Raw genomic sequence first — 54,257 nt, 5'->3', positions numbered from 1 at the left:
GCGAAGAGCGTCTGCCCCCGTGCCTTGGCCGGCACGTCGAAGCGCGCCACGTCGCGCCCGATCAGGCGAAAGGCGGAGACGGGCTTCAGCGCGGCGGGCGTGATCTCGGGCAGGGTGGCGGGCGCGCGCGCGAAGGAGGCCACCTCGCCATAGCTCATGCGGCGACCCGAAGCGGCGTGCACCACGGTGCTGGGCTCGGTCGAGAGCTGCTCCACCGGCACGCCCCAGCGCGCCGCCACCGCGTCCAGCAGCACGCGGCGCGCCTGGGCACCGGCCATGCGCAGCGGCATCCAGTAGCCGCGCACGGAGAGGCTCGCCACCACGAACTGGCTGCGGAAGATGGGGCTGTCATAGGCCGCGCGCACCGGGGCCGTCTCGATGCGGACCTTCTCCCAGTCGGCGTCGAGTTCCTCCGCGACGATGAGGGGCAGGGCGGTGTTTGTGCCCTGGCCCATCTCGGGCGCCGGGGCCTGGATGGTGATGGTGCCGTCGGGCGCGATGCCCACATAGGCGTTGAGCGGCCCCGCATCGGCCTGCGCCGCGACGTTCTCGCCGGCCGTGAAGGCGAAGGTGAAGGCCAGGCCGCCGGCCAGCACGCCGCGGCGGGTGAGGGTGGTGCCCATGCTCATCTCACGCCTCCCGCGCCGCGTGCTGGATGGCGTCCACCACCTGGTTGTAGGTGGCGCAGCGGCAGAGATTGCCTTGCATATGGTCCAGGATTTCCTCGCGGCTGGGCCGCGGGCTGCGCGCCAGGAGTGTGGCGGCCTGCATGATCTGCCCGGTCTGGCAGTAGCCGCATTGCGGCGTCTGCACCGCGACCCAGGCGCGCACCAGCGGGTTCTCGGCGCCGCCGGGCAGACCCTCGATGGTGGTGACGGCGCGGCCACCCACATCGCCCACCGCGATGGCGCAGGCGCGTACCGCTTCGCCATCCAGGTGCACCGTGCAGGCACCGCAGGCCGCGACGCCGCAGCCATACTTCGTACCGGTCAGGCCCAGATGCTCCCGCAGCACCCACAGCAGCGGGGTGTCGGGGGCGGCTTCGACCGTGACCGCGCGCGCGTTGACATGGAGCGGGATCATGAACGGCTTCCTCTGCCTGTCTCGGGTTGGCGGGTGGCGTTATTCGATGGAGGCGCCGGTCTCGCGCACCAGCCGGCCCCACTTCTCGCTCTCGGCGCGGGCGAAGGCGGCGAACTCCTCCGGCGTGCCGCCGCGCACGATGGCGCCCTGGCTGGCCAGCAGCTCGCGCAGATCAGGCTGGCTCAGGATGCGGTCCACCTCGGCCGAAAGGCGCCGCACGCGGTCGGGCGGCGTGGCCGCATGGGTGCACAGGCTCATCCAGGTGGCGGAGAGCAGTTCGGGCACGCCCTGCTCGGCCGTGGTCGGCACGTCGGGCAGCAGCGCGAGGCGCGTGGGGTGGGCGACCGCGATGGCCTTCAGCCGGTTGTCGCGCACGAAGGGTGCGGCCGAGACCGCGGCATCCCACATCGCCACGGTGTGGCCCGAGACCAGCGAGGTCAGCGCGGGGGCCGAGCCGCCGAAGGGCACATGGGTCGGGTTGCCGCCCTGTCCCATCGCGCGCGTCATCGCGATCGTCAGGTGGGAGGGCGTGCCGATGCCGGCCGAGGCATGCGCCAGCGCATCGCCCTGCCGGCGCGACAGGGCGAGGAATTCCTGCAGGGTGTTGGCGGGCAGCGAGGGGTGCGCCACCAGCACCAGCGGAATGACGCTGAGCAGCGAGGCGAAGGCGAAGTCCCTGAATGGGTCGTAGGGCAGGCGGCGATAGAGGTGCGGGTTGATCGCAATGGGCCCCGAGGGCGTCGCATAGACCGTGTGGCCATCGGCCGGCGCCTGGAGGAAGGCCTGGGCGGCGACGATGCCGTTGGCGCCAGGGCGGTTTTCCACGACCACCCCTTGGCCCCAACGCTCGGAAAGTCGCTGGGCCACGAGGCGCGCCTGCGCATCGGCCGAGCCGCCGGCCGAGACGGGCACGAAGAAGCGCATCGGGCGGCTGGGAAAGGTGTCGGTCTGGGCCTTGGCCGGGCGAAGGGCGAGGGCCGGCAGCGCCAGCAGCGCGAGTCTGGCCCGGCGGGAGATCGCGGCGACGGGCCGGGCTTCGCCGCGGGGGGCAGTGGTTGACGGCGCGCTCAAGGCTGGGCGGCCTTCGCGTCATGGCGCCAGCACCGCGCACGCCCGCGCGCGGGGGATGTGGACAGGGTGCTTGTATGCACGCTTGGCCTCACTTTCTTGGACAGTCTACATCTGCACAGGCCGCGCCGCCGGGTCGATGCACCAATCAACAAGAAACTTGGATTTTCCACTGACCGTGCATGGGTATGCATGACCGCTTGCCCGGAATCAGACCAGCCTGTATACAGGTTGTATCACATGATGGATGTCAGTGATGGCCTCATCACCCTCCTTCCCGCTGAACGCCTGGTATGCGGCCGCCTGGGACCATGAGGTCGGGCGGGAATTGCTCCCGCGCACCATCTGCGGTCGCAAGCTGGTGCTCTACCGGACGACGGGAGGCGCCGCGGTGGCGCTGCTCGATGCCTGCTGGCATCGGCTGCTGCCCCTCTCCATGGGGCGCCTGCGCGGGGATGAGGTGCAATGCGCCTATCACGGACTGCGCTTCGACGCGCGCGGCCGCTGCACCCATATGCCGTCCCAGGAGACCATCAACCCCGCCGCGCGCGTGCGCAGCTTCCCGGTGGTGGAGCGGCATCGCTTCATCTGGGTCTGGCCCGGCGATCCCGCCCTGGCTGACCCCGCGCTGGTGCCCGACCTGCACTGGAATGACGACCCCGCCTGGGCGGGCGATGGTGGGCTCATCCACGCCAAGTGCGACTACCGCCTGCTGGTCGACAATCTGATGGACCTGACGCACGAGACCTTCATCCATGCCGACAGCATCGGCGATGACCACGTGGCCCAGGCCCCCTTCGAGGTGACGCATGGCGAGCGCACCGCGACCGTGACGCGCTGGATGATCGACATCGAGCCGCCGCCTTTCTGGCGCGCGCAGTATGGCCGGCCAGGTCGCGTGGATCGCTGGCAGATCATCCGCTTCGAGGCGCCCTGCACGGTCGCCATCGATGTGGGCGTCGCCGCCACCGGCACCGGCGCGCCGCAGGGCGACCGCGGGCAGGGCGTCAGTATGGTGGTGATCAACACCATCACCCCTGCGACCGACAGCACCTGCCACTATTTCTGGGCCAATGCCCGCGACTACCGCCTGCATGAGCAGCTGGTCACCACGCAGATCAAGCAGGGCGTGGCGCGCATCTTCGCCCAGGACGAGGCCATCGTGGAAGCGCAGCAGCGCGCCATCGAGGAGAACCCAGGCCATGTCTTCTACAACCTGAACATCGACGCCGGCTCCATGTGGGCGCGCCGCATCATTGACCGCATGGTGGCCGCGGAACTCGCGCCCCACGGCATGGCGGCCGAGTGACATGTCCCAGACCCTCTCCGCCCAGCTCCGCCTGCGCGACCTGATCCTCAGCGGCGAATTGCAGCCCGGCGAGCGCCTGTCCGAGCCCTCGGTCGCCGAGCGCCTCGGCGCCTCGCGCACGCCGGTGCGGGCCGCCCTGGTGCGCCTGGCCGAGGAGGGGCTGGTAAAACCCATCCCCTCCGGCGGCTTCGCCGTGAACTCCTTCGCCGAGGAGGAGATCCATGACGCGATCGAATTGCGCGGGACGCTGGAAGGCCATGCCGCGCGCCTCGCCGCCGAGCGTGGCGCCCCCGGCGGCACCCTGGCCGAGATGCGGCGCCTGCTGGTGCGGATGGACGAGGCCACCACGCCCCCCATCAGCGAGGACGGCTTCACCGACTATGTCGCCCTCAACGCCCATTTCCACGAATTGCTGGTCGAGGCGGCGGGCAGCGCGGTCGTGGCGCGGCAGATCGGGCGGGTGGTGGCGCTGCCCTTCGCCTCGCCCTCGGGCTTCGTGCTCGCCCAGGCGGCGCTGCCCGCCTCCCAGTGCGTTCTGGTGGTGGCGCAGGAGCATCACCGCGCCGTGGTGGAGGCCATCGAGCACCGTGAGGCCGCGCGCGCGGAGGCGCTGATGCGCGAACATGCCCGCCTTGCCCGCCGCAACCTCGAACTGGTCCTGCATGACCAGGATTCGCTGCGGCTGGTGCGGGGCGGCGTGCTGATCCGCCGTCGCGGCTGGGCCTGACCGCGATGGAGCGCGACGACCGCTGGACCATGGCGACCTTGCGCGGCACGCGCCTGGTCGCGCCCTTCATCCGGGAGTTCACCCTGTTGCCGGAGGACGGCGCCACGGCCTATGCCACGGGGGCGCATCTCTGCGTGCGTCTCGACATCGGCGGGCGGCCGGCGCTGCGTCACTACTCGCTGGTCGGCGCGGGGCCCCGGGACGGCGCCTGGCGGATCGCGGTGCAGCACGCGGCGCAGGGCCGTGGCGGCTCGCGCGCGATGTGGGCGCTGGAGCCCGGCGGGCGCCTCGCCATCTCCCACCCGCGCAGCCATTTCGAACTGGCGGCCGGCGCGTCGGAGGTGCTGTTGCTCGCGGGCGGCATCGGCATCACCCCGCTGGTCGGCATGGCGGAGGTGCTGGCGCGTCGCGGCGCCCGCTTCCGCATGGTCTATGCCGGGCGGTCGCGGCCGCTGATGGCCTATCTCGACGAACTCTCCGCGTTGCTCGGTCCCGCGCTTGCGGTGCAGGCAGAGGATGAGGAGGGGCGCCCGGATCTGGATGCGATCCTCGCGGGCCTCGCCCCGGATGCGGAGGCCTATGTCTGCGGACCGATGGGCCTGCTGACGGCGGCGCGCCGCGCCTGGGCCGCGGCGGGCCGGCCCGCGGCCAGCCTGGTGTTCGAGACCTTCGGCTCCTCTGGCCAGGCCGCGGCCAGCGATTTCCTCGTCCGCATTCCGCGCTTCGGGCGCGAGGTGACGGTGCCCGCCGGGGCCAGCATGCTGGAGGCGCTGGAGGCCGCGGGGGTCGGCGTGCTGTCCGGTTGCCGGCGCGGGGAATGCGGGCTTTGCGCCCTCGACGTGCTGGCCGTGGAAGGGCGCGTGGACCACCGCGACGTATTCTTCTCGGAGCGCCAGCACCAGGAGAACCGCCGGATCTGCGCCTGCGTCTCGCGCGTCGCGGGCGGTGTCATCACCATTGACCCGCCCTGGCGCGGCGATGGGCGCCTGACGCCGGGGGCCGAGGGACGGGGCGCCTAACCCCGTCCTTCGTCCACCGCGTGGCAGGCCACCTGCGCGTCGCCGGCCGCGCGCATGACAGGCGCCTCGGCCCGGCAGCGGTCATTGGCCAGAGGGCAGCGCGGGTGGAAGGCGCAGCCGCTGGGCGGGCTGATGGGCGAGGGCACCTCACCCCCCACCGGCGTGCGCACGCGGCCGGTCATGCCCAGGTCCGGGATCGCCTCCATCAGCGCCCGCGTGTAGGGGTGGCGCGGCGTGGTGAAGAGGGTTTCGGCGGGGGCCAGTTCCACCAGCTTGCCCAGATACATCACGCCGATGCGGTCGCTCACCTGCCGCACCACGGCGAGGTTGTGGCTGATGAAGAGGAAGGTCAGCCCCAGCCGTGCCTGGAGTTTCTTCATCAGGTTCAAGATCTGCGCCTGCACCGACACGTCCAGCGCGCTGGTCGGTTCGTCGCAGACCAGGAATTCCGGGTTGGAGGAGAGGGCGCGCGCGATGGAGATGCGCTGCCGCTGCCCGCCCGAGAATTCATGCGGGAACTTCGCGCCGTCGAGCGGCGAGAGCCCCACCTGCGTCAGCAACTCCGCCACGCGCGCGGCCTCCTGCACGCGGGAGGGCGCGAGGCCGAAGGCGCGGATGGGTTCGGCGATGATGTCGGCCACGCGCCAGCGCGGGTTAAGGCTGGCATAGGGGTCCTGGAAGATCATCTGCATGCGGCTGCGCTGCGCGCTGTCGGCGCGCGCGCGCGCGAGGTCCTGCCCGTCGAACAGCACGCGGCCGCGCGTGGTGGGGTAGAGGCCGACCGCCAGCCGCGCCACGGTGGACTTGCCGCAGCCGCTCTCGCCCACCAGGGAGAGGGTGGTGCCCTTGGGGATGGCGAAGGAGATGCCATCCACCGCGCGCAGGATGCGCCGCCCCTCTCGCGCCATCAGGCGTTGCAGCAGCGGGCGGGAGACGTCGAAATACCGCGCGACCTCCTCCACCTCCAGCATGGGGGTGAGGTCGGCGCGGCGGGCCTCCGCGAGGCGCGCTTCGGCGGCGGCGCTCATGGCGCGTGCAGCCAGCAGGCGGCGTCGGTGGCGCCGGCCGGCATGAGTTCGGGGCGCTGCACCCGGCAGCGGTCGAAGGCCTGCGGGCAGCGCGGGTTGTAGGCGCAGCCGGGCGGGATGGCGGAGAGGCGCGGCATGGCGCCGTCAATCTGCTGCAGCCGGTCCACCCGGCGGTCGAGCGGCGGGATGGAGCCCATCAGCCCTTGCGCATAGGGGTGGTTCGCGTGCTTCACCACCTCGCGCACCGGCCCGATCTCGACGATGCGGCCGGCGTACATCACGGCCACGCGGTCGGCCGTCTCCGCGATCACGCCCATGTCATGGGTGACGAGCATCATGGCCGTGCCCTTCTCGCGCGCCAGCGATTTCAGCAGGGCGATGACCTGCGCCTGGATGGAGACGTCGAGCGCGGTGGTGGGCTCGTCTGCCACGATCAGCCGCGGCTCGGCGCACAATGCCAGCGCGATGACGACGCGCTGCCGCATGCCGCCGGAGAACTCATGCGGGTAGCTGTCTATGCGTTCGCGGGCGGCCGGGATTCCCACGAGTTCCAGCCAGCCGATCGCGCGTTCCCGCGCCTCGCCGGGGCCGATGGGCAGGTGGGTCGTCATGGTCTCGGCCAATTGCCGGCCGATGGTGTAGAGCGGGTTCAGCGTGGTCAGCGGGTCCTGGAAGATGGCGCCGATCTGGCGGCCGCGGATGCGGCGCATTTCCTCATAGGGCAGGTTGTCGATGCGCTTGCCGTCCAGTCGGATTTCGCCGCCGGCGATGCGGCCCGGCGGCTCCAGCAGGCCGATGATGGCGGCGCCGGTCATGGACTTGCCCGCCCCGCTCTCGCCCACCACGCCCAGGATTTCGCCAGGCGCGATGGAGAAGGAGACATCGTCCAGCGCCACCAGCGTGCCGCGCCGCGTGGGGAATTCCACGCGCAAATTCTTCACGTCAAGGAGGGACATCAGCGCAGCTTCGGATTGAGGGCGTCGCGCAGCCAATCGCCCAGCAGGTTGACGGAGAGGACCATCACGATCAGCGCGACGCCGGGGAAGATGGTGATCCACCACTCGCCCGAAAACAGGAAGTCATTGCCGATGCGGATGAGGGTGCCGAGGCTGGGCTGGGTGGGCGGCACGCCCACGCCCAGGAAGGAGAGGGTGGCCTCGGCCAGGATGGCGAAGCCGAGCGAGAGGGTGGCGATGACCAGCACCGGCGACATGACGTTGGGCAGCACGTGGCTGAGCATGATGCTGAGCGGCGAGCGGCCGATGACGCGCGCGGCCTGCACGTACTCCTTGTTACGCTCCACCATGGTGGAACCGCGCACCGTGCGCGCGAATTGCGGCCAGTTGGAAATGCCGATCGCGAAGATGACCACGAAGAGCGCGATGTTCTCGTGCATGTCGCGCGGCAGGGCGGCGCGCACGATGCCATCCACCAGCAGCGCCACCAGGATGCCGGGGAAGGTCAGCTGGATGTCCGCGATGCGCATCAGCACCGCATCCACCGTCCCGCCCAGATAGCCCGCGAGCAGGCCCAGCGAGACGCCCAGGATGGTGGAGAAGGCCACCGCCGCGAACCCCACCAGCAGCGAGACGCGCGCCCCATACATGATGGCCGACAGCACGTCCCGCCCCTGGTCGTCGGTGCCGAGCAGGTAGGTCCCATCGCCCTCCGCCTCCCAGGCCGGCGGCTTGAAGGCGTCCATCAATTGCAGCGAGGCGAGGTCGAAGGGGTTGTGCGGCGCGAGCCAGGTGGCGAAGACCGCGCCCGCGATGCAGATAAAGGCGACCACGGCCGAGATGACCGTCACGGGCGAGCGCGTGAAGCTCCACCACAGGTCGGAGTCGAAGAAGGCGCGCATGGCGTCAATGCCCCCCGCGCCCGATACGCAGCCTGGGGTCCACCGCGTAATACAGCAGGTCCACGACCAGGTTGATGGTCACGAAGACCAGCGCGATCAGCATCAGGTAGGCAGCCATGATCGGGATGTCGGCCGCGCCCACGCTCTGGATGAAGAGAAGCCCCATGCCCGGCCACTGGAACACCGTCTCGGTGACGATGGCAAAGGCGATGATGCCGCCCAATTGCAGCCCCGCGATGGTGATGACGGGCACCAGCGTGTTCTTCAGCGCATGGCCGAAATGGATGGCGCGGTTGGGCAGGCCGCGGGCGCGCGCGAACTTGATGTAGTCCGTCCGCAGCACCTCCATCATCTCGGACCGCACGAGGCGCATGATGAGCGTCAGCTGGAACAGCCCCAGCGTGATGGAGGGCAGGATCAGCGCCTTCAGCCCGCTCCAGGTCAGGAAACCCGTGCTCCACCAACCCAGTTGCACCACGTCGCCGCGCCCGAAGCTCGGCAGCCAGCCCAGCCAGACGCTGAAGGTGAGGATAAGCAGGATGCCGATGAGGAAGGTGGGCAGCGACACGCCGATCAGCGAGAAGGTCAGGAAGAAGCGGCTCAGCCAGGAATTCCGATAGAGGCCGGTGTAGACGCCCATCGGCACGCCCACCGCCAGCGCCAGGATGGCCGCGGTGAAGGCCAGTTCCAGCGTGGCCGGCGCGCGTTCCAGGATGAGGTCGGAGACGGGCCGCGAGAGGCGATAGGACAGTCCGAACTCGCCCTGCACCGCATTGCCCAGGAAGGTGCCGAACTGCACGAAGAAGGGCTGGTCCAGTCCCAGCTCCCGCACCAGCGCGTCACGCTGCGCCACGGTGTAGTCCTGCCCGAGCATGATCGCCACCGGGTCGCCCACATAGGCGAACATGGCGAAGCTGATGAGCGAGACGGTGAACATGACGGGCAGCGCCTGAAGCAGGCGCGAGATGATGAAGGCGAGCATGTGGGGTGTGTCCGGCGCGCCGGCGCAGCAGGTGCGCCGGCGCGGGTTACGGTGTCAGTTCACGGTCATCCAGCGGAAATAGGGCTGGTTGTTGGCCATGTGCGGGATGGTGACGTTGCCGCGCATAGCCCAGGGGATCATCTGGTGGTGCAGCGGGATGTGCGGCACGTCCTCGCGGTAGAGGCGCAGCGCCTCGCGGATCGTGGCCGCGCGCGCCTCGCCGCTCTCGGTCACCATGCGGTCGATCAGCGCGTCCATGCGCGGGTTGGAATAGCGGCCATGGTTCCAGATGCCGTTGCCCGGCTGGCCATCGCGTGTGCGCAGCAGCGACTGGAAGGAATAGAGCGCATCGAGCGTCGGCACGCCCCAGCCCAGCAGGTAGACGCTGCTGTCGTCGCGCTGGATCTTCTGGAAGAAGGGCCCGAGCGGCATGGCGTTCAGCCGCGTCCGCACGGCGACCCGCGTCCACATCGCCGCCACCGCCTGGCAGATGGCCTCGTCATTGATGTAGCGGTTGTTGGGGCAGTCGAGCGTGACCTCGAAGCCGTTGGGGAAGCCCGCCTCCGTCAGCAGGGTACGGGCGCGCGCGGCGTCGAAGGGCAGGCGGACATCCTCCTCGCGCACATAGCCGTTGACCTGCTCGGGGAAGAGCGTGCCGGTGACGACGGACTGCCCGCGCATCACCGCGCGGTTGATCGCGTTGATGTCGATCGCGTGGTAGAGCGCCTGGCGCACCCGCAGGTCCTGGAAGGGGTTGCGGCCCGTCACGTTGCTGTACTGCAGCTCCGGCCGGTGGGTGTCCATCGCGAAGAAGATGGTCCGCACCTCCGGGCCTTCCAGCACGCGCATGTTCTGCGCGGCGCGCAGGCGGTTGAGGTCCTGCAAGGGCGGGTCCAGCACGAAGTCGATCTCGCCTGACAGCAGCGCGGCCACGCGCGTGGCATCCGAGGCGATGGGCCGGTAGACGATCTCGGTCACGTTGCCGGAGCCCATCTCGGGGACGCGCCAGCCCCACCAGTCGTCGTTGCGGACCAGCACGGTGCGGACATCGGCCTCGCGCACGGAAAGGCGGAAGGCGCCGGTGCCGTTGGTGTTGCGGACCGTGTGCATCTCCTCGCGCTGGCGCGTGTTCTGCGGCCGCGTGGCGTTGTTCGCCTCCGACCAGGACTTCGACATCATGAAGACCGAGGCGATCTTGTTGGGCAGGATCGGGTCCGGAACGCGCGTGAAGATGTCCACCGTATGCGCATCCACCGCCTCGGCGCGCTCGATCGTGTCCACGAAGATGCCGTAGTTCGACGTGGGCTGCAGCGCGCGGGTGATGCTGAACACCACGTCCTCGGCGGTGAAGGGCTCGCCGCCATGGAAGCGCACGCCCTGGCGCAGCGTGAAGCGCCAGCGGTTCGGCTCGGCCTGCACCCATTCGGTGGCGAGGCCGGGCGCCAGGCCCAGCTGCCGGTCGCGCGTGATCAGCGGATCATAGATCTGCTGCAGGATCATGGTGACGGTGCCGAGGTTCTGGCTGTGCGGGTCCATGGTGTTTGGATCACCGCTGGCGGACCATCGGATGGTCCGGGCCTCCGACGGGGCCCCCAGGCCGAGCAGCGCCACGGCCGCGGCCGCGACGAGCAAGAGACGACGCATTCGGAACTCTCCCTGATGACGCGGGCCGGGGGTGGGAGGTTGGCCAACCCCGCCCTGCCCCAACCGGAGCGTTCAGCTTATCGGCCGCCGTGGGCCGATGGAAGCGCCGCGTTCAGCTCACTTCGACGCGCGGGATGGGGCCGGTCTTCTCCTCCGGGGTGGGTATTGCCTGCTCGATGTCGCCCTTGCCCAGGTTGCGGGCACGGTAGCGCGCGGCGTTCAGCGCGGCCCCGATCAGGATGAAATAGACGCCCAGGTAGAACCAGGTCAGCAGCACCACCACCGCGCCCAGCGTCCCATAGAATGCGTCATAGCTGACGAAGCGGCTCAGATAGAAGGAGAACAGCACCGAGGCCCCGGTCCAGAGCAGCGTGGCCAGCACCGCGCCCGGCGAGAACAGGTGCCAATTGGGCGGCGGCTTGGGCGGGCCGAAGCGGTAGAGCGTCGAGATGGACAGCAACACCGAGACGAAGAGAAAGACCTGGGAAAGCAGGCGCGGGAACCAGGCCTCCTCCTCCGGCACGCCCAGGATGCCCAGCACGGTCGGCAGCGCCACCAGCACGCCCAGCCCCACCACGACGGCCAGGATGGCGCCCAGCGTCAGCATCAGCGCGGTCAGGTAGAAGGCCACGAAGCCACGCTGCTCCGTATCGGCGCGGGCCAGCGGCAGGGCGCCCAGCAGCGCGCGCACGCCGGCCGAGGCGCTCCAGAGCGCGATGCCCAGGCTGATGGCGGCCGAGAAGCCGAGCTGCCCGCGCGGCGCCGTGACCAATTGCCGCACGCGCTCCGCGATCAGTTCCATCACATCCTCGGGCAGCACGCGCTGGAGAAGTTCGAGCTGCGGTTCGATGGTGTAGAGGTCGAACCACAGCCCGTAGAAGGAAATGGTGAGCGACAGCGCGGGGAACAGCGCGAACAGCGCATAGAAGGCGCAGCCGGCCGAGACGAGGGAGATCTGGTCCGAGGTCAGCACCGCCCAGGTTTCGGCCAATGCCTGGCGCGGCGTGTGGAAGCGTGACGGCATGATCGGTCCCGGTCTTGGTGGTTGCGGGCTTCCGCTGTCGAACAACGCCCGATGGACCCATGCCGTTGCGCGGGGCGTTGCGGTGGGGGCTGGCAGGCGTAACCTGCGGCCACCGCAGAGGAAAGCCGCCATGATCCAGACCCGCACCCACCGGCCCCTGTTGATGGGGCGACGCGGCGCCGTGGCGTCCAACCACCCGGTGGCCACCGCCGCCGGCATGGAAGTGCTGCGCGCCGGCGGCAGCGCGGCCGATGCGGCGGTGGCCGTCTCCCTCACGCTCGGGGTGGTGGAGCCGCACATGTCGGGCCTGGGCGGGGATGGCTTCTACCACCACTGGTCCGCCGCCTCGGGTCGGGCCGAGACGTGCAGCCGGCCCTGGCCGCCACGCTGCAACGCCTGGCCCAAGGCGGCGCGGAGGATTTCTTCCAGGGCACCCTCGCGCGCGACTTGGCGGCCGACCTGGCCGAGGCCGGCACGCTGGTCGCCGCCGCCGACCTCGCCGCCGTGCGGCCGCGCGAGGCGCCCCCCATCGCCATGGCCTGGCGCGGCTTCGAACTGCGGCAGACGCCCGCGCCCTCGATGGGCTTCGCCATGTTGCAGATGCTGGCCATGCTGGAGCACCACGACATCGCGGCGATGGGCTGGGGTTCGGAGGCGCTGGTGCATCTGATGGTCGAGGCCAAGAAGCGCGCCTTCCTGGACCGTGAGGCCCATGCCGGGATGGAGGTGCCGCCCTTCGCGGAGTTGCTTTCCCCCGCCCGCGCGGCCGCGCACGCCGCCGCCATCGGCCCCCGCGCCGCGCATCTGCCGGTGCGCCCCGCCCCGGAAGCCGACACCACCTATTTCTGCGTGATGGATGCCGAGGGCAACGCGGTCTCGGCCATCCAGTCCTTGAACTCGGCCTTCGGCGCGGGCGTGGTGGGGCGGCGCACGGGCGTGCTGTTCAACAACCGCATGGCCTATTGGCACCTGGATGAGGGCCACCCCAACCGCCTCGCGCCTGGGCGCCTCGTGCGCCACACCATGAACGCGCCCATGGCCATGAAGGATGGGCGGCCCTGGCTGCTCTTCGGCACGCCGGGGGCGGACAACCAGGTGCAGATCAACGCGCAGGTCCTGGTCGCCATCGCCGTCTTCGGGCTGGACCCGCAGCAGGCGCTGGAGGCCCCGCGCTGGACATCCTCCCAGCCCGGGCAGGAGAGCAACTACCCCCATGCAGGCAGCGAGGTCCTGACGGTGGAGGCGGGACTTGGCGAGGACGTCATCGCCGGGCTGCGCGCGCGTGGGCATGAGGTGAAGGTCGTGCCGCCGCTGGAAGGCCCATGCAGCGTGGCCGCCATCCGCCTGCTGGAAAATGGCGTGCGGATGGCGGCGTCCGACCCGCGGCGGGATGGCTGGGCCGCGGCCTGGTGAGCGTCTGATCGCCTCCGGTGGAACACCGAAGGCGTGAATCAGCCGCTCGTCATGGCCCGCGGCGCCCTTCGGGCGTCAGTTCGCCCGGATGCCGGCCTCGCGGATCACCTCGCCCCAACGGGCGCGGTCGCGCCGGATGGTTTCCAGGAACTCCGCCTGCGGGCCATAGATGATCTCCAGCCCGTTCTCGGTCATGCGGCGCTGGAAGTCGGGGCTGGCCGTGACCGCCTGCAAGGCCGTGTGCCAGCGGGCCACCACCGCCGGCGGCAGGTTGGGCGCGCCCGCGATCCCGAACCAGTTGCTCACCGTGAAGTCGGGCAGGGTGGCGCTGATCAGCGGCAGGTCGGGGAAGAGCGGGCTTGGCCGCGGCGCGCCGAAGGCGATGGGCCGCAGCGCGCCCGCGCGGATCTGGCCCAGGAATTCGGGCATGTTGCCCAGCATCATGTGCGTGCGACCAGCGGCGATGTCCACGATGGCCGGCGCGCCACCGCGATAGGAGACATGCAGCATCTCGATCCGCGCGAGGCGGGCCAGGAACTCGCCTGACAGGTGCTGGCTGGTGCCATTGCCCGCGCTGGCATAGGTCAGCGTGCCCGGATTGGCCCGCCCATAGGCGATGAGTTCCGGGATGTTGGAGAAGGGCGCGTTCGGGCTCGCGACCAGGATGTTGTAGACATTGGCCACATTCGCGATGGGCGTCAGGTCGCGATCAATGTGGAAGGGCATCGTGATGCCCGGCATCACCGGCAGGATGGCGTGCATCGCCATGGTGGCCAGCACCACCGTGTGCCCGTCGGGCGGCGACTTCGCCACCTGGTCCACCGCCAGCATGCCCGAGGCGCCGGTGCGATTCTCGACGATCACGCGCTGGCCGAATTGTCGCGTCAGCTCGTCGGCGAGCATGCGGCTCAACAGGTCGCAGGTGCCGCCGGGCGAGAAGCCACAGAGGAAGCGGATGTCACGCGAAGGGAATTCCTGCGCGCGCGCCGGAATGGCGGCGACGCAGGCGATGAGGCAGGCGAACAGAAGCCGTCGTGCAAGCACCATGATCGTGTCCTCCCTTTCTTGTTGGCGTATCAGCCCTCAGACATAGCCGGGCCCTTCAATGGCGGGGTGGGCGCGCAGGAACGCCTCGTCGATCTCGACGCCGATGCCCGGCGCCTCCAGCGGCAGCACGCAGCCATCGGCGCCGATGCGCCAGGGCTCGCTGCCCATCTCGTCGCGGAACTTGTTGGCGCGCGAGACATCGGCCTCGAAGTATCCGCCATTGTCGATGGCGGCGAGGAGATGGATGGACGCCGCCTGGTTCACCCCCGTCATGGAGGAATGCGGGTGGACGGGAATCTTGAACGCCGATGCCATCGCCGCGATCCGCAGCGTCTCCGTGATGCCGCCGCACTTGGACAGGTCCGGCTGCCAGATGCGGATGACGTTGTCCTCCAGCACGCGGGTGAACTCGAAGCGGGTGAAGTGGTTCTCGCCCACCGCGAGCGGCACCTGGCCGAAGGCGCTGGCCTCGGCATAGGCGCGGTGGTCATGGGCGGGGAAGGGCTCCTCCAGCCAGCCGATGCCGAGGCGGTCCATCTCCGGCATCACCTGCCGCGCCTGGATGATGGAATAGCCGATATTGGCGTCGGTCAGGATGGTGAGGTCATCGCCGAACTCGGCGCGGATGGCCTCCATGCGCGCCACATCGTCGCGCACCGTGTCGCCCACCCGCAGCTTCACGGCCTTGTAGCCGGCCGCCATGTGAGGTGCCGCTTCGTCCACCAGTTCCGCCGGCGGCTGGTAGCCCAGCGCCACGCCGCCCGCATAGGCCGGGATGGGCCGCCGCGCGCCGCCCAGCAGGCGATAGAGCGGCAGCTTCAGCGCCTTGGCCTTGGCGTCCCAGATGGCCATGTCCAGACCCGACATCGCCATGGCGCAGCCCGCGCCCATGCCGTGGCTCGCCAACTGGTACTTGTAGATGCGCGCCCAGATGCCCGTGGTGTCGAAGGCGTCCATGCCGAGCACGAGCTGGCGCAGCGTCGTCTCGATCAGCTTCGCGATGGCGGTGTGCGCGCGGCCGTGATGGCTCTCGCCCCAGCCCACGATGCCGTCCTCGGTCGTCACCTTCACCATCACGGCGTCGCGCTTCACCGCCTGGCCGATGCCGAGCTTGGGCCCGCCGGGCGGCAGGGGGAAGGAGGTCGGGAAGGCCTGGATCTCGACGATCTTCATCACGCGGTTTTCCATTTCATGAGGACGTCACGGTCCACCTCGATGCCGAGGCCGGGCCCATCGGGAACCTTCACCATGCCCCGCACCTGGCGGATGGGTTCGCGCGCCAGCTCGTCGCGCAGCGGGTTGGGCGTCTGCTCGAACTCCAGCATGGGCGGCATGGGGCGGAAGGCCGGCGGCTGGTCGGGCAGGGAAGCGATGAACTGGATGGTGGCCGCGAGCCCGATGGCGCTGCCCCAGGCATGCGGCACGCATTCCACCCCGAAGGCGGAGGCCAGCGTCGCGATCTTGCGCATCTCGCTGATGCCGCCCGCCGCGCACACATCGGGCTGCACGATGTCCATGGCCTTCTTCGCGATGATGTCGCGGAAGCCCCAGCGGGTGAAGTCGTTCTCCCCGCCCGCCACCGCCATGTCCAGCGCCTGCGAGACGAGCGCGTAGCCGTCATGGTCCTCGGGGCTGATCGGCTCCTCGAACCACAGCAGGTCGAGGCTTTCCATGGCCCGGCCGAGCTGGATGGCCTGGGGCACGGTGAAGCAATGGTTCGCATCCACGGCGAGCTTCACATCGGGCCCGATCGCCTCGCGCACCGCGCGCACGCGCCGCAGGTCCAGCGCCGGGTCGCCCAGGCCGATCTTCATCTTGATGGCGCGGAAGCCGTCGGCGACATAGCCCTGCGCCTCCTCCACCGCCTCCTCGACCAGCCGGTCCATGTCGATGAAGTAGAGGCCGGTGGCATAGGCCATGATCTCGGTGCGGTAGGCGCCGCCGATCAGCTTGTGGATGGGCTGGCCCGTGGCGCGGCCCATGATGTCCCACAGCGCGATGTCGAGGCCCGAGAGCGCCGTGATGGAGAAGCCCTGCGCGCCATAGTCCTTGATGCGGTTGTAGAGGTCCTCCCAGACCACCTCCACGTCGAAGGGGTCGCGGCCCACCACGCGCGGGGCGTATTGCGTCTCGATCAGCGCCTTGTTGACGGCGGCCGGGCCGTAGCATTCGCCCCAGCCGGTGATGCCCGCATCGGTCTCGATCTCCACCACGCAGGAAGAACGCGTGGTGTAGCGCCAGCCGCGCGCGGAAACGAACGGCTTCTCGACCTTGGACTGCAGGACATGACACGTGACTTTCGTCACCTTCATCCTGATCCCTCCCCATATTTATTTGCGGGGAGGCTGGCATGCCGGCCCGGGCCTGCCTAGGGGGAAAGTTCTATCGCGCCCCGGGCGGCTTCTGCCGCAGCGTCAGCCCGGGGATCACGGCCAGGAGGCACACCAGGCCCACCACCAGGAAGGCGTCGCGGAAACCTTCCAGCGCGGCCTGCGCCTCGACCATCCGCAGCAGAAAATCCTGCGCGGCGTCGCGGCGGATCACCTCGGGCAGGCCCTCCTTCGCGTAGAGGCCTTCCAGCAGGCGGCGTGCCTCCAGCAGCGTGTCGCCGCCCTCGGTCGTGGCGGAGAGGGTCTCCGCGTGGAACTGCGTGCGCCGCTCCGTCAGGACGGAGATCAGGTTCGTGCCCAGCGCGCCGCCCAGCATCCGGAAGAAGTTGATGCCGCCCGCGCCCTGGCCCAGCAGATGCGGCGGCAGGGCGCGCATGGCGCCGACGTTCATGTTGGGCATGGTCAGGCCGAGGCCCACCCGACCCACCAGGATCCAGAAGGCCAGCTCCCAGAAGCCGGTGTCCGTGCCCACGAAGCTGATGAGCCAGCAGGAGAGGGCGAACAGCGCCAGCCCCGCGCAGATCGGCAGCCAGGGCGGCACGAAGTCCGACATGCGCCCGGCCGCGAGAAACACGAAGGCCACCGCGAAGCCAGCGGGCATGAGGATCAGCCCCGAGCGCGTGGGCGTGTAGCCCTGCACGATCTGCACCAGCAGCGGCAGCAGATAGGTCGAGCCGAAGATGGCGCCGCCATAGATGAAGGCCACCAGCGCCGCCATGGCGAAGCCCATGTGCGAGAAGACGCGCAGGTTCAGCAGCGGTGACGGGTTCACCCGCTGCCACGCGACGAATCCGATGGTCGCCACGCCCGCCGCCACCAGCTTGCCCACCACGATGTCCGAGTTCCAGCCATGGCGCTGCCCATCCGTCAGGCCCGAGAGCAGCCCGCCGATCGCCACCGCCAGCAGCAGGCAGCCGAACCAGTCCAGCGGCCGCGCGGCGCCGGTGGCGAGCCGCCCGGGCATGAAGATCAAGCCCAGCAGCAGGCCGAGGCCCGCGGTGGGCAGGCTCAGGAAGAACAGCGCGTGCCAGCCGAAGCTGTCCACCAGCACGCCGCCCAATGCGGGGCCGTTCGCGGGCGCCATCACCACCCCGAAGCTGAACAGCCCCATGGCCGTGCCGCGCCGCTCGGGCGGGAAGACCAGGAAGATGATCTGCATGGAAAGCGGCTGCAGCAGCCCCGCCGACGCCCCCTGCGCCACGCGGCTGACAATCATCAGGTTCGCATCCTCCGCCACCCCCGCCACCACGGAGGCCAGGATGAAGACGCTGATGGAGACCACATAGGTCAGGCGAAAGCCGAAGCGCTCCACCGCCCAGGCGTTCAGCAGCATGAAGCCCGTGTTGGCCGCGAGGAAGCCGGTGGCAAGCAGCTGCCCCTGTTCCTGCCCCATGCCGAGCGCGCCCATGATGTCGGGCAGCGCCACGACGACGATGGTGGAGGACAGGATGCAGGAGATGGTGCCCGTCAGCGCCGCCAGCGTCACCCACCAGCGGTAGGAGGGGCCGAAGCGGGCAAACATCTCCTCGACAGTCGGACCGCCGCGGCGTGGTGCGGGGGCGGCGGCCGTGGCGCTCATGGTCGCGCGGGAATCCCCTCGCCATCCGCCCGCGCCGTGACGCGCGCCAGCATCCCCGGCCGCAGCATGCCGGGCGGCGGCGGCGGGTCGAGCCGCACGCGCAGCGGCAGGCGCTGGGTGATGCGCGTGAAATTGCCCGAGGGGTTGGCGCTGGGCAGCAGGGCGAACTGGCTGGTCGCGGCCTCGATCAGCCGTTCCACCTCCCCCTCGAAGCGCTCTCCGGGCCAGGCGTCCACGGTGACGGTGACGCGGGTGCCCAGGCGGAAATGCCGCACCTCCGTCTCCTTCACATTGGCGTCCACCCAGACATTGGCGGGGTTGTGCACCAGGATCATGCGCTGGCCGGCCTGCACATGCTCGCCGGGTTCGAGGAAGACGCGGTTCACCACGCCGTCGAAGGGCATCCGCAGCGTGCGGTCCTCGACCTCCAGCGCGGCGCGGTCGCGCTGCACCTCCAATTCGCGCGCCTGCGGGCCCAGCGCCTCGATCTGCGCGGTGATGACGCCCATCTCCTCGCGCGCCGCCAGGGCCACGGCCATCATCGCCTCCGCGTTGCGGATGTCGGCGCCGGCGGAAAGCACACGCTGCCGGGCGGATTCCGCACCAAGGCGCAATTGCTCCAGGCGTTGGCGCGTGGCGGCGCCCGTGGCGCTCAGCCGTTCCGCGCGGTCCAGCTCGGCTTCGGCGAAGACGCGCTCGGCCTCGGCCGAGGGCAGGGCGGCGCGGGCGGCGTCGAGGCGGGCGCGCGCGGCCTCGTGCTGGCTGCGGCTGGTCTGGTCCACCAGCGCGAGCCGCGCCTCCAGCTCCGCCCGTCGCGCGGCCATCCCGGCCAGACGTGCGTCATACTGTTCGACGGCCAGCGCCGCATCCCGCGCATCCATCCGTGCCAGCAGCGCTCCCCGCGGCACGCGGTCGCCGGGCGAGACGGCGATCTCGCGCACCCAGCCCGGCGCGCGGCTGGAGAGTACGGTCATGTCCGAGCCCACGCGGGCATCGTCCAGCACCACATGGGTGAATTGCCAGTGCAGCCAGCGCAGCCCGAGGCCCAGCACCACAACGGCCACCACCATCAGCGCCACCCGGCGAACCCAGCGCCGGCGCTGGCCCGCGCGCCGTTCTGTCACCACCTCGCGCCCGGATCGCTCCGCCGGACCGATGTCCATTCCAGCATCCCTATTCGCCGGGGCGAAAGCATAGGGTCACATTCGTGGCGGGGCCAATGGTGCCCGGCCCGAAACCTGGCAACGAGGAGGGGCAGGGGGCGTTCCGAAAGGGAGGACAGGCCAACACAAAGCACGGAGACAACCCATGCAGGAAAGCTATCGCGACACCTACATCACGGGTCTCATCAACGCCCGCGCGCTGGAGGTCGAGGCCACACAGCTTCTCTCCCGCCAGATTGACCGGGTGAAGAGCTACCCGGAGGTGGAGGAGGCGCTGCGCCGGCATCTCACCGAGACCGAGCAGCAGCGGGACCGGCTGGATGCCCTGCTGGAGGCGCACGGCACGTCGCACTCCTCGGTGAAGGATTTCGTCACGGGGCTGGTGGGCAACATGGCCGCGATGGGCCATGTGCCGATGCAGGACGAGATCATCAAGAACTCGTTCGCGAACTACGCCTTCGAGCATTTCGAGATCGCGTCCTACAAGTCGCTTCTCACGCTGGCGGACCTGGCGGGCGACACGAAGGGCGCCGGCCTGCTGAAGGTCTCGCTCCAGGAGGAGCAGCGCATGGCGCAGTGGTGCGAGGACAGCCTGGAAGGCATCACGCGCAAATACGCCGCCCTCCGCGCCCAGGGCGAGAAGGCGGGCATCTGACCGTCAGCGCAGCCTGAACCACAGCGCGGCACAGAACAGGGCCACCGCCCCCCAAAGCCCCAGCAGGGCCGGGGCGGTGCCCACGGCGTCGGCCAGGAAACCCACCGCCAGCGGCACCGCCGAAAAGCCGAGATGCGCGATGACGAAGAAGCCCGCGATGGCGCGCGGCCTCTCCTGTGGCGCCCCCGCCGCCGCCAAGGCCAGGCCGCCCAGGTAGACGAAGCCATAGGCGGCCGTGCCCAACACGGCGCCGCCCAGCAACAGCAGCCACAGCATGCCGCCAAGGGTCCCCGCGATGGCGAGGCCGGAGCCCAGCACCAGCACCGGCAGGCCCACCAGCAGCGCGGGCCGCGGCGCCATGCGCCGCAACGCCTGTTGCGTGGCGGCCCCCACCAGGATCATCAGCGCCACCGCCCAGGCGCCGGCCTGCCCCTGGCCGGCGGCGGCGAGGCTGGCCGGGATGGTGGTCAGCACCACCCCCGTCAGTCCCCAGGCCGGCAGCATGCCAAGGCTCCCGGCCAGGGTGCCGCGCGGGAAGAAGGGCAGCCGCAGCCAGCCGCCCCGCGGGGCGGGAAGCGTCTCCGGCAGAGGGGCCAGCAAGGCCAGCACCGTGCCGATCAGCGCCAGATGGGCCCAGAAGACCACGGGCGGCCGCCAGTCCGGCGCCACCAGCAGGGCGAGCAGCGTGAGCAGCGAGCCGGTGCCGAAGCTCAGCGCCGTGCCGGTGGTGACGACGCCCGCCCCCAGCCGGCTGGCAGCCTCAGGGCCGCTGCCCTCACGCTCCGCCAGTTCCGCGGCCCAGGCGCCGGCGGCATTGGCCACGCAGCCCATGCCCAGCCCCTGCAACACCCGCGCGGCCGCCAGCGGCAGCAGGCCGGGCCAGAGCGCCAGCAGCAGGGTGGAGCCGCCGGTCAGCGCCAGCCCCGCCATCATGCAGCGCCGCCGGCCGATGCGGTCGGGCAGGGGGCCGAGCAGCGGCGCGGTCAGGATCAGCACGGCCGCGTAGCAGGCGAAGGCGGCCGCGAGCGGCCCGGCGCCGGCGCCCGCCGCGTACTCGGCATAGAGCGGCAGGGGCAGGGTGGTCGAAAGCCCGGCCGCGAAGACCGCGAGACCCACGCGGCGCGGGGCAGCCAGCATCAGAACCCCGTCTCGGCGCGGCAGGCGGGGTCCACCGCCTCCCAGCGGGCGCCGCGGGCCAGGTTGCGTTCCAGGCAGGCGGCATAGGCCTCGCAGGCGGCGCGGGGCCGGGCATCGGCCATGCAGGCCGCGACGAACTGCTCCTGCCAGCCCTCGGCCAGGCCGCTGGTGGAGGGCGCGGGCGCCACCAGCATCAGCGCCCCGATCAGCAGGGGCTGGTGCACCAGGTAGATCAGCAGGCTCCAGCGCCCGGCGAACACCATCCCTCGCCCCAGCCAGCCGCCCGGCCGCCAGCCCCACCAGGGCTTCGGCCCCGCCGCCACCCAGGCGCGGCCCAGCGCCACGCCGCCCAGCACCAGGGCGAGCCAGGGAAAGACCGGCACCAGGTCCGGCGAAGGGGGTGTGACGGTGGAAAGCCCCAGCCAATACCAGCCGAAGCCATTGAAGACCGGGTGCGCCAGCAGGTGCGGCCCGGCCAGCAGCACCGCCATGGCCAGCCCCAGCAGCCAGAACGGCGCGCGCAGGAAGGGCAGGGCCAGCAGGCTCGCCACCGCGATCATGTGCAGGATGCCGAAGAAGATGAAGGCCTGCGGGTTGAACCACCAGCTGCCCAGGCTGACCAGCAGCGCCGCACCCGCGATCAGGCCAAGCCGCCGCAGATACGGCTGCCAGCCCTTCCCGGCATGGGCGGCCAGCACCAGCCCCACCCCCACCAGCCCCAGGAAGGCGCCCGTGATGCCCCGCGCGAAGGCGACCCAGCCCGGATGCCGCGTCACATCCGTCGCGATCAGCCCGAACAGCGAGAGGTCCCAGGCGAAATGATAGACCACCATGGCGGCGATGGCCGCCCCCCGCGCCGCGTCCACCGCGGCGAGGCGGAAGGGCGCCATCAGCCCCGCGCCGCGGGAAGGTCGATCCAGAAGCGGCTGCCCTGCCCCTCGGTGCTGTCGAAACCCATGCGCCCCCCCATCGCCTCGGTCAGCTCGCGGGCGATGGCGAGGCCGATACCCGTCCCTTCCACCGCGCTGTGCTCGGCGCCCAGGCGGTTGAAACGCTGGAACACCTCGTCCTGGCGCCCGGCCGGGATGCCGATTCCGGTATCCGTCACCTCAAGGCGTGTCCAGCCCGTCTCCGGCCGCGCGGCGCGCAGATGCACCTCGCCGCCCTTCCGGTTATACTTGATGGCGTTGGAGAGGAGGTTGCCCAGCACCTGCTGCAGCCGCCCCCGGTCGGCCAGGATGCGGCCCTGGCCCGGGGTCACGGTCAGCGTCACCCCGGCCTTGCGGCTGGCGGGCAAGGCGACGGCGGCGGCATCGCGCATCAGCGCGGGCAGGTCCAGCGCCTCGATCCGGAGGGACACGCCGCGGTCCTCGATGCGCTTCACGTCCTGCGCGTCCTCGATCAGCCGCAGGAGCCGCTGGCCGCCCTGTTCGATCTCGCGGACATAGTCGTGTTGCAGGGGCGTCAGCGGGTGGTCGGGGTCGGTCGCGAGAAGCTGGTTGAAGCCCATGATGGCGTTGAGCGGGGTTCGCAGCTCATGCCCCATGCCCAGCAGGAAGTCGGTCTTGGCGCGGCTCGCTTCCTCCAGCCTCGCCTGGGCCTCACGGAGCTGCTCCAGCAGGCGCTCGATGGTCATGAGCAGCAGGCCGAGCAGGCCCACGGCCATGGTGGTGGGCATGGCCGCCACCGCCACGAGGAAGCCGAGATTGGCGAAGTCCGCGGGCCCCAGCAGAAGGTTGTGGTGGATGCGGATCACGAGCAACCCGGCCAGCGCCGTGAAGCCGAGCGCCGCGAAGCCCAGGCCCATCCCCGAGGCCCTGTCACGATGCACCGCCAGATTGAACAGGATCGCCGCCAGGAGGATGAGGCCGCCGAGGCTCGTCACCACGATCCGCAGCGAATTGTCCTGGGCCACCAGCACCGCCCAGGCGGCGCCGGCGCCCGCCACGACGAGGAGCAGGGCCGAGGCCTTCCACTGCGTCGGGCGCCCGAAGAAGCGGCGCAGCCCGTTCAGCAGCAGGATGCCCCCCGTCAGCCACAGCGTGGAGTTGATGACGCGGGGAATGGGCGCCAGCTGATCGAGGCCCGCCGAGAGCTGGCCGAAGGCGAAGGCGAAGAGGATGGCCGCGGTGGCCCACTCCATCGGGCCAGGCATGGGGCGCGTCAGCCGCCAGGCCACCAGAAGGGCGCCTGCCAGCGACACGTAGAACAGCGCGTTCATGACAAGGCCGGGAGACATTCTGGCGCAACAACCTGACGTGGGCCGGTCAGGATAGTCACCTTCGCATGCCTTGGACACCGGGGCGGGCAACCCTCCGCCCGGGCCGGCGTTGGCAGGGTCCGGGGATGTCGCCACGCGCCTTGATGGGCGCCGGAACCGACCCCATAGTCGAAAGGGATGGAATTCTGTCCATCCCACACAACGCACAGGAGCGAAACATGGCCTGGAAGACCCCCAAGATCGTCGAAGTGTCCCTGGCGCTGGAAATCAACAGCTACGCCTGCGCCGAGATCGGTTGAGCCCCGCCGCGGGCTTGTCGCCCCGCGGGACTGAATCAGGCCAGGAGAAGGTGCCGCGCCCATGCTGCGCATGATCGTGCTGGGCGCGGGGGCGGGTGGCGGATTTCCCCAGTGGAACTCCGCCGGTCCTGGCTGTCTGCGCGCCCGGGCGGGCGATCCCGCCGCCTTGCCGCGAACTCAGGCTTCCATCGCCGCCTCGGCCGATGGGGAGCGGTGGGTGCTGGTGAATGCCAGCCCGGATCTGCGTTCCCAGATCGCGGCCACTCCCGCACTGCACCCCCGGCCTGGGCATCTGCGCCATTCCCCCATCTCCGCCGTTCTCCTGACAGGGGGGGAGGTGGATGCGATCATGGGCCTGCTGCATCTGCGCGAACGGCATGCCTTCGAGATCTGGGGCGCGCCGCCCGCCCTCTCCGTCCTGGAGGCCAACCCCATCTTTCGCGCCGTGAACGCCGCTGTCGTCCCCCGTCGCCCCCTGCCCCTCGGGCAGGAATTTGAGGTCATGGGCTTGCGCGTCACCGCCTATGCGGTCCCCGGCAAGGTGCCTCTCTTCGCGGAGGAGGCGGGCCTCGCGGACGACGCGGCCATGGCCCCCGTGGCCGAGGATGGCGAAGCGCTGGGCCTGGCGCTTTCGGCCGGTGGTGGCACGCTGCACGTCATTCCCGGCTGCGCCATGATGACGCCCGCCCTGCGCCAGCGGCTGGCGGGCGCGGATTGCGTGCTGTTCGACGGCACCCTTTTCACCGATGACGAGATGATCCGCACCGGCGCCGGCCCCAAGACCGGCCGCCGCATGGGCCACATGCCCATGACCGGGCCGGGCGGCACGCTTCAGGCCTTCGAGGGGCTGGGCGTGCGCCGGCGCATCTTCCTGCACATCAACAACACCAACCCCGCCCTGCTGGCCGACAGCCCGGAGCGCGCGCACCTCGCCGCCGCCGGCTGGGAAGTGGCGGAGGACGGGATGGAGATTTTTGTCTGATGCTCTCGCCGGAGGAATTCGAGGCCGCGCTCCGCGCCATCGGAGACGAGCGCTACCACATCCACCATCCGTTCCATCACCTGCTGCATGACGGGAAGCTGTCCAAGGCGCAGGTCCAGGCCTGGGCGCTGAACCGCTACTACTACCAGGCCTCCATCCCGGCGAAGGACGCCTCGCTGTTGGCGCGCCTCCCCACCACCGACCTGCGCCGCGAATGGCGCCGCCGCCTCGAGGACCATGACGGCGACGGCAGCGCGCCAGGCGGCGTCGAGCGCTGGCTGGCGCTCACCGACGGGCTGGGGCTCGACCGCGACTACGTCGTGTCGCTGCGCGGCCTTCTGCCCGGCACGCGCTTCGCCGTGGACGCCTATGTGCGCTTCGTGCGCGAGCGTTCGGTGCTGGAGGCCATCGCCTCCTCGCTGACCGAGATGTTCTCCACCAACATCATCCGGCTGCGCGTGGCCGGCATGCTCCGGAACTATGATTTCGTGAGCGAGGAAACGCTGGCCTATTTCAAGCCGCGCCTGACCCAGGCGCCGCAGGATGTGGCCTTCGCTCTCGACTATGTGAAGCGCTACGCCGACACGGCCGGGAAGCAGGAAGCCTGCCTCGATGCGCTGCGCTTCAAATGCGACCTGCTCTGGGCGCAGCTCGACGCGCTGCATCTGGCTTATGTGGAGCCTGGGCTGATCCCGCCCGGCGCCTTCGTGCCGGAGGGGCATGTGGCGCAGCGGTCCGCGCGGTTGGCATGAGCGCCACCGATTCACGCCTCCGGGCTTGTGCCCTCCGGCGATCGGGGGCGGCATGAGCGCCACCGATTCCCGCCTCCGGGCTGATGCCCTCCGGCGATCGGAGGCGGCATGACCCCCCGCTTCGCCCCTGGCGTCCGCCTACAGGAGGACCGCGCCCGCAACCGCTGGATGGTCATGGCGCCGGAGCGCATGTTCCTGCCGGACGAGACGGCGCTGGCCGTGCTGCGCTTGGTGGATGGCGCGCGGGACGAGGCCGCCATCGTGGCCGCGCTGGCCGAGCAATACGCGGCACCCGCCGAGGTCATCGCCGCCGATGTGCGCGCGCTGCTGGAGGACCTCCGCGCCCGGGGGGCGGTGACGTGGTAGACGCCCCGCTCGCCCTGCTGGCGGAGCTGACCCATCGCTGCCCGCTGCGCTGCCCCTACTGCTCCAACCCAATGGAGCTGGCGCGGGCGGCCGCCGAACTCACCACTGCCGAATGGGCGCGCGTCGTCGAGGAGGCGGCCGCATTGGGCTGCCTGCAGGTGCATCTCTCGGGCGGGGAGCCGACCGCGCGGCGGGACATCGTGGAGATCACGGCCGCCGCCCGCGCGGCGGGCCTTTACACCAATCTCATCACGGCCGGCGTCCTGCTCGATGCGGGGCTGATGGAGCGGCTGGTCGCGGCGGGCCTCGACCATGTGCAGCTCTCGGTGCAGGACGCGGACGAGGCCGGCGCCGAGCGCATCGGCGGCCTCAAGGGCGCGCATGCGGCCAAGGCCCGTGCGGCGGCGCTCGTGCGCGCGGCGGGCCTGCCGCTGACGCTCAATGCCGTGGTCCACCGCCAGAACCTGCACAACCTGCCCGCTTTGGTGGAGCGCGCGCTGGAATGGGGTGCCGCGCGGCTCGAGGTCGCGCATGTGCAGTATTACGGCTGGGCGCTGGCCAATCGCGACGCGCTGCTGCCCACGCGCGCGCAGCTGGACGAGGCGACGCGCGTGGTGGATGCCGCGCGCGTGGCACACAAGGGGCGCCTGGTCATCGACTATGTGGTGCCGGATTACCACGCGACGCGGCCCAAGGCCTGCATGGGCGGCTGGGGGCGGCGCTTCCTCGGCGTCTCGCCCGCCGGCAACATCCTGCCCTGCCATGCCGCGGAAAGCCTGACAGGCCTCACCTTCCCCAATGCGCGCGAGACGAGCCTCGCCGCCGCCTGGGCCGACAGCCCCGCCTTCAACGCTTTCCGCGGCACCGCCTGGATGCCCGAGCCCTGCCAAAGCTGCGACCGGCGCGAGGTGGATTGGGGCGGCTGCCGCTGCCAGGCCTTCGCCCTCACCGGCGATGCGGCGGCGACGGACCCCGCCTGCGCCCTTTCGCCCCATCACGGGTTGTTGCAGGCGGCGGTGACGCACGCGGAGGGTGAGGCGTTCCGCTATCGGCAATATGGCCGGGCGCGCTGACCGTTCACGCCCCTTGCGGGGCACCGCCTGCCGCCCTTCTAGTCATGGCAACCGCCAATAAACCGGAGGGACCCATGACCACGAAGATCATCCCCGCGCTGGCCGGCGCGGCACTCCTGCTGGCGCCGGGCTTGGCTCTCGCGCAGGGCGCGCCGCCGCCGGCCTGGGCGCAGGGCCGCTCGCCCGAGATGGCCAACTCCACCCTGGCCCCCCATGCCGGGCGCCTGACCGTGACGCCGCCCGACCAGCTTCCCACCGCGCAGCTTCGCGTGCCGGAGGGCTTCCAGGTGGAGCTCTGGGCGCATGGCCTGCCCGGCGCGCGCGTCATGGTGCGTGGCCCCAACGGCACCATCTTCGTGGGCACCCGCGGCATCGGCCGCGTCTATGCGGTGCGCGAGGAGGGGGGCGAGCGCCGGGTCAGCACCTTCATGCAGGGGCTCCAGCAGCCCTCCGGCCTCGCCATCCGCGAGGGCGCGCTCTACATCTCGGCCATCAACCGCATGCTGCGCGTGGACAATGTCGAGCAGAACCTGTCCAACCCGCAGCCGGTGGACCTGACGGCCGCCTTCAACCTGCCCGAGGCGCCGCACCATGGCTGGACGCACATCGCCTTCGGGCCCGATGGGCGCCTCTACCTGCCGCGCGGCGTGCCCTGCAACATCTGCGACACGGATGGCGAGCGCTACGCCCTGATCGCGAGCTTCAACCCCGACGGTACGGATCGGCGCATCGAGGCGCGGGGCGTGCGCAACTCCGTGGGCTTCGACTTCCACTCCCGCACCGGCCAGCTCTGGTTCTCCAACCACGGGCGCGACTGGGCGGGCAATGACAACCCCTCCGACACGCTGCACGTGAACCTGCGGCGCGGCGAGCATCACGGCTTCCCCTGGTGCGCCAGCGGCTGGCAGGACCCGGCGGTGAGCGGCCGTCTGTGCAGCGAGTTCCCGCCGCCCGCGCTGATCCTGGGGCCGCATGTGGCGCCCATCGGCACGCATTTCTACACGGGCACCGCCTTCCCCGAGCGGTATCGCAACGCGCTCTTCATCGCCAACCGCGGCTCCTGGAACCGTGAGCGCCTGGCGGGCTACGAGGTGGTGGTGGTGCGCGAGGAAGAAGGCGGCCGCCTGGTGCAGGAACCCTTCCTGACCGGCTTCCGCGATGACAAGAACCAGCGCTTCCGCGGCCGTCCGGCCGGCGTGATGACCATGCCCGATGGTTCGCTGCTCGTCTCCGATGAGCAGAACGGCGCCATCTTCCGCATCACCTACCGGCGCTGATGCGGGCGCTGACCTACCTCGCGGCGGCCCTGCTGGCCGCCGCGACCCCTGCCTGGGCCGGGGATGCCACACGCGGCGCCGCCCTGGCCGAGGCGCGCAACTGCGCCGCCTGCCACGGGGCGAACGGCATCAGCGCCGTGCCGCTGATGCCCTCCCTGGCCGGGCAGCAGGCGGAGTTCCTCCTGGTCCAGATCATCATGTTCCGCGAGGGGCTGCGCCCGGTGCCCGCCATGATGGAGCCCGCCCGCGGCCTGACGGATGCCGAGATCGAGGACCTCGCGGCCTTCTATGCCGCGCTGCCCTCGGGGCCCGCCGCCACCGATCCGCGCAACGAGGCGCTGGCCGCGCGCGGCGCCGAACTTTCGGCCGCCCGCAATTGCGCCACGTGCCACCGCCCGGACTATTCGGGCCAGGCCCAGGTGCCGCGCATCAACCACCAGCGCGAGGATTTCCTGGTGCACACCCTCGCCGAATACCGCGACAATTTGCGCGTGGGCATGGACACGCAGATGAACGGCGTGATGCACGGCATGACCAACGCGGACATCCGCGCCATCGCGCATTATCTCGCGCATCGCTGACGGGGGCGGCATCCCGGCACCCGCCACGGCGTTCTCCCCAGGCATTTCTAGGGGAAGACGGCCATGGCGATCAACCTGCGCAACATCCTGGAGCAGATGATGGGCCCCGGCGCGGCGGGGCCGACCCCTGGCGCGCGTCCGGGCGAGGCGCCGCCGGGCACAGGCCCGATGGGCAACATGTTCGGCGGGTCCCTGGGCGACATGCTGGGTCGCATCCGCCCGCCCGCCACGGGCGGCCAGGCCGCCGCCGCCGGTGGGTTGCTGGGCGCGGTGCTGGGCGGCGGCCTCGCGCGCACCGGGGGCATGGCGTTGCTCGGGCTCCTCGCCCACCGCGCCTATTCCCAGTGGCAGGCGCAGCAGGCTGGCGCGGTCCAGACCCCCGCCGAGGCCGATTTCGCGCAGCCCGACGCGGCCGACAGCGCCGGCAAGCCCTTCGGCCTCTCCCTCATCCGCGCCATGGTCGCCGCCGCACGCGCCGATGGCTCGCTCGATGCCGGGGAACGTGAGCGCATCTTCGCCGAGGCTGAGCGGCTCGACCTTTCGGATGAGGAGAAGGGCGAGATCTTCGGCATTCTCGAAACCCCGGCCGATCCGCGCGCGGTGGCGGCGCTGGCCGCGACGCCGGCACAGGGGGCGGAGCTTTACCTCGCCTCCGCCATGGCCATGGGCACGACGCACAACGCCTCGGAACGCGCCTATCTGGGCGCGCTGGCCAGCGCGCTCCGCCTGCCGCCCGAGTTGCGCGCCCAGCTCGACGCCCAGCTGCGCGAGGCGGCGGGGGAGGGGGCCTAGCCCAGCGCCTCCGCCGCCCGCAGCGCCGCCCGCCATCGCCAGCCGATCCATAGTGTCGCCGCCAGGCCGAAGCAGGCGAAGAGCGTGGCCGTTGGTGCGAAGCCCATCCAGGCGACGCCGATTCCGGCCAGCAGCAGCCCCATGGGCAGGCCGTAGATGGCCAGCATCCGCAGGCCCATGACGCGCCCGCGGAAGGCGGGTGCCGTGATGCGCAGGATCAGCACCGAGAGCGGCACCATGCACAGGCTCTGCAAAAACCCGGTCAGCAGCAGCAGCACCATGCCGAGCATTGCCACCTCGATCCAGGCATAGACCAGCAGCAGCGCGAACCACAGCGCGGCCGAGGCCAGCATCAGCCGCGCGGGCCAGGGCCCCACCCCGCCGAACCCGATCAGCAGCGACCCCAGCAACGCTCCGCCCGAGAAGCAGGCGAAGAGCGTGCCGAGCCCCGTCTGTTCCAGCCCGTAGATGTCGCGCGCCACATGGGGCAGCAGCCCGCCCGTCAGCGGATAGGCCGCGAAATTTGTCAGGCAGGCCAAGGCCAGCAGGGCGATCAGCGCGGGGTGGTCCCGCGCGTGGCCCATGCCGGCGGCGAGTTCCCCCCAGATGGCGCGCGCCGAAGCAGCCACGCGGCCCGCGGCGTCGGGCGGCACCTCGCGGATGCCGAGCGCCAGCAACAGGCTCACCGCATAAAGGCAGGTCACCGCCAGGTAGGCGGGGCCCATGCCAAGCCATGCCACCAGGCCCGCGCCCGTCAGCGCCCCCACGACCCGCGCGCCATCCATGCTGACGCGCTCCACACCGAGCGCGCGCGGCAGCAGCGCGGGCGGCATGGTGGCGCCGATCAGCGCATTGCGCACACCGATGTCGGAGGGCCGCACCAGCCCCATCAGGAAGGCCATCACGAAGACGGCCACCACGCCGAGGTTCCCGGTCAGCGCCAGCGTCGCCAGCACCGCCGCCTGCACCACGTAGAAGCCGCGCATGGCCAGCAGCACCCGCCGCTGCCCCACCCGGTCACCCGCCACGCCATAGAGGGGTGAGATCAGGGTGCCCAGGAACTGCAGCGCGCCAAAGAGGGTGAGGGCCACGACGGAACCCGTCTCCACCAGCACGAACCAGGCCAGCAGAAGGGTCTCCATCTCGAAGGCCCAGGAGGTGGCGAGGTCGGACGGCCATTGGAAGCGGAAGCTGCGCTGGCTGAAGGGCGAGCGGGGTGGTGGCGCCGCTGGGCGCGTGGCCCCGGCCTGCCGCATGGGTCTCCTCCACGGCACGCCAGGGGGCGCGCCTTTGGCAGAACTTTAGTCACCGGGACGGCGGGCGGAAGGGGCCGCCCGTCCCGGCCCCATTTCGTCATGTGCAAATGCTGCAATCGCGAATGTCCATCTGTGGTAGAGTTTCCGCCCTTGCGCGGCGGCCGAATGGCAAGGCCCTTGGAAATATCGTAAATTTGCGGACCCGCCGCCACGCGCGCCCCGTACCAGGAGTTCGAAGGGTTTGCCCGTCGTCCCGTTCCGCCTGCCTGTCGTGTGTTCCGCGGTGGACGGGCCATGCTGACCGGCTGCGCCTTTACCACGCCCGGTGCCGCGGAACTCACGGTTGTGGCGGTGTGGCTGGGCGTGGCCACCGTCACGAGCTGGGTGCTGCGCCAACACCCCTTCTTCGGTCGGCCGCATTTCATCCTGTGCAACTTCGCCATGCTGTGGTGGCTGGCCATGGTGCTGGGCGAGCTCGCGACGCCCGTCATGGGCTGCAAGATGTTCTTCGCGGCGGCCGCCTGGCCGGCCATCGCGCTGCTGCCCACGGCCTGGGCGCTGTTCCTGCTGCATTATTGTTTTCACATGCCCATTCGCCACCGCGGGACGGAGGCCGTGCTGCTGTGGGGCACGGTGCTGGCTGTCTCCCTCATGGCCTGGACCAACCCCTGGCATGGGCTGTTCTACGGCCCCGGCACCGCGCTGGCATGGACGGATGGAAGGTTGTCGGGCGTGTTCGACCACGGCCCGCTCTTCTACATCGCCGCGGCCTGGCTCTACGTCCCGCTGCTGACGGCGCTGGGCGTCGTCCTCGCCGGCGCCTTCCGGGCCCCGGTGGCTCACCGTCCCTATTTCCTGCTGCTGCTCTTCATCACCGCCATCCCGCTGGCGGCGAATTTCGCCTACATCACCCATGGCGCCACGGTCGCGGGGTTCGACCCGACGCCCTTCGCCTTCGCGGCGGTGCTGGTGCTCTACACCGGCCTCATCTTCACCAACCGCATGTTCGACCTGACGGCCATCGCCCGGGACGTGCTCTACTACCAGCTCGGCTCGCCCGTGCTGGTGCTGGACGTGGCCGGCACCGTGACGGGGGCCAATCCGGAGGCCATGCGCCTCTTCCCCGGTGGCCGCGTGGGCCAGCCCATCTGGCAATGGCCCCACATGCAGGGCTTCGGCGCGGCGGCGGAGGGGATGGATGCCCCCGCCAGCCTGGGCTTCGACGGCCGCTTCTTCGACGTGACGACCACGCCCATCCACAAGCCGCTGGGCCAGGGTCGCGGCCTGATCGGCGCCGTCATCATGCTGAACGACACGACGGAGTTGCGGCGCAATGCCCGCCAGCTGGAGACCGCGCTCGAGATCAGCCAGCTGCGCCTGCACGAGATCGAGAACCAGCGGCGCCTGCTGCGGAACCTCTTCGACCTCGCTCCCTTCGGCATCACGCTGGTCGAGACGGCGACCGGACGGCTGCGCGAGGTCAATCCCACCTTCGCGGGCATGACGGCCCATGCGGCCACGCCGGGCGGGAAGCTGTCCGACCTGCTCTCCATCCCCGGCCGGGCCGCGCTGGCCGAGGCGGCGACCCTCCCCGAGGGCGGGCGCGTGGGGCCGGTCGTGACCGAGATCCGTCGCCGCGATGGCGGCTTCGTCATGGCGGAGCTGCAGGCCGTGGCCGCCGGCGCCGGGCTCTACTGGACCATCCTGACGGATCTGACCGAGACCCGGGCCCTGCAGGAGGCGCTGCAGAGCGAGCGCGACTTCCTCTCGCGCCTCATGGCGACCTCCGTCTCGGCCATTCTCGCGGTGGATGATGACAAGCAGATCGTCTTTGCCAATGCCGAGGCCGAGCGCCTGCTGGAGATGGACCGGGCCGCGCTGCTCGCCACCCGCATCAATGACCCGGAATGGCACTACACCACGCCCGAAGGCGGGCCCATGGCGCAGGAGGACCTTCCGTTTCCCGTGGTGATGCGGACCGGCCGGCCCGTGCGCGACCTTCGCCTGGGGGTGGAGGGTCCGGACGGGCGGCGGCGCATCCTCTCGGTCAACGCGGCGCCCATGCATGCGACAGCGCTGACGCCGGGCCGCGTCGTGCTCTCACTGACCGACATCACCGCGCAATGGGAGGGCCAGGCGGCCCTGGTCGCCGCGCGCCAGGAGGCCGAGGCCGCCTCCATCGCCAAGAGCCGTTTCCTGGCCAATATGAGCCACGAGATCCGCACGCCCATGAACGCCATCCTTGGGCTGCTGGCCTTGCTGCGCCGCACCAGCCTGGATGCGCGACAGGCGGACTATGTGGGCAAGACCGAGGGGGCGGCGCGCGCCCTGCTTGGGCTGCTGAACGACATCCTGGACTTCTCGAAGGTCGAGGCGGGCAAGATCGCGCTCGACCCGCGCCCCGTTTCGCTCGACGCCATGCTGCGCGAACTGGGGGTGATCCTGGCGGCCAACCTGGGGGCCAAGCCCATCGAGCTGCTCTTCGACCTGGACCCGTGCCTGCCGACGCAGGTGCTGGTGGATGACCTGCGCCTCGCCCAGGTGCTGCTGAACCTGGCCGGCAAAGCCATCAAGTTCACCGAGGCGGGGGAGGTGGTGGTCTCGGCGCGGGTGCTGGCGCGGGAGGCGGGCCGGGCGCGCCTGGAATTCGCGGTGCGCGACACGGGCATCGGCATCGCCGCCGACAACATGCCGCGCATCTTCGAGGGCTTCCTTCAGGCCGAAGCCTCGACCACGCGGAAATTCGGCGGCACGGGCCTCGGGCTTGGCATCTCGCAGCGCCTCGTGGCGCTGCTGGGCGGGGAGTTGCGGGTGGAGAGCACGCCCGGGCAGGGCAGCCGCTTCCATTTCGCGCTGGAGCTCGACCTGCCCGAGGCGCCTGCCCGGCTGCCAGGCCCGGCGAAGCGCCTTCTCTTCGTGGACCCGCACCCGGCGGCGCGCGACATCCTGCCCCGGCTGGCGGCCCGGCTGGGCTGGCGGGCCGAGGCCGTCGCCGACGTCGCCGCTGCCCGCGCGCGGCGCGAGGCCCAGCGCTATGACGCGGTGCTGGTGGAAGGCCTGCGGCCGGACACGCCCGAGGCTGAATGGGAGGGCGTGCTGGGCATGGGCACGGTTCATGGCAGTGAGGGCTATATCGCCGCCGGCGGCCCGCCCGGCCGCTTCCTGGTGAAGCCCTTCACGCCGGCGCAGCTGCGGGAGCTGGTGGAGGGTGCTGGCGCGCTTCCCCCCCGCGCAGAGGCCCGCGCAGGCACGCGACGCCTGGCCGGCCGGCGCCTGCTGCTGGTGGAGGACAATGTCATCAACCAGCAGGTCGCGCGGGAGTTGCTGGAGGCCGAGGGCGCGCTCGTCACCGTCGCCGGACATGGCGGCATCGCGGTGCAGCTGCTGACGGAGATGCCCGGCCGCTTCGAGGCCGTGCTGATGGACCTGCAGATGCCCGAGATGGACGGGCTCGAGGCGACGGCGCTGATCCGCGGCCGGCTGGGCCTCAGGCAACTGCCCATCATCGCCATCACCGCCAACGCCATGCGGAGCGACCGCGATGCCTGCCTGGCCGCGGGCATGAACGCGCATGTCGGCAAGCCCTTCGACCTGGAGACGCTGGTGCAGACCCTGCTCTCCTGCTGGGGGGCCGCGCCCGCCGCCATGCCGCCAGGCGAGCCCGTGGCGCTGGATGCGCCGCTGCTCGACATTCCCGCCGCCATCGCGCGCCTGGGCGACAACCCGGACCTCTTCGCCGAAACGCTGCGCGAGGCCCTGCCCATGATGGAGGCCACTCCCGCCGAGGTGGCGGCGCAGTGGCAGGCCGGCGCCCATGCCGATGCGCGCCGCACCGCGCACACGCTGAAGGGCCTGGCCGGCATGGTGGGCGCACCCCTGCTGGCGGAGGCCGCCGCCCGGCTGGAGGCGCAGCTCAAGGCGCGGCCGGAGGATGACCCGGCCGAGGCGCTGGACGAACTGCGAAGCGAACTCGCCCCCAGCCTTGCGGCCTTGCGCGCCTGGCTGGACGGACGCGAGGGATAGGTGCCGCGCCCTGCCGGTCAGCCTTCGCCCTTGGCCAGCGTGTGCGCGACCAGCGCGTTGGCATGGCCATGCCCCATGCCGTGCCGTTCCTTCAGCATGGCCACAAGCTCCATGTGCCTTGCGGGCAAGGCGGCGCGGATGAGGGCCTGCCATTCGGCGACCGGACGGCCGTATTTCTTCTCGATCGCCGGGAAGTAGGAGGCTGGACCCTTGGTCTTCTCTTCGGTCATGGAGGGAAAGCGAAGCTCGCGCACGGGCTGGCTGTCAACGGGACTGCGCCATCATTCCATCAGGTCCGGCAGGCGATAGCGGTCCTGGGGGTCGTCCCAGCCCAGGAAACGGGGCGGACGCTTCTCGGCGAAGGCGGCGCGGCTTTCGATCAGGTCGCTCTTCGCGCCATGCTCGTGCAGCGCGGCGGCCAGCTTCTGCTGGGCGGGGCTGGGCGCGGGGCGCATGCGGCGCATCATGTGGACCGTGTTCACCCGTGCGGCGGGCGGCAGGGTGAGCAGGTGGCGGGCCATCTCCAGCGCGGTCGGGATCAGTTCTTCCGGCGCCACGAGGCGGTTGAGGAAACCCAACTGGAAAAACCGCTCGGCGGTGAAGCGGTAGCCGAGCGCCATCTCCATCGCGATGGGATAGGGCATGTTGGCCAGGTGCCCGTGGTTGTAGCCGCCCAGCAGCCAGCGCTTCGCCTCCGAGACCTCGAAGATGGCGTTGATGCTGGCCACCCGCAGATCCGTGCGCTCCACCAGCATGAAGCCGCCGCCCATGGCGAAGCCGTTGATGGCGCCGATGACGGGCTTTTCCAGCGTGCCCGCCCGGAACGGGTCTTCGAGTTCCAGCGGGCGGCCGCCCGGCGCACCATCAGCGAGCGATTCCTTCATGTCCTCGCCGGCGCAGAAGCCGCGACCCGTGCCGGTGAGGATGGCCACCTCCAGGGTCGGGTCGTGGCGGAAGTCGGTCCAGGTGCGGGCAAGCTCGGTCCGCATCTCGTGGTTCAGGGCGTTCAGCCGCTCCGGCCGGTTCATGCGGATGATGAGAACCTGGCCGTGGGTTTCGGTCTCGACGGTGGGCATGGGCGTGTCCTCGCGTGGTTCGGGCCATGAAACAGGAGGGCGCCATCCGGGCCAACCCGGGGCGTGGCCGCGCGTTCATCGCCGCATGGACATGGAAGCGGCGCCGATCATCGGGGGGCTCGCCACCCTCGCCTCGGTGACCAGTTTCACGCCCCAGGCGTGGAAGGTGATCCGCACGCGCGACACCGCCAGCATTTCCGCCGCCATGTATGCCGTGACGGTGGTGGGTTTCGCGCTCTGGCTGACCTATGGCTGGCTGCTGGGCCAATGGCCGCTGATCGTCACCAATGGCATCTGCCTGCTGCTGTCGGGCTTCATCCTGGTGATGAAGCTGCTGCCGCGGCGGGGGAAGAACGCGGTGGCGGAGGCGCTGTCGGTCCCGCCTGAGAGCGGTGGATAGCGCCCGCGGGTTCCCCCTTTCAGGCCATGAAGATGCGGATGCGGACGGCCGCCGGATCGCGCTCGCCATATCCCAGGAACAGGCGGCGGTGCAGCCATTCATGGGCGACGGCGCCGGTCTCGAAGACCGGGGCGGTGCGGAAATAGACGCGCTCGGGCGGCACGGGCTCGCCCCGCAGGAGCTTCGCGGCGTCCTCCGGCGAGGCGTCGCGCAGGCCGCTGTTGACCACATAGACCAGCGCGCCATCGTCCAGGCGCAGCGTGTAGCGCGCCACCAGCTCCACCACCCCGTCGTGGCGGATCACCTGGTGGTCGGCGCCGCCGGGCATCACCTCGCCCGACAGGCGGGGGCCGGAGAGCCGCCCGCCCAGGATGGGAATGACGCGCCGCAGGCCCATCGGGCCCTGGCCCACCGTGATGGGTGCGGCGACCTGGACTTCAAGCTGGCCGACGAATTCGAGGCTGGGAGAGATGGACATGGGGCGCGGCCTCAATCCAGAGCCTGGAAGCGGGTCAACCGCACCACTTCCGCCCAGCGCGCCGTTTCCTCCGCGCGCAGAGCGTCGAACCGCGCGCGGCCGAGGGGCGAGGGGCGGAAACCCCGCTGTTCCAGGCGCGCCGCCATCTCGGGCGTGTCCATCACGCGCAGCACCGCCGCCTCCAGCGCGGCCAGCGTCTCGGGCGGCGTGCCGCTCGGGGCCACCAGCCCGAACCAGGAATTGAAGACGAGGTCCTGCCGGCCCAGCTCGCCCATGGTGGGGACCTCGGGCAGCACCCTGGAGCGTTCGGGCCCGGTGACCGCGAGCGCCCGCAGGCGCCCCGCCTGCACATGCGGTGCCACCAGCGCGATGGTGCCGAACAGCCCCTTGGTGGTGCCGTTGAGCAGCGCCGTCATCGCATCGCCCGTGGTGCGGAAGTGCACGGCCTCGACCGGCAGGCGCGAGGTGACGCCCATGATGGCCGCGCCGAAATGGCCCGGGGTGCCGGCGCCGAAGGTGCCCATGGGCAGTTGCGGCTGGGTGGCGGCCCAGCGCAGGTAGCCCGCGAAATCCTCGGCGGGCACGGAGTTCGGCACCACCAGCGCGAAGTCCAGCGCGGCTAGGAAGGCGATGGAGGCGAAGTCCCGCCCCGGATCATAGGGCAGGGAGGCGAAGATGCTGGGCCCCATGGTCAGCGGCCCCACGCCGCCCAGCATGAGGGTGGTGCCCTCCTCGCCCCGCAGGCGCGCCACCTCCTGCGCCGCGATGACGCCGCCCGCGCCGGTGCGGTTGTCCACGATGACGCCGGCCGGCAGCGAATCCTTCAGCGCGTCGGCCACCATGCGGGCCAGAAGGTCGGGGCCGGTGCCCGCACCGAAGCCCACGACGATGCGCACCGGCCGGTCGGGCAGGGCGGCGCGGGCCTGGAGCGGGACCATGGCGGCGGCGCCGGCCAGCAAGGCGCGGCGCCCGGACAGGTGCGGGGTCATCTTGGGTTTCTCTCCGGGGTGCGCGTCCTGCAATGGCCGCGCTTGTGCTTTCCCTGATTTATTCCTGAAAGATGGACAGGTGTAAATGTTCTGGCGGCCTTGCCGCGCGGTTCTCGACCAGCCCTCCCACTCGGACAGCCTCTTGACAATGAGAATGATTCTCAGTTGCAGTATGGCTCTCAACCCTGGGAGAGCCACACCATGCCCCACCCATCCCGCCGCCGGCGGCGGACCCCGCTTGCGATCGCGCTGATCGCGGGCGGCCTTGCGCCCATCGCCGCCCCGCCCTGGGGCGCCGCCCGCGCCCAATCCCCAGCGCCGGACCCGGCCGATGTCCGCCTCGACGCCGGCATGCTGCTGCCTCCCGTCAACACCACGGCGCTGCGCAACGAGCGCCGCCTCTTCGACACGCCCGCCACCGTGGACGTGATCCCGGGCCGCGAACTGGACGAGCGCATGGTCCGCAACGCCGAGGACGTGTTCCGCTACACCCCCGGCGTCTTCGTGAACCGCCAGACCAGCGGCACCGACCCTTTCCGCAGCCTGGGCGGCATCACCATTCGCGGCGTCGGCGCCAACCGCGTGCTGACGCTGGTGGACGGCTTCCGCACGCTGGAGCGCATCACCGACAACACGCGCGACGTGGTGGACCCCTGGAACCTCAGCCGCGTGGAAATCCTGCGCGGCCCCGGCTCGGTCCTCTATGGCTCGGACGCGCTGGGCGGCGTGGTGAACTACATCACCCGCAACCCCAACGACCTGATCCGCGCCGGCCGGACCTGGGGCGGTGAGGTCGGCACCAGCTGGGATTCGCTGGACAACAGCCTGATCACCCGCGGCACCTATGCGGTGCGGGCGGGCGATGTCTCGGCCATGCTCTCCTACCAGCGGCGCGATGCGAATGAGCCGCGGCGCACGCGCTCGCGCTCCGTGGGCGGCATCTGGAACTGCCCCCGCAACCCCCAGGCCACGCCCTGCGACCGCTTCGACCCGCTGGACATCAGCAGCAACAACGTCTTCGGCCGCATCGTCTGGGACCCCAACCCGGATGTGCGCCTGCGCGTGACGGGCGAATGGCTGGACCGCAGCACGGATGTGGACCAGCGTTTCGACCTGGGGCCGGCCACAGGGGGCATCACCAACCTCTCCTATCTCCGCAACCAGACCATAAGGCGCGGGCTCTTCGCGGTGGACGGGCAGTATCGCCCGGGTCTCGACTGGCTGGACGAGGTGCGCGTCATGCTGGGCTACTCGCCCCAGACCATCGAGCGCACGGGCACGCGGCTGCGCCGCCTGGCCAATGGCCAGGAGCAGACGGTGCGTGACGCGCTGACCTATTCGGAGGACCTGATCCAGGGCGAGGCGCAGTTCCGCTCCAGCTTCGACCTGCTGGGTGCGCGCCATGTGCTGACCTATGGCTTCGCGGGCAGCGTCACCGCCACCGACTATGCGCGGCAGGACGTGACCACCAACCTCGCCACCGGCGTCACCACCACCACCCGCGCCGGCGGCTTCAACTTCGCCAATGCCGACACGCGCCGGCTGGAGGGCTTCCTGCAGGACGAGATCGCGGTGCTTGGCGGTCGGCTGACGCTGACGCCCGGGATGCGCCTCTCCAACACCAACATCAGCCCGCGCCCCGATGCCGATTACCGTCTGGTGGCTGGGCGCGAGCCGCGCACGCTCGACCAGACGAACCTCGCCTTCGGCGTTGGCGCCATCCTGCGGCTGGATGAGCGCTTCTCGCTCTACGGAAACTATGGCGAGGGCTTCAAGATGCCCACCGCCGAGCAGCTCTTCACCTCGCTGCCCAGCACCACCTTCAACCTGATCCCCAACCCGAACCTGCGGCCCGAGCAGGTTCGCAGCTACGAGGCCGGCGTGCGGATGCAGCTCCAGAACGCCTGGCTCAGCCTGGGCGCCTTCCGCGCCGAATACACGGACTTCATCCAGAGCTTCGTCAGCATCCCGAACAGCATCGACATCACCTACCAGAACCTCAGCGAGGTGACGTTGCAGGGCATCGAGGTGGCGGGCGCCTGGCGGGCGCATCCGCGCTGGCTCTTGCAGGCTTCCGCGTCCTGGCAGGAAGGGACGCAGCGCGCCACACGCGGCGCGGCGCGCACCAATTTCGACGGCGCGCGCCCCTTCCTGATCAGCAGCGGCGTCACCTATGAGGACCCGGACCTCGGGCTGCGCGTCTCGCTGAACAACATCACCTCGGCCGGGGTGACGCAGGTGAGCGACCCGCAGCGCTACCGTCCGCCCGCCTATACGGTGTTCGACCTCACGGCCTCCTGGCGGCCCATCGAGCGGCTGGAGCTGAACGCGGGCGTCTTCAACCTGCTGAACGCCCGCTACGTGCCGCTGGCCCCGGGCGGGACTGCCTACAACCAATCGCGCTTCACGACGGATGACACGAAGCGCACCAACCCCATCGAGCTGCAGGTGGCGCCGGGCACCAGCTTCCGCGTGGGCGCGCGCTACACCTTCTGACGGCACCATCACCCCCCGCCGAGGGCCAGCACCTCGGCGGGGGAGAGGCCCGTCAGGCTCTCCCGCGCCTCGCTGAGCGGCGGGTCGTCGGCGCGGCCCCATTGCACGATCAGGTTGCGGCGCGAACGGGCCGAAAGGTTGGGCGCGCCGCCATGCAGCACCCGCGGATGGATCAGCACGATGCCGCCCGGCGGGCAGCGCGCCACCACCTCCGTGGCACCCTCCGCGCCATGCTGGGTGCCGGGGCGGAAGGCGGTGCCGCCATTGGCCGCCTCCATGCCGTCCAGGCAGATCATGGCGCGCAGGAAGGCGCCGCGCGCGGTCGGCATGTAGCGGTTCAGCGCGTCGCGGTGCCAGGCGATGCCGTTGCCGCATCGCGCGGCCTTGATGGTGGCGTTGGTGAAGTGGCAGCGCAGTTCCGGGGTGCCGAGCAATTCGGTCGCCGCCGCGACCAGGGCCGGATGCGCGAAGCCCTTCGCGAAGACGGGATCGGCCCGGCAGGGGTCGCCCAGCAGGAAGACCGCATCGCCGGGCGCCGGGAGCCCCTGGCGTTGGCGGGGAGAGAGGTCCCGCTCCCAGGTCACCATGTCAGCCGGCAGCGTGGCCGCGCGGGCCAGCAGCGCATCCAGCGCCGCACCCAGGCGCCGGCGCAGCGCCGCGGGCAGGGGCGGCAGGATGGCGTAGCCCTGGCAGTGGAAGCGCCTCATTCCGCCTCCCGGCACCACCAAGCGTCGTCACCATAGCCGAAGCGCGGCTGGCGCGGCGGCGGGGCGAAGCGTGCGGAGACGGCCAGGCGCCGCACCGGGTCGTAGCGCCCCGGCACCACCAGCCATTGCCATTGCAGGGCGCGGTCCAGCACACGGGCCGCGGTGACGAGGCCGGCGCGGTCGGGCGCGGCCTCCAGCCGGTCCAGCAGCAGGTCCATCTCCGGCCGTGCGAAGCCCGTGGTGTTGTTGGCGCCCGCCGAGCCCCAGAGCGCCCGCTGCTCAGGGCCGGGCCATTCGGGCGGGATGGTGAAGCGATAGGCCAGGTCGAAATCGTTGGCGCGCAGCCGCGCGGTGAAGCTCGGGGCGTCCAGCACCTCGAAGCGCGGTGCCAGGCCCAGGCGCCTCAGCCCGCGGAACCACACGCCCACCAGCGCCTGCTGCGCGTTGCTCTGCGCCAGCACCGAGAGGTGGAACAGCTCACCCGTCTCGCGGTGCGCGAGCCGCCCGTCCGCGGCGCGCGGCACCCAGCCAGCCTCCTCCAGCAGGGCCAGCGCACGTTCCAGCAGGGCGCGGTCGCGGCCCGTTCCGTCGCTGACGGGGGGCTGCCAGGGACTGTGCCAGGCCTCGGGCGGAAAGAGGCCCCGCACCTCGTCCATCAGCGCGCGTTCGGCGGCGTCCGGCGCCTCGGTGGCCGCCAGATCCGAGTTCAGGAAGAAGCTTCCGGCGCGTTCGCTCGCCCCCTGGAAGAGGGCGGCATTGGCCCATTCGAAATCCATCATCAGCGCCAGCGCCTCGCGCACCCGCGCATCGGCGAAGCGGTCGCGGCGGAGGTTGAAAGCGAAGCCGTTCATGCCGGTAATGTGGCCGTGGCGCTGGGTGTGGCGGATAAGGCGCCCCTCACGCACCGCGGGCAGGTCATAGCCGGTGGCCCAGCGCCGGGCATCGTTCTCCACCATCCAGTCCACGCGGCCGGCGGCCAGCGCCTCGAAGACGGCGATGCGGTCGCGGAAGTAGCGCAGCTCGATGCGGTCCATGTTGTGGCGACCGCGGCCGGCGGGGGTGCGGTCGCCCCACCAATCGGCGTTGCGCGCGAAGGCGACGCGCTGGCCGGCCTCCACCTCCACCACGCGATAGGGGCCGGAGCCGATGGGGTGTTCCAGCGTCAGCGCGCCGAAGTCGCGCCCCTGCCAGATGTGGCGTGGCAGGATGTGCGCGCCGCCGATTTGCAAGGCGAGGCGCCGCGCATCGCCGGGCGGAAGGGTGATGCGGATGGTGCGCGCATCCTCGGCCACGGAGTCGAGGTGTTCCAGCAGGGCGCGGTGGAAGGGGCGGCCGTGGCGGCCCAGGGTCGCGAAGCTGAAGACGACATCCTCGGCCGTCACGGGTTGGCCATCATGCCAGCGGGCACCCGCGCGCAGGGTGAAGCGCAGGGTGCGCGTGGCCTCGTCCAGCACCACCGCCTCGGCCAGGTTCGCGTAGCCCACCAGCACCTCGTCCGGCGCGGGCAGCAGCAGGGTTTCATACACCCAGGACCACACGCCCATGACGAAGCGGCCGCGCAGGGTGAAGGGGTTCAGCGTGTCGAAGGTGCCCGCCTGCGCCATGCGGAGGGTGCAGCCGCGCGGCGCGTCGGGGCGCACATGCGGCCAATGGCTGAAGCCCGGCGGCAGGGCAGGGGTGCCGTGGACGGCCAGCGCGTCCGTGCGCGCCGCGGCGGGGTTCAGCAGCAGGGGAAGCAGGGCCAAGCCCCATATGCAAGTGCGAGTCATTCGCATATAAAGGCGCGAAAGGAGCCCGCCGGCAACATGCGCCCCCTGGTCCGCTACACCCTGCGCCGCCTGCTGCTGGTGCCGCCCACGCTGCTCGCCATCCTCGCGCTGAACTTCGCGGTGGCGCAGCTCGCCCCTGGGGGCCCGGTCGAGCACCTGCTGGCCACGCTGCAAGGCGATGTGCAGGACGCCGCCGAGCGCGCGCTGGGCGGCCAGGACAGCACCGCGGCGCCCGACCCCGCCTTCCGCCACCGCGGCGCCGAGGGGCTGGACCCGCGCCTGCTCGCCGAGATCGAGGCGCAGTTCGGCTTCGACCGCCCGCCGCTGGAGCGCTTCTGGCACATGCTGACGCGGCTGCTGGTGTTCGACCTCGGGCGCTCCTTCTTCCTCGACCAGCCGGTGACGCAGCTGCTGTGGGAGAGGCTGCCCGTCTCCCTGTCGCTGGGCCTCGCTTCAGCCGTGCTGACCTATGCGCTGGCCATTCCGCTCGGCATCGCGCTGGCCACGCGGCGCGGCACGGGCTTCGATCGCACGGCGACCGCGCTGACGGTGCTGGCCCATGCGGTGCCGGCCATGGTGGTGGCGGTGGCGCTGCTGGTGGTCTTCGGTGGAGGGCGGTTCCTGGCCTGGTTTCCCTCGGGCGGCCTCGCCTCGGCCGAGGCCGCCGGCTGGGCCTGGCCCTGGCGTGTGCTGGACCTCGCCTGGCACCTGGCCCTGCCGGTGGCGGCGCTGGTGATCTCGGGCTTCTCCTCGCTCGCGCTGCTCACGCGCAACCTCTTCCTGGAGGAGATCGGCAAGCACTACGTGCTGCTGGCCCGCGCCAAGGGGCTCGCGCCGCGCCGGGTGCTGCTGGGCCACGTGTTCCGCAACGCCATGCTGCTGGTGGTGGCCGGCCTGCCCGGCGCGCTGCTGGGCGTGGTCTTCGGCGGCGGCGTGCTGGTCGAGGCGCTGTTCGGACTCCAGGGCCTCGGGCTGCTCGGCATCGAGGCCGCGCTCAGCCGGGACTTCCCCGTGATCTTCGGCACGCTCTGGCTGACGACCCTCGCGGGGCTGGTGCTGCACCTCGCTTCCGACCTTCTCTATGTGGCGGTGGACCCGCGGATCGGCTTCGATGCGGCCCGGCGCTGAGCTGCTGCGCCGCCGCAGCCTCTGGGCGCTGGGCCTCGTGCTGCTGCTGGTGCTGCCGGCGGAGTTCGTGGCGAATGATCGGCCCATCCTGCTCTGGCTGGACGGCCGGCTGCTGGTGCCCGCGCTGCAACCCGTCACCGAGGCCATGCTGGGCGGAGCGCTGCCCATCCCGGCCGATTTCCACGACCCCGCCGTGGCCGCGCTGCTGGAGGCGCGGGGTGCCGTCAGCCTCTGGCCGCCCATCCCGCACGGGCCGGCCAGCATCCCGCCCGGCCTGCCGGCGGCCGCGCCCGCGCCGCCCTCGGCGCTGCATTGGCTCGGCACCGATGACCAGTCGCGCGACGTGCTGGCGCGGCTGATCTGGGGGGCGCGGCTGTCGCTGGTCTTCGCCGTGATCGTGACGGCGGCCTCCCTGCTCATCGGCCTGCCGCTGGGCGCCTGGAAGGGCTATGCGGCGGGGCGCACCGACCTGGTGCTGCAACGCCTGACCGAGATTTGGTCCGGCGTGCCGCTCATGTTCCTGCTGATGATCGTGGTGGCCGCGCTGGCCCCCTCGGTCTGGGTGCTGGCGGCCACCATGTCGCTGTTCTTCTGGATGGGCATCGCCAACATCACGCGCGCGGAATTCCTGCGGCTGCGCGCGCAGGATTTCGTGCGGGCGGCGCTGGCGGCCGGGGCGGGGCCCGCGCGCATCATGCGCGTCCATATCCTGCCTAACGCCATGGGGCCGGTGCTGGCCATGCTGCCCTTCCTGATGGCGGGGGCCATGACCATGCTGGCGGGGCTCGATCTGCTGGGGCTCGGCCTGCCGCCGGGCACGCCCTCGCTGGGCGAGGCGCTGGCCCAGGCGCGCAACAACCTCCAGGCGCCCTGGCTCGCGCTCGGTGCCATCGCGGCCCTCGGCGGGCTGCTGCTGCTGCTGACGCTGCTGGGCCAGGCCCTGCGCGACGCCATGGACCCGCGCCTGCCCGCGCGCCGCACCGCCATCACGCCGGGGGCCGCGATGGTGCCGCAGGGCACGGTGCTGGCCATCACTGACCTGTGCGCGGGCTTCAGCGCGGCGCCCGTGCTGCATGGCGTCACCCTGGCGCTGCGCCCGGGCGAGGCGGTGGCGCTGCTCGGCGAATCCGGCTCGGGCAAGACGCTGACGGGGTTGATCGCGGCGGGCCTCGCGCCGCCGCAACTCGGCTTCATCAGCGGTTCCGTGCGGCTGATGGGCGCGGAGATGCTGGGCGCGCCCGAACCCCGCCGCCGCGCCGCGCTGCGCCGGCATCTGGGCCTGGTCTTCCAGGAGCCGGGTGCCGCCCTCAACCCGCTGCACGCCCTCCACCGCCAGGTGCGCGAGGCGGTGGAGGCGGGCGGGCTGCACGGCGCCGCCGCCCGCGCCGAAACGGACGCGCTGCTGCGCCGCGTGGGCCTGCCCGAGGCCAGCCGCCGCCCTCGCGCCCTGCCGCATCAATTCTCGGGCGGGCAACAGCAGCGCGCCGTCATCGCCATGGCCATCGCCCGCCGGCCGGCCCTGCTGGTGGCGGATGAGCCCACCGCCTCGCTCGACGCGCCGCTGCGGACGGGGCTGCTCGACCTGCTGGCCGGGCTGGTGCGGGAGCGGGGCATGGCCCTGCTGCTCATCACCCATGACCTCGAGGCCGCGCGCCGCGTCACCACCCGGGTGGCTGTAATGGGCGAGGGCCGCATCCTGGCCGACCTGCCCTGGGAGGTGGCGCTGCGCGCGCCCCCGCCCGCGCTGCACCGCCTCATGCCGCGCCCGCCCGTGCCCGCCCATGCCGGCGCCCCGGCGGCCGACCCGGTGCTGGAGGCGCGGGGACTGACCATCGCTTTTCCGAGTGCCGCGCCGCTGATCGAGGGCCTGGACCTGCGGCTCCATGCCGGGCGCACGCTGGCCGTCACCGGCCCATCGGGCTGCGGCAAGACGAGCCTGGCGCTGGCGTTGCTGGGCCTGTTTCCCGGCACGGTGCGGGGCGAGGTGCGGCTGCATGGGCGGCCGCTGGCCGAGAACCCCGGCTGGCGTCGCCGCGTGCAGATCGTCTTCCAGAACCCTGCCACCAGCCTCTCGCCGCGACTGTCCGTGCGCGACATTGTGCTGGAACCCTTGCTGCTGGCGGGCGAGCGGCGGCCGGGCGAGGCGCGCCTCGTCGCCGCCCTGGCCGAGGTGGGCCTGCCCGCGACCCTGGCCGACCGGCGCCCGCACCAGCTCTCCGGCGGGCAGCGGCAGCGCGTGGCGCTGGCCCGCGCCCTCATCACCCGGCCCGAGGTGCTGGTGCTGGACGAACCCACCTCCGCCCTCGACCGCCATGTGGAGGCGGAGGTGCTGCGGCTGCTGGCCGCGTTGCAGGCCCGGCATGGCTTCGCCGCCCTGCTCATCACCCATGATCCCCGCGTGGTCGCGGCGCTGGCGCATGACGTGCTGGCGCTCGGTGCGCCCACGCCCTTGCCCGAGGAACACGCCGCATGACCGGAACCGACCTGCCGACCCGCCAGGAACTCACCGCCAGCCCGGCCGAGATCGGGCTGCTGCTGCCCGGGCTGGGGCGCGTCATGGTGGCGCTCGCCGTGGGAAGTGCCGCGCATGAGCGCATCGGTCGCATCGCGCATGTGGCCCGGCGGGGCGGCACCCTCTGCCTCGGCGAGGACACGGAGCTTGATCTCGACGCCGTGCGACGTGTCGTGCTGGACCGCGGCTCGGTCATGCGGGGGCAGGTCTATCCGCGCCTGGAATTCCAGGATGGCGCGGGGGCGGTGCTGATGCGGGTGGTGGGCATGGAGGGCGAGGCGCCCTTCGAGACGAACCTGGCGCATCTGTTGGGCCCGGCGCGCTTTCCGGAGGAAGTCGCGCCCACCCCCGCCGCCGAGGCAGGCCCCGAGGTCGCCCCCGAGGATTGCGCCGCCACCGCCCTGCTGCGCCGCCTGCATGAAGCGGGCGGGCCGGTGCGGGTGGCGCTGCGGACGGGCCCGGCCTGGCAGGCATGGGAGGGGGTGCCGCCGGAACCGCGCCTGGTCATGGGATATGTGAACCTGATCGAGCCCGGCTTTCACCTGCATCTCAGGCTGGGCAGCGTGGCTGGCTTCCATGTCTCGGAGGAGGGCTGGGAGGCGGTGGATGGCATGGGTGCGCGCTTCGGGCTGACCCTGCGCCCCCTCGATGCGGCCGCTCTGGAAGGGATGGGCTGATCCCCTGCAAGCGCTGCTAAGTGCTTGATTTGAATGGTGGGCGCTACTGGGATTGAACCAGTGACCCCTACCGTGTCAAGGTAGTGCTCTCCCGCTGAGCTAAGCGCCCGGGCCGAAGCCGGTGGCACCCTGTAGCGAAACCGCGGCCGCCCCGCAACCCTGGCGCCTCCCGGTTTCGCCGCCACATCCGCCTCATGCAGAACCCGCCCCAGGCCATCGCGCGCCTGCTCGACCGCGCCACCTATGAAGGCTACCGCCTGGGCTTCGAGGCGGCGCGCGAGGAGGCGGCGCGGCTCGCCGAACATGCGGGGCAGGCGGCGCTGGCGGCCCGGCTGCGTGCCATGGCGGCCCTGCCCGACCGGGACGCCGCGCAATGACCCGCGAAGGCCCGCGCGACTGCCCTCATTGCGAGGAGGTGACCATGGCCAACCGCCTGCCCGATGGGCGCGTGGTGTGCTCCTGCCCGGCCATGCGCGACCTGCCGGCCGGGCCGGTCAGGCCCGGCGCAGCGACGCCCCCAGCGCCCGCCAGGCGATGAGGCCGCACAGCCCACCGCCCGCCATCACCGCCGCCATGGGCAGCGCCGTGCCGTCATGCAGCAGCGCCAGCGCCAGCCCCGCCACGGCGCCCAGGGCGAACTGCAGCGTGCCGATCAAGGCGGAGGCCGTGCCCGCCATGTGCGGAAAGGGGGTGATGGCGATGATGCCGCCCAGCGGCAGCGCCAGCCCCATCAGGCAGAGATAGGCCAGCAGCGCCGCGTAGAGCGCCCAGAACCCGAGCCCCAGCGCCACCGACAGCGCCGCGGCCAGCCCCGCGCAGGACAGCCCCAGCAGCGCTAGCCCATAGACCCGCGCCCGGCCGAAGCGCTGCGCGAGCGGCCCGGCCAACTGCCCGCAGCCGATCACCCCCGCCGCCCCCGCGCCGAAGAGCCAGCCGAAATTCTCGGGCGCTACGCCGTGCAGCTCGATGAAGACGAAGGGCGAGCCCGCGATATAGGCGAACATCCCCGCGATGGCGCAGCCCGAGCCCAGGGCCGCCGCCATGAAGGGCGCGGTTGCCAGCAGCCCGCCGAAATCCCGCGCGATCTGGGGCGCGGAGACGCGGCGGCGGCGGTCGTGCGGCAATGTCTCGGGCAGGAAGCGCCAAGCGAGGAGCAATGCCGTCACCCCCACCAGGGCAAGGAAGCCGAAGATGGCCCGCCAGCCGAGCCAGGCCGCGATCCAGCCGCCCAGCAAAGGCGCCAGCATGGGCGCCACGCCCATGATAAGGAACAGCCGCGCCATCATCCGCACCGGGTCCATCCGGTCGGCCAGGTCGCGCACCACGGCGCGCGAGATCACCATGCCCGCGCAGCCGCCCAGCGCCTGCATCAGCCGGAAGGCGATCAGCCAGCCCATGCCCCAGGCCAGGGCACACAGCACCGAGGCCAGGACATACACCCCCAGCGCGGCGAAGAGCGGCCGTCGTCGCCCGTAGCGGTCCGCGAGCGGCCCGTGCAGCAGCTGCCCCGCCGCCATGCCCAGGAAGAAGACGGCGAGCGTGAGCTGTGCGCCCTCCATGCCCCCGCCCAGCTCGGCCGCGATGGCCGGCAGGGCGGGCAGGTACATGTCGATGGACAGCGGCGCGAAGGCCGCCAGCAGCGCCAGGATGGCGATGACGGCCCGGAGACGGATCACGCCGGCGGCGGCAGGAAGTCCACCTCGCATTCGGCCGAGATGCGGACCACCTGCTCGGGGTCCGTCAGGTTGTGGATGCGGCTGAACAGCTCATAGAGCTTGCGCGAGGGCGCCACCCAGAACAGCGCCCGCACCGGCGCGCTGGACTTGTTGAAGATGCCGTGCGGCAGACCCATGGGCAGGCGGATCAGGTCACCCGGGCCGCCATGCGCCACCTGGCCATCCAGCAGGAATTCGAAATTCCCCTCCAGGATGTGGATATACTCGTCCTGGGTGGTGTGGATGTGCGGCGGCACGAAGGTGCCGGGCGGGAAGAGCGTGTCGAAGGCGAAGCTGTTCGCCGAGAGCTGCCGGGGCTTGTAGGTCTGGCCGAGGATGTTCCAGACGACGCCCCCGATCCCTTCGCCGGCGGGCGTGATTCCTGCGGTTTCCTGCATGTGTTCCGGGCCTTCCTTGGTCTGTTCAGACATGGAGATATTGTTCGCGCAGTTCGGGCGCCGCGGCCAGTGCCGCGGAGGTGCCTTCCCACACGCTGCGCCCGCGCTCGATGATGACATGCCGGTCGGCCAGCTTCAGCACGGCCGAGAGGTTCTTATCAATCAGCAGGATGGACTGGCCCTCGGATTTGAGGCGCGCCAGCACGGCCCAGATCTCGGCGCGGATCAGGGGGGCCAGGCCCTCCGTGGCTTCGTCGAGAATGAGCAGTCGCGGATTGGTCATCAGCGCGCGGCCGATGGCCAACATCTGCTGCTCGCCGCCCGAGAGGTTGCGGCCGAGGTTGCGCCGCCGCTCGCGCAGGCGCGGGAAGAGGGCATAGGCGCCGTCCAGCGTCCAGCGGCCTGGGCGGGCGGTGGCGATGAGGTTCTCCTCTACCGTCAGCGTCGGAAACACCTGCCGCCCCTCCGGCACCAGCCCGAGGCCCAGCCGCGCGATGCGATGGGCGGCCAGGGGGGGCAGGGCCGTGCCGTCGAAGCTGATGGCGCCGCCCGTGATGCGCCCGCCCTGGCTGGGCAGCAGGCCCATGATGGCGCGGATGGTGGTGGTCTTGCCCATGCCGTTGCGGCCGAGCAGCGTCACCACCTCGCCCGCGCCCAGCTGGAAGGACACGTCGAACAGGGTCTGCGAGGCGCCATAGGCGGCGGCGAGCTTCTCCACGCGTAGCATCAGAGGGCCTCTTCCTCGCCCAGATAGGCGTCGCGCACCGCGGCATCGGCGCGGATTTGCGCAGGCGTGCCGGTGGCGATGACGCGCCCCTGGGCCAGCACCGAGATGCGGTCGGCCAGGGCGAAGACGGCCTGCATGTCGTGCTCCACCAGCAGCACGGCGTAGCGCGCGCGCAGGCCGGAGAGCAGGCGGATCAGGCGCTCGGCCTCCTCCGGCCCGGTGCCGGCCAGCGGTTCGTCCAGCAGCAGGGCGCGCGGCCGCATGGCGAGCGCGATGGCGATTTCGAGCTGCCGCCGCTCGCCATGGCTCAGCGCGGCGGCGGGTGTTCCGGCGCGGGCATCCAGCCCCACTTCGGCCAGGGCTTCCATGGCCTCGGCATTCAGGGCCGCCTCGCGCGACGCCGCGCGGAAGAAGCGGAAAGAGGAACCTTGGCGCGCCTGCACCGCCAGCGCCGCGTTCTCCAGCGCCGAGAAGGAGGGGATCACGCTCGTGATCTGGAAGCTGCGGGCCAGGCCGCGCCGCGCGCGCGCGGGCATGGAAAGGGACGTGATGTCCTCGCCCAGGAAGCGGATGCGGCCGGCGTCCGGCGCCAGCGTGCCGCTGATCTGATGGATCAGCGTGGTCTTGCCCGCGCCATTGGGGCCGATCAGCGCATGGATCTCGCCCTGGCGGACGTCGAGCGTCACGTCGTCCGTCACCAGCAGCCCGCCGAAGCTCTTTCGCAGGCTGTGCAGGGCAAGGAGCGTCTCAGCCACGGCGCAGCAGCCCCACGATGCCGCCGCGCAGGAAAAACACGCACAGGATCAGAAGCGGGCCGAAGACCAGGCGCCAATGCTCCATGGCGTGGGAGAGCCATTCCTCCACCAGCACGAAGGCGAGCGCGCCCACCAGCGCGCCATGCGGCCCGGCGAGCCCGCCCAGGATCACCATGAACAGCAGGTCGCCGCTGCGCTGCCAGGCGAGATAGGCGGGGGCGACGAATTCGGCGGAATTGGCCAGCAGCACGCCGGCCAGCCCGCCCATGGCGCCCGCGATCACATAGGCCAGCAGCCGGTAGGGGGTGGGGGAAAAGCCCAGCGCGCGGGCGCGCGTCTCGTTCTCGCGCGCCGCGCGCAGCACGCGGCCGAAGCGGCTCTCCAGCAGGACCTGCACCAGCGCCCAGCAGGCGACCAGCAGGCCGAGGCAGACGAAATGGAAGATCAGCCGGTTCTCCAGCCAGCGCGCGCCGAAGACCTCGGTGCGGCTGAACAGGGTATAGCCGTCATCCCCGCCATACACCGCCAGCGAGGAGGTGGTGAAGAAGGCCATCTGCCCGAAGGCCAGCGTGATCATGATGAAGTGCACGCCGGAGGTGCGGATGGCGATGGCGCCCGTCAGCAGGGCGAAGAGCGCGGCCGCCAGGATGCCCGCGGGAAAGACCATCCAGGCCTCGGTGATGCCGGCATGGTCCAGCACCACCACCGCATACGCGCCCATGCCCATCATGGCCGCGTGGCCCAGGCTGACCAGCCCGGCCCCGCCCACCAGCAGCATCAGCGAGACGGCGGCGAGCCCGAAGATCATGCCACGCGCCAGCAGCGTCAGGGAATGGCCCTGGCCCAACCCCAGGAAGGGCGCCGCCGCCAGCCCCGCGAAGACCAGCAGCGGCAGCCAGAGCCGCGGGTTGCTCATGCGCGGGCCGGGAACAGCCCGGCCGGGCGGAAGGCGAGGATGGCAGCCATCACGATGTAGACCAGCATGGAGGCCAGCGCGGCGCCGGTCTGCCGCGCGGAGGAGGCGTCCATGAACAGCCGCATCAGGTCCGGCATCAGCCCGCGCCCGATGGTCTCGACCAACCCCACCAGCAGCGCCGCCACGAAGGCGCCCCGCACCGAGCCGATGCCGCCGATGACGATGACCACGAAGGCGAGGATGAGCAAGTTGTCGCCCATCCCCGGCTCCACGGACAGGATGGGTGCGGCCATGACACCCGCGAAGCCCGCCAGCATCGCGCCGAAGCCGAAGACCAGCATGAACAGCCGCCGGATATCCACGCCCAGCGCCGTGACCATCGGGGCGTTGGTGGCGCCGGCCCGCACCAGCATGCCCGCCCGCGTCCGCTCCACCAGGAACCAGAGCAGAGCGGCGGTGGCGAGCCCCGCGGCCAGGATGGCGAGGCGATAGGTGGGGTAGAGCAGCCCGTCCATAAGCGGCACGCCGCCCGACAGAAGTTCGGGCACCGGCATCTGCATGGGGGCCGCGCCGAAGACCACCTTCACGCCCTCGTTCAGGAAGAGGATCACGCCGAAGGTGGCCAGCACTTGCGAGAGATGGTCGCGGTCATAGAGGTGGCGGAACACCAGGAATTCCAGCACCAGCCCGAAGACCAGCGCGGCCGGCAGCGCCAGCAGCAGCCCCAGCCAGAAGCTGCCCGTCAGCGCCGCGAGCGAGGCGCCGAGATAGGCGCCCACCATGTACTGCACGCCATGCGCGAGGTTGATGAAGTCCATCACCCCGAAGACGAGGGTGAGCCCGGCCGCCACGAGAAACAGCAGCACGCCGAACTGCAACCCGTTCAGCCCCTGCACCAGCAGCAGCGTCGTATTCAAGAAACCACCTTTCCCGACGCGCCGCACGGCGCGTCCCTCCACCCCCCGCAAACCTTCGCGGGCTGTGCCCGCGAAGGCAGGACCATCACGACAGGATAAAGCGCCAAACCGGGGCCCCCGCGAAATTGCGAAGCGATTTCGTGGGGATCAAATACGCGCCGGCATCCGGCACTGCGCCGCCCAGGGGTCCACATTGGCTTCGAGCACGCGGCGCACCGTCTGCGTCTGGAATTTCCCATCGGGCCGGCGCACCACCTGGCACAGCCAGAAATCCTGCACGGGATACTGGTTCGCGCCGAAGCGGAAGCCGCCGCGCACCGAGGTGAAGTCCGCCGCCGCGATGGCCGCGCGCAGGGCGTTCTTGTCGGTGAGGTTGCCGCCCACCTTCCGGACCGCGCTGTCCAGCAGCATGGCCGTGTCATAGCTCTGCGCCGCATAGGTGGCAGGGACGTAGTTGAAGGCGGCCTCGAAGTCCCGCACGAAGCGGGTGTTCTGGGCGTTGTCCATGTTGGGCGCCCAATTGGCGCCGCTGTAGAAGCCCAGCGCCGCCTCGCCCTGCGCGGGAAGGGTGGCTTCGTCCACGGTGAAGGTGGAGAGGAAGGGGATGTTGGCCAGCCCCGCCTGGCGGTACTGCCGCACCAGGTTCACCCCCAGCCCACCGGGCATGAAGGTGAAGATGGCATCCGGCCGCAGCGAGGCGATGCGCGCCAGTTCCGCCGAGAAATCGAGCTGCGTCAGCGGCACATAGACCTCGTCCAGCACCTCGCCCTGGAAGCGCGACTTGAAGCCCGCCATGGCGTCGCGCCCGGCCTGGTAGTTGGGCGTCATCAGGAACACGCGGCGATAGCCGAGGTCCTGCGCCGCCTGGCCCATCACGGAATGGACCTGGTCATTGTTGTAGCTGGTGTTGAAGAAGAAGGGGTTGCAGCCGCGCCCGGCGAAGGTGGAGGGGCCGGCATTGGACGAGATCAGGAAGGTCCCGCTCTCGGTCACCGGCCGCATGATGGCCTGGAGGATGTTCGAGAAGACGACGCCCACCACGAAATCCACCCGGTCGCGCTCCAGCGCGGCGCGGACCTTGGTGACGGCGACATCGGGGCGGAGTTCGTCGTCAATGACGATGGTCTCGACCGCGCGGCCGCCCAGCTGGTTGTTCAGGTGGCGCAGCCCCATGGTCCAGCCGTCGCGCAGCTGTGTGCCGAGCGCCGCCTGGGGGCCGGTCTGCACCGCGACAACACCCACCTTGATGGGGGCGGCCTGGGCATGCAGGGCGGGTGCAGCCAGCACGCCCGCGCCGGATGCCAGCAGCAGGCCGCGGCGGGTCGCGCCCGTCTTGTGGCCGGATTCCTGGAACGCCATCACCGCTCTCCCGTTTCGTGTCATCGAAGGTTGTTTTTCGCCTCAGGCCTCGGTTAGCCCGGCGCCCGCATGCCATGCAAGCCGGGCGGCGCGCTGGGTCAAGGGGTGGGCCGGGTCTTCCAGCGGGGCCAGCACGGTGAAGTGGTTCAGCCCGGGCAGGGCCTCGTGGCTGCCACCCCAGAGAGCGGCGAATTCGCGGGTCTGGCGCAGGAACTCGTCGCTTTCCGCTCCGCCCACCACGGCATGCAGCGGGCGGCCGGGTGAGGGCAAAAGGGCAGGGGAGAGGCCGCGCGCCGTCGCCTCGTCCAGCCCCAGCTTGTCGTTGATGGAGGTGCCGACCAGCGGCTCCAGCCAGAACAGGCCCGAGATGGGCAGGGCCGCCGCCACGACCTCCGACGGCAGCCGCGTCAGCAGCATGGCGGCGAGGTGCCCGCCCGCCGAATGCCCCATGGCCAATGCGGGCCGTCCCATCCGCGCGTGCAGCGCGCGC

Annotated in this window: 52 protein-coding genes, 1 tRNA gene and 1 pseudogene (2 of these 54 cut by a window edge); 21 read left to right on the top strand and 33 right to left on the bottom strand. The window is 71.1% G+C overall.

Annotated features, from left to right (window positions below):
* The 3 genes in view from JTN19_RS00535 to JTN19_RS00525 are tightly spaced (at most 39 nt apart) and all read right to left on the bottom strand, a layout consistent with a single transcriptional unit that may run on beyond the window.
* A protein-coding gene (locus JTN19_RS00535; protein WP_206928928.1) for a xanthine dehydrogenase family protein molybdopterin-binding subunit crosses the window boundary here: on the bottom strand, positions 1-629 show its start. 1,546 nt of this gene lie to the left of the window's left edge; the window shows 629 of its 2,175 coding nt (coding positions 1-629); it begins with the start codon at positions 627-629; the stop codon falls past the left edge of the window.
* A 1-nt stretch (position 630) separates the two neighbouring features.
* Positions 631-1,083 carry a (2Fe-2S)-binding protein gene (locus JTN19_RS00530; RefSeq protein ID WP_206928926.1) on the bottom strand — a complete coding sequence of 151 codons (453 nt, stop codon included), beginning with the start codon at positions 1,081-1,083 and terminating at the stop codon, positions 631-633.
* Positions 1,084-1,122: 39 nt separating this feature from the next.
* Entirely contained in the window at positions 1,123-2,154 is a 1,032-nt protein-coding gene (locus tag JTN19_RS00525) for a Bug family tripartite tricarboxylate transporter substrate binding protein (RefSeq protein WP_206928924.1), read from the bottom strand.
* Between the two features lie 253 nt (positions 2,155-2,407).
* Here JTN19_RS00525 and JTN19_RS00520 point away from each other — a divergent pair, with 253 nt between their 5' ends.
* The 3 genes from JTN19_RS00520 to JTN19_RS00510 are packed head-to-tail and all read left to right on the top strand — an operon-like array spanning position 2,408 to position 5,206.
* A complete protein-coding gene (locus JTN19_RS00520) occupies positions 2,408-3,460 on the top strand; it encodes an aromatic ring-hydroxylating dioxygenase subunit alpha (protein ID WP_242530729.1) in 1,053 nt (350 codons plus the stop codon).
* 1 nt (position 3,461) lies between these two features.
* Positions 3,462-4,187 carry a GntR family transcriptional regulator gene (locus tag JTN19_RS00515; RefSeq protein ID WP_206928922.1) on the top strand — a complete coding sequence of 242 codons (726 nt, stop codon included), beginning with the start codon at positions 3,462-3,464 and terminating at the stop codon, positions 4,185-4,187.
* 5 nt (positions 4,188-4,192) lie between these two features.
* The gene (locus JTN19_RS00510) at positions 4,193-5,206 is read left to right on the top strand and encodes a PDR/VanB family oxidoreductase (protein ID WP_206928920.1); all 1,014 of its coding nucleotides are present in this window, start codon (positions 4,193-4,195) and stop codon (positions 5,204-5,206) included.
* On the opposite strand, the gene JTN19_RS00505 is transcribed toward JTN19_RS00510, so the two are convergent.
* From JTN19_RS00505 to JTN19_RS00480, 6 genes are all read right to left on the bottom strand, one after another.
* Positions 5,203-6,234, bottom strand: a complete 1,032-nt coding sequence (locus JTN19_RS00505) for an ABC transporter ATP-binding protein (RefSeq protein WP_206928918.1) — start codon at positions 6,232-6,234, stop codon at positions 5,203-5,205. The two genes, JTN19_RS00510 and JTN19_RS00505, sit on opposite strands and share 4 nt — an antisense overlap.
* Positions 6,231-7,190 (bottom strand): ABC transporter ATP-binding protein, encoded by a 960-nt coding sequence (locus JTN19_RS00500; protein WP_206928909.1) that lies wholly within the window; start codon positions 7,188-7,190, stop codon positions 6,231-6,233. The genes JTN19_RS00505 and JTN19_RS00500 overlap by 4 nt, the downstream gene beginning before the upstream one ends.
* Complete coding sequence (locus JTN19_RS00495; protein ID WP_206928907.1) at positions 7,190-8,092, bottom strand: ABC transporter permease; 903 nt, start codon at positions 8,090-8,092, stop codon at positions 7,190-7,192. Before JTN19_RS00495 ends, JTN19_RS00500 begins: the two co-directional genes overlap by 1 nt.
* A 4-nt stretch (positions 8,093-8,096) precedes the next feature.
* Positions 8,097-9,074, bottom strand: a complete 978-nt coding sequence (locus JTN19_RS00490) for an ABC transporter permease (protein ID WP_206928905.1) — start codon at positions 9,072-9,074, stop codon at positions 8,097-8,099.
* A 54-nt stretch (positions 9,075-9,128) separates the two neighbouring features.
* On the bottom strand, positions 9,129-10,718 hold the full coding sequence (locus JTN19_RS00485; RefSeq protein WP_206928903.1) for an ABC transporter substrate-binding protein: 1,590 nt from the start codon (positions 10,716-10,718) through the stop codon (positions 9,129-9,131).
* Between the two features lie 112 nt (positions 10,719-10,830).
* Positions 10,831-11,742 (bottom strand): YihY/virulence factor BrkB family protein, encoded by a 912-nt coding sequence (locus JTN19_RS00480; RefSeq protein ID WP_206928901.1) that lies wholly within the window; start codon positions 11,740-11,742, stop codon positions 10,831-10,833.
* On the opposite strand from JTN19_RS00480, the pseudogene JTN19_RS20570 reads away from it, so the two are divergent.
* Together JTN19_RS20570 and JTN19_RS00475 are read left to right on the top strand one after the other, a co-directional pair.
* Positions 11,741-12,088, top strand: a pseudogene (locus tag JTN19_RS20570) (gamma-glutamyltransferase); the annotation flags it as partial. The gene JTN19_RS00480 and the pseudogene JTN19_RS20570 sit on opposite strands and share 2 nt — an antisense overlap.
* 17 nt (positions 12,089-12,105) lie before the next feature.
* On the top strand, positions 12,106-13,155 hold the full coding sequence (locus JTN19_RS00475; RefSeq protein ID WP_206928899.1) for a gamma-glutamyltransferase: 1,050 nt from the start codon (positions 12,106-12,108) through the stop codon (positions 13,153-13,155).
* Between the two features lie 75 nt (positions 13,156-13,230).
* On the opposite strand, the gene JTN19_RS00470 is transcribed toward JTN19_RS00475, so the two are convergent.
* From JTN19_RS00470 to JTN19_RS00450, 5 genes are all read right to left on the bottom strand, one after another.
* Entirely contained in the window at positions 13,231-14,202 is a 972-nt protein-coding gene (locus tag JTN19_RS00470) for a Bug family tripartite tricarboxylate transporter substrate binding protein (protein WP_206928897.1), read from the bottom strand.
* A 36-nt stretch (positions 14,203-14,238) separates the two neighbouring features.
* Complete coding sequence (locus tag JTN19_RS00465; RefSeq protein ID WP_206928895.1) at positions 14,239-15,375, bottom strand: mandelate racemase/muconate lactonizing enzyme family protein; 1,137 nt, start codon at positions 15,373-15,375, stop codon at positions 14,239-14,241.
* Positions 15,375-16,514 carry a mandelate racemase/muconate lactonizing enzyme family protein gene (locus JTN19_RS00460; protein WP_206928893.1) on the bottom strand — a complete coding sequence of 380 codons (1,140 nt, stop codon included), beginning with the start codon at positions 16,512-16,514 and terminating at the stop codon, positions 15,375-15,377. Before JTN19_RS00460 ends, JTN19_RS00465 begins: the two co-directional genes overlap by 1 nt.
* 70 nt (positions 16,515-16,584) lie before the next feature.
* Positions 16,585-18,171 (bottom strand): DHA2 family efflux MFS transporter permease subunit, encoded by a 1,587-nt coding sequence (locus tag JTN19_RS00455; protein WP_206928885.1) that lies wholly within the window; start codon positions 18,169-18,171, stop codon positions 16,585-16,587.
* Positions 18,168-19,334 carry an HlyD family secretion protein gene (locus tag JTN19_RS00450; RefSeq protein ID WP_206928876.1) on the bottom strand — a complete coding sequence of 389 codons (1,167 nt, stop codon included), beginning with the start codon at positions 19,332-19,334 and terminating at the stop codon, positions 18,168-18,170. Before JTN19_RS00450 ends, JTN19_RS00455 begins: the two co-directional genes overlap by 4 nt.
* Positions 19,335-19,479: 145 nt before the next feature.
* On the opposite strand from JTN19_RS00450, the gene JTN19_RS00445 reads away from it, so the two are divergent.
* On the top strand, positions 19,480-19,989 hold the full coding sequence (locus JTN19_RS00445; RefSeq protein WP_206928874.1) for a ferritin-like domain-containing protein: 510 nt from the start codon (positions 19,480-19,482) through the stop codon (positions 19,987-19,989).
* A 3-nt stretch (positions 19,990-19,992) separates the two neighbouring features.
* Here the strand turns inward: JTN19_RS00445 and JTN19_RS00440 are convergent, their stop codons facing one another.
* The 3 genes from JTN19_RS00440 to JTN19_RS00430 are packed head-to-tail and all read right to left on the bottom strand — an operon-like array spanning position 19,993 to position 23,347.
* Complete coding sequence (locus JTN19_RS00440) at positions 19,993-21,126, bottom strand: MFS transporter (RefSeq protein ID WP_206928872.1); 1,134 nt, start codon at positions 21,124-21,126, stop codon at positions 19,993-19,995.
* Positions 21,126-22,016 (bottom strand): DUF1624 domain-containing protein, encoded by an 891-nt coding sequence (locus JTN19_RS00435; protein ID WP_206928870.1) that lies wholly within the window; start codon positions 22,014-22,016, stop codon positions 21,126-21,128. The genes JTN19_RS00440 and JTN19_RS00435 overlap by 1 nt, the downstream gene beginning before the upstream one ends.
* Positions 22,016-23,347 carry a sensor histidine kinase gene (locus JTN19_RS00430; RefSeq protein WP_206928868.1) on the bottom strand — a complete coding sequence of 444 codons (1,332 nt, stop codon included), beginning with the start codon at positions 23,345-23,347 and terminating at the stop codon, positions 22,016-22,018. Before JTN19_RS00430 ends, JTN19_RS00435 begins: the two co-directional genes overlap by 1 nt.
* A gap of 125 nt (positions 23,348-23,472) precedes the next feature.
* On the opposite strand from JTN19_RS00430, the gene pqqA reads away from it, so the two are divergent.
* From pqqA to JTN19_RS00390, 8 genes are all read left to right on the top strand, one after another.
* Positions 23,473-23,646 carry a pyrroloquinoline quinone precursor peptide PqqA gene (gene pqqA / locus JTN19_RS00425; protein WP_206928866.1) on the top strand — a complete coding sequence of 58 codons (174 nt, stop codon included), beginning with the start codon at positions 23,473-23,475 and terminating at the stop codon, positions 23,644-23,646.
* Between the two features lie 61 nt (positions 23,647-23,707).
* Positions 23,708-24,628 (top strand): pyrroloquinoline quinone biosynthesis protein PqqB, encoded by a 921-nt coding sequence (gene pqqB, locus JTN19_RS00420; RefSeq protein ID WP_206928864.1) that lies wholly within the window; start codon positions 23,708-23,710, stop codon positions 24,626-24,628.
* Positions 24,628-25,380, top strand: a complete 753-nt coding sequence (pqqC, locus tag JTN19_RS00415; protein WP_206928862.1) for a pyrroloquinoline-quinone synthase PqqC — start codon at positions 24,628-24,630, stop codon at positions 25,378-25,380. Before pqqB ends, pqqC begins: the two co-directional genes overlap by 1 nt.
* A gap of 108 nt (positions 25,381-25,488) precedes the next feature.
* Positions 25,489-25,746: a pyrroloquinoline quinone biosynthesis peptide chaperone PqqD gene (gene pqqD / locus JTN19_RS00410; RefSeq protein WP_206928861.1), complete on the top strand. Its 258-nt coding sequence runs from the start codon at positions 25,489-25,491 to the stop codon at positions 25,744-25,746.
* Positions 25,740-26,819, top strand: coding sequence for a pyrroloquinoline quinone biosynthesis protein PqqE (gene pqqE / locus JTN19_RS00405; RefSeq protein WP_206928852.1), 1,080 nt, complete (start codon positions 25,740-25,742; stop codon positions 26,817-26,819). Before pqqD ends, pqqE begins: the two co-directional genes overlap by 7 nt.
* Before the next feature lie 74 nt (positions 26,820-26,893).
* Positions 26,894-28,096 (top strand): PQQ-dependent sugar dehydrogenase, encoded by a 1,203-nt coding sequence (locus JTN19_RS00400; protein WP_206928851.1) that lies wholly within the window; start codon positions 26,894-26,896, stop codon positions 28,094-28,096.
* Positions 28,096-28,677, top strand: coding sequence for a c-type cytochrome (locus tag JTN19_RS00395; RefSeq protein ID WP_206928849.1), 582 nt, complete (start codon positions 28,096-28,098; stop codon positions 28,675-28,677). Before JTN19_RS00400 ends, JTN19_RS00395 begins: the two co-directional genes overlap by 1 nt.
* A gap of 63 nt (positions 28,678-28,740) precedes the next feature.
* Positions 28,741-29,469: a tellurite resistance TerB family protein gene (locus JTN19_RS00390; RefSeq protein WP_206928847.1), complete on the top strand. Its 729-nt coding sequence runs from the start codon at positions 28,741-28,743 to the stop codon at positions 29,467-29,469.
* Here JTN19_RS00390 and JTN19_RS00385 read toward each other — a convergent pair.
* Positions 29,466-30,725 carry an MFS transporter gene (locus JTN19_RS00385; protein WP_206928845.1) on the bottom strand — a complete coding sequence of 420 codons (1,260 nt, stop codon included), beginning with the start codon at positions 30,723-30,725 and terminating at the stop codon, positions 29,466-29,468. The genes JTN19_RS00390 and JTN19_RS00385 overlap by 4 nt on opposite strands.
* A gap of 294 nt (positions 30,726-31,019) precedes the next feature.
* Here JTN19_RS00385 and JTN19_RS00380 point away from each other — a divergent pair, with 294 nt between their 5' ends.
* Positions 31,020-34,748, top strand: a complete 3,729-nt coding sequence (locus JTN19_RS00380) for a histidine kinase N-terminal 7TM domain-containing protein (RefSeq protein WP_206928843.1) — start codon at positions 31,020-31,022, stop codon at positions 34,746-34,748.
* 17 nt (positions 34,749-34,765) lie between these two features.
* On the opposite strand, the gene JTN19_RS00375 is transcribed toward JTN19_RS00380, so the two are convergent.
* Both JTN19_RS00375 and JTN19_RS00370 read right to left on the bottom strand, forming a co-directional pair.
* The gene (locus JTN19_RS00375; protein ID WP_191085517.1) at positions 34,766-34,978 is read right to left on the bottom strand and encodes a DUF4287 domain-containing protein; all 213 of its coding nucleotides are present in this window, start codon (positions 34,976-34,978) and stop codon (positions 34,766-34,768) included.
* Between the two features lie 51 nt (positions 34,979-35,029).
* Positions 35,030-35,824, bottom strand: a complete 795-nt coding sequence (locus tag JTN19_RS00370) for an enoyl-CoA hydratase/isomerase family protein (RefSeq protein ID WP_206928834.1) — start codon at positions 35,822-35,824, stop codon at positions 35,030-35,032.
* An 85-nt stretch (positions 35,825-35,909) separates the two neighbouring features.
* Here JTN19_RS00370 and JTN19_RS00365 point away from each other — a divergent pair, with 85 nt between their 5' ends.
* Positions 35,910-36,224, top strand: a complete 315-nt coding sequence (locus JTN19_RS00365) for a SemiSWEET family sugar transporter (protein WP_206928832.1) — start codon at positions 35,910-35,912, stop codon at positions 36,222-36,224.
* Positions 36,225-36,243: 19 nt separating this feature from the next.
* Here the strand turns inward: JTN19_RS00365 and JTN19_RS00360 are convergent, their stop codons facing one another.
* Both JTN19_RS00360 and JTN19_RS00355 read right to left on the bottom strand, forming a co-directional pair.
* Positions 36,244-36,702 (bottom strand): DUF3237 domain-containing protein, encoded by a 459-nt coding sequence (locus JTN19_RS00360; protein WP_206928823.1) that lies wholly within the window; start codon positions 36,700-36,702, stop codon positions 36,244-36,246.
* An 11-nt stretch (positions 36,703-36,713) separates the two neighbouring features.
* Positions 36,714-37,691, bottom strand: a complete 978-nt coding sequence (locus JTN19_RS00355) for a Bug family tripartite tricarboxylate transporter substrate binding protein (protein WP_206928821.1) — start codon at positions 37,689-37,691, stop codon at positions 36,714-36,716.
* 201 nt (positions 37,692-37,892) lie between these two features.
* On the opposite strand from JTN19_RS00355, the gene JTN19_RS00350 reads away from it, so the two are divergent.
* Complete coding sequence (locus JTN19_RS00350) at positions 37,893-40,187, top strand: TonB-dependent hemoglobin/transferrin/lactoferrin family receptor (RefSeq protein WP_206928819.1); 2,295 nt, start codon at positions 37,893-37,895, stop codon at positions 40,185-40,187.
* A gap of 8 nt (positions 40,188-40,195) precedes the next feature.
* Here the strand turns inward: JTN19_RS00350 and JTN19_RS00345 are convergent, their stop codons facing one another.
* Both JTN19_RS00345 and JTN19_RS00340 read right to left on the bottom strand, forming a co-directional pair.
* Complete coding sequence (locus JTN19_RS00345; protein ID WP_206928811.1) at positions 40,196-40,894, bottom strand: phytanoyl-CoA dioxygenase family protein; 699 nt, start codon at positions 40,892-40,894, stop codon at positions 40,196-40,198.
* On the bottom strand, positions 40,891-42,639 hold the full coding sequence (locus JTN19_RS00340; RefSeq protein ID WP_206928800.1) for an extracellular solute-binding protein: 1,749 nt from the start codon (positions 42,637-42,639) through the stop codon (positions 40,891-40,893). The genes JTN19_RS00345 and JTN19_RS00340 overlap by 4 nt, the downstream gene beginning before the upstream one ends.
* A 60-nt stretch (positions 42,640-42,699) precedes the next feature.
* On the opposite strand from JTN19_RS00340, the gene JTN19_RS00335 reads away from it, so the two are divergent.
* From JTN19_RS00335 to JTN19_RS00325, 3 genes are read left to right on the top strand one after another with little or no spacing between them, the layout of a single operon-like run.
* The gene (locus JTN19_RS00335) at positions 42,700-43,791 is read left to right on the top strand and encodes an ABC transporter permease subunit (RefSeq protein ID WP_340643246.1); all 1,092 of its coding nucleotides are present in this window, start codon (positions 42,700-42,702) and stop codon (positions 43,789-43,791) included.
* Positions 43,775-46,264, top strand: a complete 2,490-nt coding sequence (locus JTN19_RS00330) for an ATP-binding cassette domain-containing protein (RefSeq protein WP_206928798.1) — start codon at positions 43,775-43,777, stop codon at positions 46,262-46,264. Before JTN19_RS00335 ends, JTN19_RS00330 begins: the two co-directional genes overlap by 17 nt.
* A complete protein-coding gene (locus JTN19_RS00325; protein ID WP_206928788.1) occupies positions 46,261-46,980 on the top strand; it encodes a protease-associated domain-containing protein in 720 nt (239 codons plus the stop codon). The genes JTN19_RS00330 and JTN19_RS00325 overlap by 4 nt, the downstream gene beginning before the upstream one ends.
* Positions 46,981-47,014: 34 nt before the next feature.
* Here the strand turns inward: JTN19_RS00325 and JTN19_RS00320 are convergent.
* Positions 47,015-47,089: transfer RNA gene (locus tag JTN19_RS00320), tRNA-Val, on the bottom strand.
* Positions 47,090-47,174: 85 nt separating this feature from the next.
* Here JTN19_RS00320 and JTN19_RS00315 point away from each other — a divergent pair.
* A complete protein-coding gene (locus JTN19_RS00315) occupies positions 47,175-47,357 on the top strand; it encodes a hypothetical protein (protein ID WP_206928786.1) in 183 nt (60 codons plus the stop codon).
* 117 nt (positions 47,358-47,474) lie between these two features.
* On the opposite strand, the gene JTN19_RS00310 is transcribed toward JTN19_RS00315, so the two are convergent.
* The 8 genes from JTN19_RS00310 to JTN19_RS00275 all read right to left on the bottom strand — a co-directional run.
* Positions 47,475-48,656, bottom strand: coding sequence for a Bcr/CflA family efflux MFS transporter (locus JTN19_RS00310; protein WP_206928784.1), 1,182 nt, complete (start codon positions 48,654-48,656; stop codon positions 47,475-47,477).
* The gene (locus tag JTN19_RS00305) at positions 48,653-49,126 is read right to left on the bottom strand and encodes a cupin domain-containing protein (protein ID WP_242530728.1); all 474 of its coding nucleotides are present in this window, start codon (positions 49,124-49,126) and stop codon (positions 48,653-48,655) included. Before JTN19_RS00305 ends, JTN19_RS00310 begins: the two co-directional genes overlap by 4 nt.
* Positions 49,119-49,820 (bottom strand): ABC transporter ATP-binding protein, encoded by a 702-nt coding sequence (locus JTN19_RS00300; protein WP_206928782.1) that lies wholly within the window; start codon positions 49,818-49,820, stop codon positions 49,119-49,121. Before JTN19_RS00300 ends, JTN19_RS00305 begins: the two co-directional genes overlap by 8 nt.
* Complete coding sequence (locus tag JTN19_RS00295) at positions 49,820-50,575, bottom strand: ATP-binding cassette domain-containing protein (RefSeq protein ID WP_206928779.1); 756 nt, start codon at positions 50,573-50,575, stop codon at positions 49,820-49,822. Before JTN19_RS00295 ends, JTN19_RS00300 begins: the two co-directional genes overlap by 1 nt.
* A complete protein-coding gene (locus JTN19_RS00290; protein WP_206928776.1) occupies positions 50,568-51,491 on the bottom strand; it encodes a branched-chain amino acid ABC transporter permease in 924 nt (307 codons plus the stop codon). The genes JTN19_RS00295 and JTN19_RS00290 overlap by 8 nt, the downstream gene beginning before the upstream one ends.
* The gene (locus JTN19_RS00285) at positions 51,488-52,408 is read right to left on the bottom strand and encodes a branched-chain amino acid ABC transporter permease (protein WP_206928774.1); all 921 of its coding nucleotides are present in this window, start codon (positions 52,406-52,408) and stop codon (positions 51,488-51,490) included. Before JTN19_RS00285 ends, JTN19_RS00290 begins: the two co-directional genes overlap by 4 nt.
* A 147-nt stretch (positions 52,409-52,555) precedes the next feature.
* The gene (locus JTN19_RS00280; protein WP_206928772.1) at positions 52,556-53,767 is read right to left on the bottom strand and encodes an ABC transporter substrate-binding protein; all 1,212 of its coding nucleotides are present in this window, start codon (positions 53,765-53,767) and stop codon (positions 52,556-52,558) included.
* A gap of 42 nt (positions 53,768-53,809) precedes the next feature.
* Positions 53,810-54,257, bottom strand: the 3' portion of a protein-coding gene (locus JTN19_RS00275) for an alpha/beta hydrolase (protein WP_206928770.1). It continues 350 nt past the right edge of the window; the window shows 448 of its 798 coding nt (coding positions 351-798); its start codon lies off the right edge, out of view; it ends in the stop codon at positions 53,810-53,812.

This window comes from Roseococcus thiosulfatophilus (genome assembly GCF_017311575.1).
Classification (GTDB): domain Bacteria; phylum Pseudomonadota; class Alphaproteobacteria; order Acetobacterales; family Acetobacteraceae; genus Roseococcus; species Roseococcus thiosulfatophilus.
This window is presented reverse-complemented; position numbering and strand designations above follow the sequence as displayed.

What these genes read in the sequence shown, in the direction of transcription:
- JTN19_RS00530 (WP_206928926.1), bottom strand. Translation starts at nt 1,083, where the DNA reads ATGATCCCGCTCCATGTCAACGCGCGCGCGGTCACGGTCGAAGCCGCC.
- JTN19_RS00520 (WP_242530729.1), top strand. Translation starts at nt 2,408, where the DNA reads ATGGCCTCATCACCCTCCTTCCCGCTGAACGCCTGGTATGCGGCCGCC.
- JTN19_RS00515 (WP_206928922.1), top strand. Translation starts at nt 3,462, where the DNA reads ATGTCCCAGACCCTCTCCGCCCAGCTCCGCCTGCGCGACCTGATCCTC.
- JTN19_RS00510 (WP_206928920.1), top strand. Translation starts at nt 4,193, where the DNA reads ATGGAGCGCGACGACCGCTGGACCATGGCGACCTTGCGCGGCACGCGC.
- JTN19_RS00505 (WP_206928918.1), bottom strand. Translation starts at nt 6,234, where the DNA reads ATGAGCGCCGCCGCCGAAGCGCGCCTCGCGGAGGCCCGCCGCGCCGAC.
- JTN19_RS00500 (WP_206928909.1), bottom strand. Translation starts at nt 7,190, where the DNA reads ATGTCCCTCCTTGACGTGAAGAATTTGCGCGTGGAATTCCCCACGCGG.
- JTN19_RS00495 (WP_206928907.1), bottom strand. Translation starts at nt 8,092, where the DNA reads ATGCGCGCCTTCTTCGACTCCGACCTGTGGTGGAGCTTCACGCGCTCG.
- JTN19_RS00490 (WP_206928905.1), bottom strand. Translation starts at nt 9,074, where the DNA reads ATGCTCGCCTTCATCATCTCGCGCCTGCTTCAGGCGCTGCCCGTCATG.
- JTN19_RS00485 (WP_206928903.1), bottom strand. Translation starts at nt 10,718, where the DNA reads ATGCGTCGTCTCTTGCTCGTCGCGGCCGCGGCCGTGGCGCTGCTCGGC.
- JTN19_RS00480 (WP_206928901.1), bottom strand. Translation starts at nt 11,742, where the DNA reads ATGCCGTCACGCTTCCACACGCCGCGCCAGGCATTGGCCGAAACCTGG.
- JTN19_RS00470 (WP_206928897.1), bottom strand. Translation starts at nt 14,202, where the DNA reads ATGGTGCTTGCACGACGGCTTCTGTTCGCCTGCCTCATCGCCTGCGTC.
- JTN19_RS00465 (WP_206928895.1), bottom strand. Translation starts at nt 15,375, where the DNA reads ATGAAGATCGTCGAGATCCAGGCCTTCCCGACCTCCTTCCCCCTGCCG.
- JTN19_RS00460 (WP_206928893.1), bottom strand. Translation starts at nt 16,514, where the DNA reads ATGAAGGTGACGAAAGTCACGTGTCATGTCCTGCAGTCCAAGGTCGAG.
- JTN19_RS00455 (WP_206928885.1), bottom strand. Translation starts at nt 18,171, where the DNA reads ATGAGCGCCACGGCCGCCGCCCCCGCACCACGCCGCGGCGGTCCGACT.
- JTN19_RS00450 (WP_206928876.1), bottom strand. Translation starts at nt 19,334, where the DNA reads ATGGACATCGGTCCGGCGGAGCGATCCGGGCGCGAGGTGGTGACAGAA.
- JTN19_RS00445 (WP_206928874.1), top strand. Translation starts at nt 19,480, where the DNA reads ATGCAGGAAAGCTATCGCGACACCTACATCACGGGTCTCATCAACGCC.
- JTN19_RS00440 (WP_206928872.1), bottom strand. Translation starts at nt 21,126, where the DNA reads ATGCTGGCTGCCCCGCGCCGCGTGGGTCTCGCGGTCTTCGCGGCCGGG.
- JTN19_RS00435 (WP_206928870.1), bottom strand. Translation starts at nt 22,016, where the DNA reads ATGGCGCCCTTCCGCCTCGCCGCGGTGGACGCGGCGCGGGGGGCGGCC.
- JTN19_RS00430 (WP_206928868.1), bottom strand. Translation starts at nt 23,347, where the DNA reads ATGAACGCGCTGTTCTACGTGTCGCTGGCAGGCGCCCTTCTGGTGGCC.
- pqqA (WP_206928866.1), top strand. Translation starts at nt 23,473, where the DNA reads ATGTCGCCACGCGCCTTGATGGGCGCCGGAACCGACCCCATAGTCGAA.
- pqqB (WP_206928864.1), top strand. Translation starts at nt 23,708, where the DNA reads ATGCTGCGCATGATCGTGCTGGGCGCGGGGGCGGGTGGCGGATTTCCC.
- pqqC (WP_206928862.1), top strand. Translation starts at nt 24,628, where the DNA reads ATGCTCTCGCCGGAGGAATTCGAGGCCGCGCTCCGCGCCATCGGAGAC.
- pqqD (WP_206928861.1), top strand. Translation starts at nt 25,489, where the DNA reads ATGACCCCCCGCTTCGCCCCTGGCGTCCGCCTACAGGAGGACCGCGCC.
- JTN19_RS00400 (WP_206928851.1), top strand. Translation starts at nt 26,894, where the DNA reads ATGACCACGAAGATCATCCCCGCGCTGGCCGGCGCGGCACTCCTGCTG.
- JTN19_RS00395 (WP_206928849.1), top strand. Translation starts at nt 28,096, where the DNA reads ATGCGGGCGCTGACCTACCTCGCGGCGGCCCTGCTGGCCGCCGCGACC.
- JTN19_RS00390 (WP_206928847.1), top strand. Translation starts at nt 28,741, where the DNA reads ATGGCGATCAACCTGCGCAACATCCTGGAGCAGATGATGGGCCCCGGC.
- JTN19_RS00385 (WP_206928845.1), bottom strand. Translation starts at nt 30,725, where the DNA reads ATGCGGCAGGCCGGGGCCACGCGCCCAGCGGCGCCACCACCCCGCTCG.
- JTN19_RS00380 (WP_206928843.1), top strand. Translation starts at nt 31,020, where the DNA reads ATGCTGACCGGCTGCGCCTTTACCACGCCCGGTGCCGCGGAACTCACG.
- JTN19_RS00375 (WP_191085517.1), bottom strand. Translation starts at nt 34,978, where the DNA reads ATGACCGAAGAGAAGACCAAGGGTCCAGCCTCCTACTTCCCGGCGATC.
- JTN19_RS00370 (WP_206928834.1), bottom strand. Translation starts at nt 35,824, where the DNA reads ATGCCCACCGTCGAGACCGAAACCCACGGCCAGGTTCTCATCATCCGC.
- JTN19_RS00365 (WP_206928832.1), top strand. Translation starts at nt 35,910, where the DNA reads ATGGACATGGAAGCGGCGCCGATCATCGGGGGGCTCGCCACCCTCGCC.
- JTN19_RS00360 (WP_206928823.1), bottom strand. Translation starts at nt 36,702, where the DNA reads ATGTCCATCTCTCCCAGCCTCGAATTCGTCGGCCAGCTTGAAGTCCAG.
- JTN19_RS00355 (WP_206928821.1), bottom strand. Translation starts at nt 37,691, where the DNA reads ATGACCCCGCACCTGTCCGGGCGCCGCGCCTTGCTGGCCGGCGCCGCC.
- JTN19_RS00350 (WP_206928819.1), top strand. Translation starts at nt 37,893, where the DNA reads ATGCCCCACCCATCCCGCCGCCGGCGGCGGACCCCGCTTGCGATCGCG.
- JTN19_RS00345 (WP_206928811.1), bottom strand. Translation starts at nt 40,894, where the DNA reads ATGAGGCGCTTCCACTGCCAGGGCTACGCCATCCTGCCGCCCCTGCCC.
- JTN19_RS00335 (WP_340643246.1), top strand. Translation starts at nt 42,700, where the DNA reads ATGCGCCCCCTGGTCCGCTACACCCTGCGCCGCCTGCTGCTGGTGCCG.
- JTN19_RS00330 (WP_206928798.1), top strand. Translation starts at nt 43,775, where the DNA reads ATGCGGCCCGGCGCTGAGCTGCTGCGCCGCCGCAGCCTCTGGGCGCTG.
- JTN19_RS00325 (WP_206928788.1), top strand. Translation starts at nt 46,261, where the DNA reads ATGACCGGAACCGACCTGCCGACCCGCCAGGAACTCACCGCCAGCCCG.
- JTN19_RS00315 (WP_206928786.1), top strand. Translation starts at nt 47,175, where the DNA reads ATGCAGAACCCGCCCCAGGCCATCGCGCGCCTGCTCGACCGCGCCACC.
- JTN19_RS00305 (WP_242530728.1), bottom strand. Translation starts at nt 49,126, where the DNA reads ATGTCTGAACAGACCAAGGAAGGCCCGGAACACATGCAGGAAACCGCA.
- JTN19_RS00300 (WP_206928782.1), bottom strand. Translation starts at nt 49,820, where the DNA reads ATGCTACGCGTGGAGAAGCTCGCCGCCGCCTATGGCGCCTCGCAGACC.
- JTN19_RS00290 (WP_206928776.1), bottom strand. Translation starts at nt 51,491, where the DNA reads ATGAGCAACCCGCGGCTCTGGCTGCCGCTGCTGGTCTTCGCGGGGCTG.
- JTN19_RS00280 (WP_206928772.1), bottom strand. Translation starts at nt 53,767, where the DNA reads ATGGCGTTCCAGGAATCCGGCCACAAGACGGGCGCGACCCGCCGCGGC.